We start from the raw sequence: 57,031 nt of genomic DNA, 5'->3' as shown, positions 1-57,031 counted from the left end.
AAGATCATGCAGAGCGGCATCGAAAGGGAGCTTACGGGCGACCTCCCATTTCCTGGAACTTTGATCGGAGCAAACGACATGGCGGTGTCCAGCGACGCGGAACAGAAATTCGACCGGGTCAAAGCCCAGTTGAAGGCGCGCCTGGGAACCGAAGTCTATTCGAGCTGGTTTGGCCGCATGAAGGTCGCCGAGGCTTCCAAGGGCATCGTCCGCATCTCGGTGCCTACTGCCTTCCTGCGCTCATGGATCAACGGCCACTATCTCGACCTCATCTCCGAGTTGTGGAAGCAGGAGGATCCCGATCTCCTCAAAATCGACATCGTCGTGCGCACGGCAACCCGTCAGGGACGCAGCCAGGCCGAGCCAGAGGTAACGCCAGCACGCAGCAAGGTGACACGGCAGACGCAGACGGCGCTTGCCGCCGGCACAGTCAGCCCCAGCCGGGTGGAGCGCGCACCGGCTCCGCGTCCGGGCACACCGATCGAGAGCGAATTCCGCCACAACGTTTTGGGATCACCGCTCGATCCGCGCTACACGTTCGGCTCCTTCATCGAGGGACCGTCGAACCGGGTGGCCTTCGCCGCCGCCAAGGCAGTGGCGGAATCGCAATCGAGCGCGGTGCGCTTCAATCCGCTTTTCCTTCACGCAACCGTCGGGCTCGGCAAGACACATTTGCTGCAGGCCATCGCCGCGGAATCGCTGAAGCAGAACCCCAAGTCGCGCGTCGTCTATCTCACGGCCGAGTATTTCATGTGGCGCTTTGCCACCGCGATCCGCGACAACAACGCGCTGACGCTCAAGGAACAGCTGCGCGACATCGACCTGCTCATCATCGACGACATGCAGTTTCTGCAGGGCAAGTCGATCCAGCACGAATTCTGCCACCTCATCAACATGCTGCTCGACAGCGCCAAGCAGGTCGTCGTCGCCGCCGACCGGCCGCCATCGGAACTGGAATCGCTCGAACCGCGGGTCCGTTCGCGCCTCAATGGCGGTGTCGCGCTTGAAATGTCGGCGCCCGATTTCGCCATGCGCCTCGGCATGCTCAAATTGCGCCTTGCCACGGCCAGGAGCGACGACGCGTCGCTCGACATTTCGGAGGAGATCCTCAATCACGTCGCCCGCACCGTGACCGGCAGCGGACGCGAGCTGGAAGGCGCCTTCAATCAGCTTTTGTTCCGTCAATCCTTCGAGCCGCAGATCACCATCGACCGGATCGACGAAATCCTCGGCCACATCTATCGCACCGGCGAGCCGAAACGTGTCCGTATCGAGGACATCCAGCGCATCGTGGCGCGTCACTACAATGTGTCGAAGACCGAATTGCTGTCCAACCGACGCACGCGCACCATCGTCAAGCCGCGGCAGGTCGCCATGTACCTGTCGAAGGTGATGACGCCGCGCTCGCTGCCTGAGATCGGACGGCGTTTCGGCGGCCGCGATCACACCACGGTGCTGCATGCCGTGCGCAAGATCGAGGACCTTTCCGGCAACGACAACACGCTGGCGCAGGAACTTGAGCTTCTGAGGCGGTTGATCAACGACCAGGCCTGATCCTCCGGGGATGGCCGAGCCGGAACAATACCGGATTCAATGGCTTGCCAGTGCGGCGCTGGGCCTGGATCGGGCTCGTGGCGCCGCCTGGAAGCGATCTGGATTTCGGTTTTACGACACTGGCTCGCGGACTTCGGGCGCGTTATCCCCAGAAAGCCCGCCTAGCCGGCCTGAACCGGTGGCGCGGGCTTGCGTTTGCTGGTTTTTTCCTGTCAGTTTACGCAGATTCTGAGCCTGTTCAGACCTTTCGCGGGACGCCGCTCACTGGTGACCCGTCATTCATTCAAGCGAGCCTGTTTCGTCATGCGTGTTATCCTGGAACGGTCAAATCTCCTGAAGTCGCTCAACCACGTCCATCGTGTGGTCGAGCGGCGAAACACCATACCGATCCTGTCCAACGTGCTGCTCAGCGCCGAAGGCGCCAGCCTTGAAATGAAGGCGACCGATCTCGACCTCGAGGTGACCGAAGCGACGCCCGCCAAGGTGGAGCGCGGCGGGGCGACGACAGTCCCGGCACATCTGCTCTACGACATCGTGCGCAAGCTTGCCGATGGCGCCGAGGTGATGCTGAAGACGGACGAGGACGGCAACGCCATGACGGTGACGTCTGGCCGCTCGAGCTTCCGCCTTCAGTGCCTGCCGCAATCCGACTTCCCGGAACTCTCGGCCGGATCATTCTCGCATATCTTCCGTCTCGATTCGGTTGCCCTGAAAGGCCTGATCGAGAAGACCCAATTCGCCATCTCCACCGAGGAGACGCGTTATTACCTGAACGGCATCTATCTGCACACGCATGAGGTCGGCGGCAAGCTGAAGCTGCGCTCGGTGGCGACCGACGGCCACCGCCTGGCGCGCGCCGAGATCGATGCGCCAGCGGGTTCCGAAGGCATGCCGGGCATCATCATTCCGCGCAAGACGGTGAGCGAGCTGCAGAAGCTCGTCGACGATCCGGATGTCGCGGTCACCACCGAACTGTCGGACACCAAAATCCGCTTCACCATCGGCAGCGTGGTTTTGACCTCGAAGCTGATCGACGGCACCTTCCCCGACTATCAGCGGGTCATTCCGACCGGCAACGACAAGAAGCTGATCATCGACCGCCAGAGCTTTGCCGCCGCCGTCGATCGTGTCTCGACCATCTCTTCCGAACGCGGCCGCGCGGTGAAGCTGTCGATCAGCGAGGGTCAGGTGACGCTTGCGGTCAACAATCCGGATTCAGGCAGCGCCACCGAAGAACTGTCCGCCGACTATTCATCCGATCCGATCGAGATCGGCTTCAACGCCAAGTACCTGCTCGACGTTGCCGCGCAGCTGACCGGCACGGAGGCCAAGTTCATGCTGGCGGATGCCGGTTCGCCGACACTGATCCACGACATGGCCGACGAGACCGCGCTTTATGTGTTGATGCCGATGCGGGTGTAGCGGCGCGGTGTCAGCACTTCGGTCCTGTTGTGAACGGCGGCAAGCGCGATATTTACGGCAACTCCTAGAGCAATTCCAGGAAAAGTGTGAAGCGGTTTTCCGTCCGGAATTGCGTCAAAACAAAGAGATAGAGCGGTTCTGCGTTTCTGTGAAACGATGGAGCGCTCTATAGGCGGATAGCGGTTGCCGGGACAGAACCATATAAGTAAGCTAACACTTACTAATTTCCGCAACTATGCGGCGCTGACGATCGATCTGGCGCCAGGTGCCGTGGTTTTTTCCGGCGACAACGGCGCCGGCAAGACCAATCTCCTCGAAGCGATCTCCTTTTTGACACCAGGGCGTGGCTTGCGCCGCGCCCCTTACGCGGATGTCGCACGCGAGGGCGGCGACGGCGGCTTTGCATTGCATGCCCGGCTCGACGGACCTGACGGCCAAGTCGAGATCGGAACAGGCATTTCCGGCGGCGACACCGCCGGCGAAGGCGGCAGGCGGGTGCGCATCAATGGAGCTCCGGCGCGTTCGGCCGAGGACATGCTGGAATGGCTGCGCGTGGTGTGGCTGACGCCGGCCATGGACGCGTTGTTCACCGGGCCGGCCGCGGATCGCCGGCGCTTTCTCGACCGGCTGGTGCTGGCGATCGATCCCGGCCACGGGCAACGTGCGATCGACTACGAGAAGGCGATGCGTGGCCGTAACCGCTTGCTTACTGAAGGCTCTCGAGACGACCGCTGGTTCGACGCTATCGAGACGCAGATGGCCGAAACCGGTGTGGCGATCGCCGCCGCGCGGGCCGAGATGGTGCGTCTTCTCGCCGCCATGATCGACAGGCTGCCCGACACAGGACCGTTTCCGCAGGCCGACATCGGCCTTTCGGGCGATCTGGAAGCCGAGATTGCCGTCGCGCCGGCAGTCGATGTCGAGGAACGCTTCCGCCGGACGCTTGCCGACGGCCGTGAGCGCGACCGCGCCGCCGGGCGCACGCTCGATGGCCCGCATCGTTCGGACCTGATGGTTCGGCACCGCCCCAAGGCGATGCCGGCCGAGCTTTGCTCGACAGGCGAGCAAAAGGCGCTGCTGGTCGGCATCGTGCTGTCGCATGCAAGGCTGACCGGCGAAATGTCGGGCATGACACCGATCCTGCTGCTCGACGAGATCGCCGCGCATCTCGACAGCCGACGCCGCACGGCGCTGTTTTCCATCCTGGAGGAACTGAACTGCCAGGCGTTCATGACAGGAACCGATGCTGCGCTGTTTTCCAGTCTCCAGGGACGCGCGCAATTCCTGACTGTCGACCATGGGACGGTTGGGCCAACCGAAGACCCCTGACAAGGTTTTTCAGTCCCTGTATGATCAGGCAATGACCACTGCCGCCCTGACCGCAGACGAGATCGAACGTTATGCCCGCCACATCGTGCTGCCGGAGATCGGCGGAGCCGGCCAGCAAAGGCTGAAACAGGCCCGGGTGCTGGTTATCGGCGCTGGCGGGCTGGGCGCGCCGGTGCTTGAATATCTCGCCGCCGCCGGCGTCGGCACACTAGGCGTGGTCGATGACGACACCGTTTCGCTGTCCAATCTGCAGCGCCAGGTCATTCACGGTACCGACACTGTCGGCCTGCTGAAAACCGATAGCGCCAAGGCGGCAATCGTTCGCATCAATCCCAACACAATTGTTGAAGCGCACGCAATCCGGCTGACCACGGACAATGCGCCCGCCCTCGTCGCCCGCTATGACATCGTCGTCGACGGTTCCGACAATTTCGAAACGCGCTATGCCGTGGCCGATGCCTGCGCGAGCGAAGGCAAGCCGCTGGTGCATGCCGCCGTCGGACGCTTCGATGGTTCGGTAACGGTGCTGAAGCCATTCGAAGACGGCAAGGACGGCAAACCCAATCCAGGCTATCGCGATCTGTTTCCCGAGGCGCCGCCGCTGGGCCTGGTGCCGTCCTGCGCCGAAGCCGGCGTGCTTGGCGCGCTGACCGGCGTCGTCGGCACGCTGCAGGCCATGGAGGCGATCAAGCTGATCACCGGCGTCGGCGAACCGCTGGTCGGCCGGCTGCTGCTCTATGACGGGCTGGCGGCGCGCTTCGACACCATCCGCTACAAGAGAAGCTGAATTCTTGGACCGGATCGAAGCTGCCTCCATCACGCGGATCCCGACCGATTTCGACCGCTGGGACGATGTGCTCGCATTGATCATGCGCGCTTTCGCCTCGATGGACGGCGTCATCGACCCGCCCTCCTCGGCCCACCTTTTGACCACCGACACTCTGCGGGACAAGGCGCGGTGGGAGACCGGCTTCGTGGCGCTCAAGGGCGATCGGATCGTCGGCTGCGTCTTTGCCCTTGAAAAGGTGACAGAGTTCTATGTCGGCAAGCTCGCGGTCGCGCCGGACTGCCAGGGACAAGGCATTGGCCGGCGGCTGATGCAGGCGGTCGAAGACCTTGCCCGCAGCCGCGGCAAGGCGGCAATCGAGCTTCAGACGCGGATCGAGCTGACCGGGAATCATGCGGCCTTTGCCCGCCTCGGCTTTCGCGAAACTGAACGGACGGCGCACGAGGGCTATGCCAGGCCGACCTCGATCACCATGCGCAAAGCTATCCCGTAAGGTTTATCTTACGGTTTGTGGGCCGCGACAGCGTCAGGTCCTGAGCGGCAGCACGCGGTCTGGTGGGCGGTGGCCGTCAACGAAGGCGCGGATATTGATGATGACCTTTTCACCCATGTCGATGCGGCCCTCGAGCGTCGCCGAGCCCATATGCGGCAAAAGCACGACCTTGTTCTTGGCGGCGAGCTTCAGCAGCTTGCTGTTCAAGGCCGGCTCATGCTCGTAGACATCGAGCCCGGCGCCGGCGATCTTGCCGTCCTGGATCAGCTTGACCAGCGCTTCCTCGTCGATGATGTCGCCACGTGCGGTGTTGACGACATAGGCAGTCGGCTGCAGCAGCGCCAGCCGCCGCGCCGAAAGCAGATGGAAGGTTGCCGGCGTCGAGGGACAGTTGACCGAGATGATATCCATGCGGGCCAGCATCTGGTCGAGGCTTTCCCAATAGGTCGCCTCCAACCCGTCTTCCACGGCCGGCAGCACGCGGTGGCGATTGTGATAATGGATCGACAGTCCGAAGGCCTTGGCCCGCCTGGCGACGGCGGTGCCGATGCGGCCCATGCCGACAATGCCGAGCCGCTTGCCCCAGATGCGCCGGCCCAGCATCCAGGTCGGCGACCAGCCGGCCCATTTCTTGTCACCGGTGAGCACATTGGCGCCTTCCGCCAGCCGCCGCGGCACCGCCAGCATCAGCGCCATGGTCATGTCGGCGGTGTCCTCGGTCAGGACATTCGGCGTGTTGGTGACGGTGATGCCCCTCTTGGCCGCGGCCGCGACATCGATCTTGTCGACGCCATTGCCAAAATTCGCGATCAGTTTGAGGTTGTCGCCGGCCTGGGCGATCAGTGCGGCGTCGATCTGGTCGGTTACCGTCGGCACCAGCACGTCGGCCTCCTTGACCGCCGCGACCAGTTCCGGCTGCGTCATCGGCCGGTCCTCGACATTCAGCCTTGCGTCGAACAACTCGCGCATGCGGGTCTCGACGGGGTCGGGCAGCTTTCGCGTGATGACGACGAGAGGCTTCTTTTTGCCTGCCATTGTTTCCCTCTCGAGTACTTGCCGCAATTCCGAACGCAAAACCGCTTCACACTTTTGCTGGAATTGCTTCTAACCCGATCTCGTTGAGACCTCTTTAACCAAGACCGGCGAAACTGAAAGCCGGTCGCGGTGCCGATTACTCCCTGTAACAAGCGGTGCCGCCGAAGACAAAGAAAAAGGGGCGCCGAGGCCGATGGGCAAGCGCCGAAAGGAATGAAAGTGTCTGGTTTCGCGTCGCTTCGCCTGACCCTCAGCGCAGCATTTCTCGGCGCTCTGCTTTATTCTCCGCTTGCGGGCGCGCAGAGTGCCGCAGCACCTGCCCAGGGCGTCGTCACGCTTGGTCCGAGCGGCCTGCCGCTGCCGCGCTTCGTCAGCCTGAAATCCGGCCGCGTCAACTCGCGCGTCGGTCCCGGGGCCAACTACTCGGTCGACTGGATGTATATGAAGGCCGGCCTGCCGATGGAGATCATCCAGGAATTCGACACATGGCGCCGCGTGCGCGATGCCGATGGTTCGGAAGGCTGGATCAACCAGTCGCTGCTTTCCGGCCGACGCACGGCAATCGTCGCACCATGGCAGCGCGGCAAGGGCGCCCAGATCGACCTTCTCAACAGTTCCGACAAGGACGCAAGAGTGGTCGCGATGATTGAACCTGGCGTCATGGGTACGATCAAATCCTGCGACGGCCAGTGGTGCGAAATGACGTTCGACGGCCACACCGGCTGGCTTGCCCAGTCGGTTGTCTGGGGCGCCTATCCCGGCGAACGGGTCAAGGACTGACAACTTCATCGCGAGGCTCGGAAGAACTCGGGATCAGAAATAGGCCGGCAATCACGGATACGGCAACAAGGTGCTTGCGCCTCCGCTTCATCAAACTCAATTGCAGCATTGTCATTCACGCCGCCGATCGCTCGCGTCCGCTGCGAAAGCGGCAGCGATTGCGCCTCTCAGCGGGTTGCTCAACCGTGTCAGGAGCGTAATCCGGCTGGCTGGCAAATCCGGCAATCCATGCGACCGGTTCAGTATCACGCAATCGGCCGGTACCTGGCTCTGCCCGATCGCCGCCACTCCCAGGCCCGCGCTGGCGGCCGATTGCAACGCGGTCACCGAACCGCCGGTGAAGGCGAGGCGCCAGGCGGTATTGCTGCCATCGAGCGCGCGTTCCGCTGCCAGTCGGACGGTGCAGGATCCGGGCAATGCCAACAGCGGCAACGCGGCAGACGACCGCCAGACGTCAGGCGACCTTGCACACCAGACAAGCTGGTCTCGGTAGAGCGGGATGCCCTGGCGCCGGCTGATATCCATGCGCACGACGGCAAAATCGGCCTTGCCTGCGTCGTAGCGGGCCTGCATCTCGGCTGAGAGACCCACCGACACTTCCAGCAGCAATTCCGGAAAGACTTGGCTCAGACGCCCAAACGCCGACTCCAGAAGCGCACCGGCGGCGTGATCGCCGATGGCCGCCCGGAGCGTGGTGGTTTGCGTGCCAGCATCGAATGTAGCCACGGCCCGGTCATGAGCTTCGAGGACCTGCCGCGCCGAAGCAAGGAACCGCGCGCCTTCGGGCGTCAGCGAAACCGCGCGCGGCGTCCGCGCCAGGAGACGCCGCTCCATCGCTTGCTCGAGCTTGCGGACCCGCAGGCTGATCGCCGACTGGGTGGTCCCGAGAAGATCGGCCGCGGTGGTGAAGCTCTCGCAGTCGGCAACAAGCACGAAGCTGCGAAGCTGTTCGATGGCAAGATGCTTCATTTCGTACTCATATCATAGAGACAGCTACTATGACATTTCCAAATGCTCCTCGTCGAGTCATATGGATTCCGACGAAGCACGGCGGTTGCCGGCTGACCCGGAAGGAGAATGATTAGATGTCTCGCCTATCGCCAATAAACGAAGGTTCCGACACGGAAGCCGGCAAGCTTCTGGCGGAAACGCGACGCCAGCTCGGACGCGTCCCGAACCTCTATCGCGTCCTGGCCAACTCTCCGGTCGCTCTCAAAGGTTATCTGCAATTTCGCGAGTCGCTGCAGAGCGGCCGTCTCAGTTCGAAATTGCGCGAGCAGATCGCCCTGATAACTGCTGAGGTGAACCGCTGCGAATACTGCGTTTCGGCCCACGCATTTCGCGGATCCAAGATCGGCATCTCCGATACGGAATTGGAGCTAAATCGCAGGGGCGATTCAAGCGATGCCAGAGTGGCGGCCACGCTGGCGTTGGCTGCGGATGTGGCGCGTAGCCGCGGAGCCGTCACCGACCAGGCATTCGGCGCCGCCAGGGCCGCGGGGCTCGACGACGAGGAACTGGCAGAGGTGATCGCGCATGTCGCACTCAACTTCTATTCCAACATCCTCAATCACTTCGCCCAGCCAGAACTCGACTTTCCACGGACAGTGCTTCTCAATGACTGACCTCGTGACCCTCGATCCGAGTTCGATGGCGACCATTCCGCGTCACCAGATCGTCGTTTCCTCCAGCTATGGTTTCGATGAGACACTGCAACGGCTTCGCGACGCCATCGCTGCTGCCGAGCTATGGATCATCCATGAGATCGATCCGCAGGCCCTGCTCTGGAAAGGCGGGATCTCCACCATTCGGCTCCGTCAACTGCTTTGGTTCCACCCGCGATACATGGCGCGCCTGTTGCTGACCGATCCTGGCGCCGTGCCCGAAGCGCCGTTCAAGTTCGTGGTCAGCGAACAATCAGCCGGCGTGACGGTCTGCGCCTTGAACCCGGTTTTGGTGTTCTCGCCATATCCCCGGCTTTTTGGTCTCGCCCAAGAACTGTTCGACGCGACGGAGCGAATGCTCGAGACGGTTTCCACGATGCCGGTGTCGGGAGGCGATATCTAGTGGAGCAATGAGCGGTCCGGCCGCCTGCATCAAGCGGTGGTCATCTAGTCCCGATGCGGCCGAGATGGGTGTCCGGAAAGCCGGTCGACAGCTTCAGGCCATAGCCCAGCGCACGGTCGATGGCGATGTGGGCGATCCAGATCAGCGCAACCGCCATCGCATTGCCCCACATGTGCCCGGCGAGCAGCAACAGCACGGGCACGGTCAGGGGGCCTCGCCGGTCATTCGCGGCGTTTGGGGCGCAGCCTCACCACGATGTCGACATTGGCGATCTCCATCCCTTCCGGAGGCTCCGGCAGGTTGGCAACCGTCACCGGACCACTGTCGATGTCGAATATGCGGTTTTCGCCTTCGATGTAGAAATGGTGGTGGTCGGAGGTGTTGGTGTCGAAATAGGTCTTCGCGCCCTCGACGGCGAGGATGCGCAACAGTCCCGCCTGGGTGAACTGGTGAAGGGCATTGTAGACGGTGGCCAGTGATACCGGCACGCCGGCGGCAACCGCCTCCTCGTGCAGTTCCTCGGCCGACAAATGCCGGTCGCCCTTGGCAAAAAGCAGGTCGGCCAGCGCAATGCGCTGACGCGTCGGCCTCAGGCCGGCTTCACGGACCCGCTTGTCCACAGCGACATTTTCCTTCCGGCCGTCCAGGTCCATCTTCTTGTCGAACCCCACAGTTCCGCCCCAAGACACGCCCAGAATGGCAAAAAAATGAACGTCTGCCGAAACCGGACCTCTCAGGACATATATTCTGTCGTCCGAATGCGATCAATAGCGCGCATTGACCCAGGCAGACGAGCAGGCTAAGCGCAAACGCCGGTTTCCGGCCTGAAACAGATTGTGTTAGGAAACCACCGACAAGGGCACCCGATAGCCCGGAACGATATGGGGATGAGATTGATGGCGGGTAAATCCAGCTACGAGTACGACGAATTGCTGGCCTGCGCCCGCGGCGAACTGTTCGGACCGGGCAATGCCCAGCTTCCCTATCCGCCCATGCTGATGTTCGACCGCATCACCGAGATCAGCGAGACGGGCGGCGCCTTCGAGAAGGGTTTCATCCGCGCGGAGTTCGACATCAAGCCGGACCTGTGGTTCTTTGCCTGCCATTTCATCGGCAATCCGATCATGCCGGGGTGCCTCGGCCTCGACGCCATGTGGCAATTGACGGGCTTCTATCTTGGCTGGCTGGGCGAACCCGGCAAGGGGATGGCGCTGTCGACCGGTGAAGTGAAATTCAAGGGCATGGTCACGCCCTCGGTGAAGAAGGTCGAATATGGCATCGACTTCAAGCGCGTGATGCGGGGCCGGCTGGTGCTCGGCATCGCCGATGGCTGGCTGAAGGCGGATGACGAACCCATATACGCGGCAACGGATTTGAAAGTCGGTCTGTCCAAGCAGTCGGCGGTTGGCTGACCGGCATCCCTGGCCAGCTCTCTGGCCAGCACCCCTGGAAGGAGTTGCGAATGAGACGTGTCGTAGTCACAGGCATCGGCATTGTGTCGTCGATCGGCAACAATGCCAACGAGGTGCAGACCTCTCTGCATGACGCCAGATCCGGCATCAGCTTCTCGGATTCCTTCGCCGAACACGGCTTCCGTTGCCAGGTCTGGGGAGCGCCGACGCTCGATCCATCGGCCATGATCGACCGCCGTGCGATGCGCTTCCTGAGCCAGGGGGCTGCCTGGAACCATGTCGCCATGGATCAGGCCATCGCGGATGCGGGCCTCGGCGAGAGCGACATCACCAATGAACGCACCGGCATCGTCATGGGATCGGGCGGACCATCCACCCGCACCATCGTCGAAGCTGCCGAAACGACGCTGAAGAATGGCAGTCCCAAGCGCATCGGTCCGTTCGCGGTGCCGAAGGCAATGTCATCAACCGCATCGGCGACGCTTGCCACCTGGTTCAAGATCCACGGCGTCAACTACTCGATCTCGTCGGCCTGTTCGACCTCAGCGCACTGCATCGGCAATGGCTATGAATTGATCCAGTGGGGCAAGCAGGACATCATCTTTGCCGGCGGCCACGAGGATCTCGACTGGACGATGTCGGACCTGTTCGACGCCATGGGCGCGATGTCGTCGAAATTCAACGACAAGGCATCGACAGCTTCCCGCGCCTATGACGCCAATCGCGACGGCTTCGTCATCGCCGGCGGCGCCGGGGTGCTGGTGCTGGAAGAGCTTGAGCATGCCAAGGCGCGCGGCGCCAAGATCTATGCCGAGATCGTCGGCTATGGCGCGACGTCGGATGGCTACGACATGGTTGCTCCTTCAGGCGAGGGCGCGGTCCGCTGCATGCGCCAGGCGCTGGCCACGGTTTCCACACCGGTCGACTACATCAACACCCATGGCACCTCGACGCCGGTGGGAGATTCCAAGGAAATGGGAGCGATCCGCGAGGTGTTCGGCCCAGAGATGCCGTATATCACCTCGACGAAGTCGCTGACCGGCCATTCGCTGGGCGCGGCCGGCGTGCAGGAATCCATCTATTCGATCCTGATGATGCAGGGCGGCTTCATCGGCGAAAGCGCCCATATCGAGACCCTCGACCCCGAATTCGAGGGCATGCCGATCGTGCGAAAGCGCATCGACGACGCCAGGATCGATACTGTCTTGTCCAATTCGTTCGGCTTCGGCGGCACCAACGCCACGCTCGTTTTCCAGCGCTATTCCGCATAAGGATTTGCCGGCCATGGACGGATTGATGAAGGGCAAGCGCGGGCTTGTCATGGGTGTCGCCAACGATCATTCGATCGCTTGGGGAATTGCCCGGAAATTGTCCGAACATGGGGCGGAACTCGCCTTCACCTATCAGGGCGATGCCTTCGGACGCCGGGTCAAGCCGCTGGCCGACAAGCTCGGCGCCTCACTGGTGGTGCCGTGCGACGTCGAGGACAGCGCTTCGGTCGCCGCCACATTCGAGACCCTGGGCAAGGAATGGGGCGGGCTGGATTTCATCGTCCACGCCATCGGCTTTTCCGACAAGAACGAGTTGAAAGGCCTCTACGCCGACACCAGCCGGGACAATTTCGTCCGTACCATGGTGATCTCTTGCTACTCCTTCACGGAGGTCGCCCGCCATGCAGCCACCTTGATGCAGGACGGCGGATCGATGATCACGCTGACCTATGCGGGCTCCGTCCGCGTCATGCCGAACTACAATGTCATGGGCGTCGCCAAGGCAGGGCTGGAGGCGAGTGTCCGCTACCTCGCCAACGATTACGGTCCGCGCGGCATCAGGGTGAACGGCATATCGGCTGGACCGGTGCGCACGCTCGCCGGCGCCGGTATTTCCGATGCGCGCCATATGTTCTCCTACCAGCAGCGAAACTCGCCGCTGCGCCGCACGGTGACCATCGACGAGGTCGGCGGCTCGGCACTTTATCTGTTGTCGGATCTGTCTTCCGGGGTTACCGGCGAGATCCACTATGTCGATTCCGGCTATCACATCGTTTCCATGCCGACACTCGACGAATTGAAGCAGACCGACGGCGGACGAGACTAACGCCTGTCGCCCAAAGGTGCGCGGCGGTTTTGGAATGGCGACATTGAAGACACGAAGCTTAAAGCGCGCCAACTGAATCCGTTTCAGCGCTAGGCGTATTGATCCGCTCAAGAAATACTTTCGGTCCAGTAAAATTGGATTCATTCGCGGAAACTCATTTTAAGGAGATATCCGCTAGAAAGCCCCGTACTCAGGGGAACTTTCAATGCTCGCCGTCAGCAACCCGAAGCGAACACCGGTGTTCCGACTGCTCACCATAGCGAGTTCGGGTCTCGGCAGTTTCGTCCTCGGGCTCTGGGGCTTGAAGCTCGGCCTCGGCGATGGTTTTGTCGGCATCTCCGCGGACATGATGGTCTCGGTGATGGCCGCTCTTTGCGCACTGGCGGCATCGGTCGCCGCGATGTCCTTCTTCGCCGGCGTCGATGAATCGGCGGATTTCGTCTTCACGGAAACCCATTTCGACAAGCTGACCGGCCTGGTGGCACGCCCGGCGATGGTCGGCAAGATTGCCGAGGCGGCATGCGCGACCAGCCGGACCGGCGAGCCGATGTTCCTCATCGATATCGACATCGACCGCTTCAAGCAGATCAATGACGCCATCGGCTACAGCCAGGGCGACGAGTTGATCCGCGCCTTCACCAAGCGCTTGAAGACGTGCGTGCCGCCGCGCGCGCTGATCGGACGCATCGGCGCCGGTGAATTCGCGATCCTGCTGCCCGACAATCAGGTGTCCGGATCGCTGGAAAGCACCGTCGAGAGGCTCATCGACGAGATGATGGAGCCCTATGATCTCGGTACGCACCTGCAATCGGTCAGCCTGTCGGTCGGCATCGTGGCGATGCCAAAGGACGGCGTCGATCCGGTCCTCATCCTGCGCCGCTCCAATCTGGCGCTGCAGAACGCGCGCGCCAGCGGCGTCGGCAACTGGTCGGTCTTCCATGCCGAAATGGGCAGGGTCGCCGACCATCGCCAATGGATCGAATCCGAACTGCATATAGCCTTCGAGCGTGGTGACTTCGACCTTCATTACCAGCCGCAGCTCGATCTCCCGACCGGCCGCATCGTCGGGTATGAAGCGCTTATCCGCTGGCGGCATCCGGAACGCGGCATGATCCCGCCGATGGAGTTCATTCCGATCGCGGAGGAAACCGGCATGATCGGCCCGATCGGCGAATGGGTGCTGCGCAAAGCCTGCAGCGACGCACAGCATCTGCCCGATGATTGCTTCGTCGCCGTCAACATCTCGCCCGTCCAATTCATGACCAAGGACTTCGTCGGCATCGTGCGCGACACTATGACGAGCACCGGCATCAAGCCGTCGCGGCTGGAGCTGGAAGTGACCGAGACGGCGATGATGCAGGACCGCGACCGCGCCGCCGCCATCCTGAAGGAGCTTGCGGATATGGGCATCTCGGTCGCCGTCGACGATTTCGGTACCGGCTATTCCAATTTGAGCTACTTGATCGATTTCTCATTCGGCAAGCTGAAGATCGACCGGTCCTTCGTCAGCCGCCTCGACACCGACTCCAGCTCCGGCGCGGTCGTCTCGACGATCGTCGGGCTTTCGCGCGCGCTCGGGGTCAGCATCATTGCCGAAGGCGTCGAGACCGAAAGCCAGGCGACGCTGCTCAGGGCAGCCGGCTGCGAGGTGGTGCAAGGCTACCTTTACGGCAGGCCCGCCCCCCTCAAGATCAGGATCGGCGACGCGCATGTCACCGATGACGTCCGGCGCGTCGCCAATCTGCATTGAGTGCGACGCGATGTCTGTTTTCGTCTGAGCATGACCTTTTCCGAAAACCGGTATCCACTTTTCGGGATCATGCTTCAACGACGAGCGACAAGCACCTTGAACATGCCGTCGCGAGCGAGTTCGGCATGGCTCGAAAAAGCGGCCGCCAGGATCGGCTCATAGGGAAGCTGGCGGTTGGCGACCATGAACAGCCGCCCACCTGGTTTCAAGGCCTTGGCCGCCGCGCGGATCATGCCGGCGCCGATCTCCGGCTCGGCCGCCCGGCTGCGGTGAAAGGGCGGGTTCATGGCGATCGCGTCGTAACGCTTCTCGACCGGTTCCTTCAGCAGATCGATCCAGAAGAAATTCCTGGCGATCGACTGGCCGACTCCTGCCAGATTGAGCTTTGCGGCTTCGAGCGAGGCGAAATCGGCCTCATAGAGGTCGAGCGCCTGAACGCCGGGGGAGCAGGCGGCGATCTCGGCAGCCAGATACCCCCAGCCGGCGCAGAAATCGGCAACGCTGCCCCGCAGATCATTGGGCAGGTTCTCGACCAGCAATTTGGAGCCGGTATCGATCCGGTCGAAGGAAAACATGCCGGGCGCGGTGCGGAACCGGTTTTCAACCAGCAGAGCGGGATTGGCGGCGCGCAGTTCTTCCGCGACGGCGAGATCCGCGGGACGGCGTAACCAGAAGGCGATGCCGTGATATTTCGGCAGATGGCCCTCAAGGGGGACAAGTTCGTCAACGCGCTTGCGCAGGCTGGCAATGCCGTCATCCTTGCCGCCGGCAATGACGACCAAGGCGCCAGGCGCCACGCGCTCAAGCGCATCGGCGATGCGCACCTCGTTCAGGCCGCGATGCCGGCCGGCCAGCACAAGTGCCATATCGAAGCCATCGCCTTCCACTTGCGCGGTGACGACGAAGCCCGACGCCTGCAGCGCGCTAAAATGCGGCCGGAAGCCCTGTACGAGGTGAAGCGTCGCCTCAAAGCCTTCAGGCAGGCGAAAACCCGGCTCAGCGCCGAGAAACAGTGCGCGCGTGCCCTTTCCCGGCAGAGGAACAGCCTCCGCCTCGAAGGGATGGAAAAGCGTCTTCAACGGCTCGGCGGACATTGTTCGATCTCGACTTGTCTAAGCGCTTTGAAACCCAGGCTGAACATGAAAACGGGCGCGACATAAGCCGCGCCCGTTTCGATTCATGGCCTCAGACCAATCAGGCGGCGTTTTCTTCGCCTTCGGTCTTCTTGTCGCGGGCGAGTTCCTTGCCGGTGGCCTGATCGACGACTTTCATCGACAGGCGGACCTTGCCGCGCTCGTCGAAGCCCATCAGCTTGACCCAGACCTTGTCGCCTTCCTTGACCACGTCCGAGGTCTTGGCGACCCGGTCGTTGGCAAGCTGCGAGATGTGGACGAGGCCGTCACGCGGACCGAAGAAGTTGACGAAAGCGCCGAAGTCCGCGGTCTTGACGACCGTACCTTCGTAGATCTCGCCGACTTCCGGCTCGGCGACAATGGTGTGGATCCACTTCTTCGCCGCCTCGATCTCCTTGGCGTTGGACGAAGCGATCTTGACCGTGCCATCGTCCTCGATGTTGATCTTGGCGCCGGTCTTTTCGACGATCTCGCGGATGACCTTGCCGCCCGAGCCGATCACGTCACGGATCTTGTCGGTCGGGATGTGCATCACTTCGATGCGCGGTGCGAACTCACCCAGTTCCGAACGCGCGCCGGTCAGAGCATGCGCCATCTCGCCGAGGATGTGCTGGCGGCCATCCTTGGCCTGGTCCAGCGCGATCTTCATGATCTCCTCGGTGATGCCTTCGATCTTGATATCCATCTGCAGCGAGGTGATGCCGCTGGCGGTGCCGGCGACCTTGAAGTCCATGTCGCCGAGGTGATCTTCGTCACCCAGGATGTCGGAGAGAACGGCGAAACGCTCGCCTTCCTTGATCAGGCCCATGGCGATACCGGCGACGGGCTTGGCCAGCGGCACGCCGGCATCCATCAGCGCCAGCGAGGTGCCGCAGACAGTGGCCATCGATGACGAACCGTTGGACTCGGTGATCTCCGAGACGACGCGCAGCGTGTAGGGGAACTGGTCAGCGCTCGGCAGCATCGGGCGAATGGCGCGCCAGGCGAGCTTGCCATGGCCGATTTCGCGACGACCCGGCGAACCCATGCGGCCGGTCTCACCGACGGAATAGGGAGGGAAGTTGTAGTGAAGGAGGAACTTCTCCTTGTACATGCCGGTCAGCGAATCGACATACTGCTCGTCCTCGCCGGTGCCGAGCGTGGCAACGACCAGCGCCTGGGTCTCGCCGCGGGTGAACAGCGCCGAACCATGGGTGCGCGGCAGAACGCCGACTTCGGAGACGATCTTGCGAACCGTGCTCAGGTCACGACCGTCGATGCGCGAACCGGTGTCCAGGATGTTCCAGCGCACGACCTTGGCCTGGAGTTCCTTGAACACGCTGCCGATCTGCTCGGAAGTGTATTTGGCGTCTTCACCTTCGGCGGGGGCAAACGCTGCCTTGACCTTCGCCTTGACGGCGTCGACGGCGGCGTAACGCTTCTGCTTGTCGACGTTCTTGTAGGCATTGCTGAGTTCGTCGCCGACGATCTTCAGCATCTCGGCTTCAAGCGCGGAATAGTCCGGCGCGGTGAAGTCGCGCGGCTCCTTGGCGGCAACTTCGGCCAGCTTGATGATGGCGTCGATAACCGGCTGGAAGCCCTTGTGGCCGAACATGACCGCGCCGAGCATCAGCTCTTCGCCGAGTTCCTTGGCTTCGGACTCGACCATCAGCACGGCATCTGTGGTGCCGGCGACGATCAGATCGAGCTTCGATTCCTGCATCTCGTCGACATGCGGGTTGAGCACATATTCGCCGTTGATATAGCCGACGCGAGCGCCGCCGATCGGGCCCATGAAGGGAACGCCGGAGAGCGTCAGGGCGGCCGAAGTGGCAACGATCGACAGGATGTCCGGATCGTTCTCGAGATCGTGCTGGACGACGGTGACGACGATCTGGGTGTCGTTCTTGTAGCCGGAGGCGAAGAGCGGGCGGATCGGGCGGTCGATGAGGCGGGAAACCAGCGTTTCCTTCTCGCTCGGACGGCCTTCACGCTTGAAATAGCCACCCGGGATCTTGCCGGCGGCGTAGGTCTTTTCCTGGTAGTTGACGGTCAGCGGGAAGAAATCGAGGCCGGGCTTCGGCTCCTTCATCGAAACGACGGTGGCGAGAACCTTGGTCTCGCCGTAGGTGGCGAGCACCGCGCCGTCAGCCTGGCGTGCGATCTTGCCGGTTTCGAGGATGAGCGGACGGCCGCCCCATTCGATTTCCACTTTGTGGTGATTGAACATGTCTTGTCCTTAATATGAGGAAAGGGCCGCGCCGTTTCACGGTGCGCGGATGCCCTTTCCCTGGCTTCCTTTCTCGGGCAGCCACGGGCAAGACAACGGGAAGCTCGGGTGATTTCGGCGCGGTGCGCGCGCGAGCGTCCTGCAATCCTGCCCCATGACCGTCCATGGGCGGTTTCGAGTGCCCTCTGCACGATCGAAACCGGGTCTGGCCAGTCGATGCGACTGGCAGAATGCGCGACCGGCGGGCTCTCCTTCGAAAGCCCGCCGGTCAATTCGTCAACGGCGCAGACCGAGCTTCTCGATCAGCGTCTGGTAGCGCGCGTCGTCCTTGCGCTTGAGATAATCAAGCAGGCTGCGGCGCTGGGAGACGAGAGCAAGCAGACCACGGCGGGAATGGTTATCCTTCTTGTGGTCCTTGAAATGGTCGGTCAGGTTCTTGATGCGCTCGGAAAGGATGGCCACCTGGACTTCCGGAGACCCGGTATCGCCCTTGGCGGTTGCGAATTCACCCATCAATTCCTGTTTGCGCTCGGCAGTAATCGACATCGTGTTTTTCCTTATCTGTTTGAGGAAACGGGTCGCCCTCAGCCGGGATGTCGTCCAGCAGGGGCCGGTGCAAGCAAAACGTCATAGCGCTATGCTGCGGCGCATATAGTGCAATTCCCCGGAAAACACCAGCCCAATTCACAAGCCGGCTTTTCAGGCTAAAATGGCAGGTTTTAGCCTTGTCAAAGCCATTTCTTCCATTTGAAGAAGGCGATCAGCCCGAACGCGACAAGCGCCATGAACAGCAGCGACAAGGGATAGCCATAATAGGCCTTCAGTTCCGGCATGTTCCAGGGCGAAGACTCCGGATCGAAATTCATGCCCCAGATGCCGACCAGGAAGGTGAGCGGCATGAAGATGACCGAGACGATGGTGAGATAGCTGATGACGTCGTTGGTGCGCGCCTGGCTCAGCGACAGGTGCATCTCGATCAGGCCGGTCAGCATGTCGCGCTGGGTTTCGACCAGTTCGATCAGCCGTAGCGCATGGTCGAGCGTGTCGTTGAGGAAGATCTTGGTCTCGGCCTTCACATAGGGCACATCGTTGCGGATCAGCGTCGCCAGCGCATCGCGCATCGGCCACAGCACGCCTTTCAGCACGTTGGCGTCGCGCCGCAATTCATGCAGCTGCCGCATCTGATGCTTGTGCGGCGAATGCAGCATCTGGTCCTCGATGCTGTCGACCGTATCGCCGGCGGCCTCGATCGGCGGAAAGTAGCTGTCGACGATGGCGTCGATCAGCGCATAGGCGAGGTAATCGGCACCGCGGGCGCGCAACCGGTTGGGCGCTGAGCTTTCGATGCGCTTGCGCACGGGATCGAACGGATCGCCTTCACGCTCCTGGAAGGTGACGACGAAATTATTGCCGAAGAAGACGGCGATCTGCTCATAGCGGTGCGAGGCGACGTCGTCGATCATCCTGACGACGACGAAGGCATGATCCTCGAAAAAGTCGACCTTCGGCCGCTGGCCGGTGTTGACGACGTCCTCCAGCGCCAGCGGATGCAGGCTGAAAATGCGGCCGATCTCCTCGATCAGCGGGATGTTGGCGAGGCCGGTACAATCGAGCCAGATAACCGGCCACTTGTCGCAATGGGTGTTGAGGTCGTCGATGCTGGCATTTTCGATAGTCTTGAATTTTTCGGGCGAGATCAGCGTCAGCCTGAGTTCGCTGCGCCGCGCCGAGGGATCGGCGATCAACGTGCCGGGCGACGCACCGACCGGCGGCCGCCGCGTTTTCACTGGTGCCCGCGTCTTCACGGTCTCAGCCTTTGCCATATGCCCCTCGTGCGAGTCCTCGCCTCGACATTAGACGACAGGAGTCACCCGGCAAAGACCCGCTTGGGCTTGAACATGCCTTGCTCGATGGCACCGATGGCGACCAGCTTGCCGCGCGCCGTGGCGCAGGCTTCCTCGGCTACCACCGGTGCATCACGGCCGCGGATGATGACTGGATTGCCGAGGCGGACCTTGGTCGCCGCATCGTCGCTGATGGCGATCTGCGGCAGGCAGTCAAGGGCGGCCGATGTATCGACCAGAAGCGCATCGATGGCGTCGAAGTCGATTGGTACTTCCACCTTGTCGACAGCCTCTGTCGTGTCAGCGGCTTCCGTTGCGTCCGTGACGTCCGTCGTGCTGTCTTCGTCCTGGACACCGAAACGGGCGGCTTCCAGTTCGGCAATGGTGACGAAATCCTCCGCCGTGAACGGCTCGACCTCGACCCGGCGCAATTCGGAAATGTGGCCGAAACAGCCCATGTCGCGGCCCATGTCGCGGGCCAGCGCGCGCACATAGGTGCCCTTGCCGCATTCGACCTCGAAAACAGTATGGTCGGCGCCATGCTCGACAACGTCCAGACGGCCGATCTCGATCTCGCGCGCGGGTATGTCGACTGTCGCGCCGTCGCGGGCCAGATCATAGGCACGCTCGCCCGCGATCTTGATGGCCGAGAATTGCGGCGGCGTCTGCATGATGACGCCAGTGTATTTCGGCAGCAGGGCGAGCACTTGGGCTTGCGACGGGCGCAGGTCGGACTCTTTCGTCACCGGACCTTCGAGGTCATCGGTGGAGCGCTCCTGCCCCCAGGCAACGGTGAAGCGATAGATCTTTGCGCCGTCCTGCACGTAAGGCACCGTCTTGGTGGCCTCGCCAAGCGCGATCGGCAGCATACCGGACGCCAGCGGGTCGAGCGTGCCGGCATGGCCGGCCTTTTCGGCCTGGAACAGCCATTTGATCTTGGAGACGGCTTCGGTCGAGCCCATGCCGACCGGCTTGTCCAGGATCAGCCAGCCCGAGATCGGCCGGCCCTTCTTCTTGCCGCGGCGCGCCACTATTCGGTGTCCTTGTTGTCGTCTTTGCCCTGATCCGCGTTTTCCTGGTCCTCAGGACCCAGATCGCGCGCCACTTCAGGTGACTTCAACAGGTCATTGATCCTGGCAAAATTGTCGAAGGAGGTGTCGAGCTTGAAGCGGAACTCCGGCATGAACTTCATCTGCCGCAGCGCGCCGGAGACACGGCCACGGACGAATTTCGCATGCTTGTTCAGCGCCTCGACCACCGCATCGGTATCCTTGGCGCCGAGCGGCGAGACGAAAGCGGTAGCGACCTTCAAATCGGGCGACATGCGCACTTCCGAAACCGACACCACGGTGCTCTCGATCAGCGGATCGATGATCTCGCCGCGCTGCAGGGTTTCGGATAGCGCATGGCGCACCTGTTCGGCGACGCGCAGCATGCGCTGGGATGGGCTGGATGTGGTTGGACGGGGCATTTTTCTCTATCCTGAAGCGTGAGGCGCGGGATGGGACCGTGCCGCATGTCTCATATGGGTCGTTCTCAATAGACCTCGGGCGGCGGCCTCTCGGCCACCGCCCGGTATGGACAAGTCACTCGAACTCAGAGTGTCCGGGTCACCATCTCGACGCGGAAGCACTCGATGACGTCGCCGACGCGCATGTCCTCGTAGTTCTGGAAGGCCATGCCGCACTCCTGGCCGCCGGGGACTTCCGAAACTTCGTCCTTGAAGCGCTTCAGCGTCTTCAGCGTCCCTTCGTGGATGACGACGTTGTCGCGGATCAGGCGCACCCCCGCACCGCGTTCGACCTTGCCTTCGGTGACACGGCAGCCGGCGATCTTGCCGACCTTGGTGATGTCGAAGATCTCGAGGATCTGCGCGTTGCCAATGAAGGTCTCGCGACGCTCCGGCGACAGCAGGCCCGACAGAGCCGCCTTCACGTCATCCACGAGGTTGTAGATGATCGAGTAGTAGCGGATCTCGATGCCAGCCGCCGCTGCGGCGGCACGTGCCTGGACGTTGGCGCGGACGTTGAAGCCGATGATCGCGGCACCCGAAGTCTCCGCCAGCGACACGTCGCTTTCGGTGATGGCGCCGGCACCGGCATGGACGATGCGCGCACGCACCTCGTCGGTGCCGAGCTTGTCGAGCGCGGCGTTGATCGCCTCGATCGAGCCCTGCACGTCGCCCTTGATGACCAGCGGGAATTCCTTCAGCCCGCTTGTCTGCAATTGCGACATCATCTGCTCGAGCGACCCGCGCTGGCCGGCATGCTTGGCAACCGCCTTCTCGCGCGCCAGACGCTGGCGGTATTCGGTGATCTCGCGGGCACGGGCCTCGTTGTTGACCACGGCGAAGCGGTCGCCGGCCTGCGGTGTGCCCTGCAAGCCAAGCACTTCCACCGGCATCGCCGGCGGCGCTTCCTTGATCTGCGTGCCACGATCGTTGACCAGCGCACGGACCCGGCCCCATTCGTTGCCGGCAACCAGGATGTCGCCCGGCATCAGCGTGCCGGTCTGCACCAGCACGGTGGCGACGGGGCCACGGCCCTTGTCGAGCTGGGCTTCGATGACGACGCCTTCGGCGGTACGATCCGGATTGGCCTTCAGGTCGAGAATTTCGGCCTGCAGCAGGATCGCCTCGAGCAGTTTGTCGAGATTGGTGCCCTTGGTCGCCGACACTTCGACGTCCAGAACTTCACCCCCCATGGATTCGACGAAAACCTCGTGGCGCAGCAGCTCGGAGCGCACTTTCTGCGGATCGGCATCATGCTTGTCGATCTTGTTGATCGCCACGATGATCGGAACGCCGGCCGCCTTGGCATGGCTGATCGATTCGATCGTCTGCGGCATGACGCTGTCGTCGGCCGCAACCACCAGGATGGCAATGTCGGTCGCCTGGGCGCCACGAGCACGCATCGCTGTGAAGGCGGCGTGGCCGGGCGTGTCGATGAAGGTGATCTTGTGACCGTTCTTCTCGACCTGGTAGGCGCCGATGTGCTGGGTGATGCCGCCGGCTTCGCCGGAGACGACATTGGCGTTGCGGATCGCGTCGAGCAGCGAGGTCTTGCCGTGATCGACGTGACCCATGATCGTCACGACCGGCGGACGCGAAACCAGGTCCTCGGCACTGTCGGCGATGTTGAACAGGCCTTCCTCGATGTCGGACTCGGCGACGCGGCGGACCGTGTGGCCGAATTCGGTGGCAACCAGCTCGGCCGTGTCGGCGTCGATGACGTCGCCCGGCTTCAGGATCTGGCCCTGCTTCATGAAGAACTTGACCAGGTCGACCGCGCGCTCGGACATGCGTTGCGCCAGTTCCTGGATGGTGATGGTCTCTGGCAGGATCACTTCGCGCATGACTTTCTCGCGCGGCTCATTGTGCATCGCGCGCTTGAATTTTTCCTGGCGGCGACGCATCGACGACAGGGACCGGGCTCGCGCGTCTTCGTCGGACAATGCTGAATTCAGCGTCAGCTTGCCGCGGCGGCGGTCTTCCTCGGCCTTGGTCGGCTTGGCCGGACGCGCCACTTCGGGCGTGACCGGACGGCGCACCGGTGCGCCGGCACCAACACGTTTCGGCTTGGCCACTTCCTCGTCATCGACTGTTGCCAGTTCGGCGGCCAATGGCGCGCGTCGACGGGCCTCTTCCTCAGCCCGACGGCGGGATTCGGCCTCGGTCTGCAACCGCGCCTCTTCCTCGGCCTGGCGGCGTGCGGATTCATCGCGTTCGCGCTTGCGGCGCTCTTCGTCCTCGGCGCGACGCTTGGCATCCTCGGCGGCGCGCTGGCGGTCCTCGACCTCGCGAACCTTCGAGCCCTCCAGCGCCCTGCGGCGTGCTTCCATTTCACTGCGCGACAGTTCGTTCAGCACCATACCGCTGCGTTCGACCGGGGCCGGCGGCGGTGGTGGCGCCTTCGGTGCTTCCGGCACGACGACGGGTGCGGCCACGACCGCCGGCTTCGGTGTGAAGACGGGGGCGGCAGCAGGCTCCGGCTTGTCGCCGGGCATCGAGAATTTGCGCTTCTTGGTTTCGACGACGACCTGCTTGGTGCGGCCGTGCGAGAAGTTCTGGCGCACAGTGCCCTGTTCCATACCGGGGCGCTTCAGCGTCAAGGTCTTCTTCGGCGTCACACTCAGCGTATTGTCGTCACCCGATTTCGTATCGCTCATTCCATATCCTCTGCGGCATCATCTTCGTCAGCAACAGCCGCAAGCATTGCCAGATCGTCCGGGGAACCGCCCCGATACCGGTCGAGCGCAACCATGCGCTTCTGGACCGCCCTGCCCGCGTCTCCCGCGAGAACGGCAGCATGTATCACATTTGTACCCCCCAATGCCAAGCTCAACTCGGCCTCGGAGAAAAGTTTGTAGGCAAGGATGGCGGGCCCGCCGAGATGGACTGTCGCCCGTCGCGCCTGGCTGATCTTGCGCACGCCGTCGTCGGACGCCTCGGTCGCGTGGAGCACGAAAAGCGCCAATCCACTGCGGACAGCACTTTCTACCTTGGTAGCACCAAGCGAAATTGCGCCTGCCTTGCGGGCAAGACCAAGCATGCCCAGAGCGTGCCTGGAAAGTAGCCCGTCGATCATGCCGCCAAGATCGGGCGGCACGACCACCTGTGCCTTGAAGGCGCGGGCAAAGAGGTTCTTCGCCGCAGCCTTGTCGATATGTAGGCGGTCGGCGCTCACCCAGCAACCGCGGCCGGGCAGATTTCTCTTGATGTCGGGAACGACGGCCGAATCCGGGCCGACGACAAACCGGATCAGATCATCCGGTTCGGCTTGTTTGCGCGTAACGATGCAGGTGCGATCGTTCATCTCGTCCAAGGGCGGGTTCGGTGCGATGCGGTTTCACCTCACGCACCAACGGCTTCGTCAGCCGAGACTTCTTCGGCTGCAAGCTCGTCTTCGGTGATCCAGCCGGCCTTGAGGCGGGCGGCCAGAACCATTTGTTCGGCGTCTGCGCGGGTCACGCCATGATTGGCGAGCACGCCCGGATAGACTTTTGTCTCGCCGTCCTTGCGTTCCTTCCAGCCGGTCAGGTCGTCGGCGGCATAGCCGGCGAAATCCTCGATCGTCTTCACGCCGTCCTCGCCAAGCGTCACCATCATGGCGGTGGTGACGCCGGGGATTTCGCGCAATTCGTCCGAAACGCCGAGCGCCTTGCGCTTGTCGTCGTGCTCGGCCTCGATCTTCTCCAGATATTCGCGGGCGCGGGTCTGGATTTCCGAAGCGGTGTCCTCGTCGAAACCGTCGATAGAGGCGATCTCGCCGGAATCGACATAAGCGACTTCCTCGACGCTGGTGAAGCCTTCGGAGGCCAGCACCTGGCCGACCATCTCGTCGACGTCGAGGGCTTCCATGAACAGCGACGAACGCTCGACGAATTCCTTCTGGCGGCGCTCGGATTCTTCGGCCTCGGTCAGGATGTCGATATCCCAACCGGTCAGCTGCGAAGCCAGGCGCACGTTCTGGCCGCGGCGGCCGATGGCCAGCGACAGCTGGTCGTCGGGAACCACGACTTCGATGCGTTCGGCATCCTCGTCGAGCACGACCTTGGCGACTTCCGCCGGCTGCAGCGCGTTGACGATGAAGGACGCCGCCGAAGGCGACCACGGAATGATGTCGATCTTCTCGCCCTGCAATTCGCCGACGACGGCCTGGACGCGGCTGCCGCGCATGCCGACGCAGGCGCCGACCGGATCGATCGAGCTGTCGCGCGAGATGACGGCGATCTTGGCGCGCGAACCCGGGTCGCGGGCGACCGACTTGATCTCGATGATGCCGTCATAGATTTCCGGCACTTCCATGGTGAACAGCTTGGCCATGAACTGCGGATGAGTACGCGACAGGAAGATCTGCGGGCCGCGCTGCTCGCGGCGCACATCGTAGACATAGGCGCGGACGCGGTCGCCATATTTGTAGTTCTCGCGCGGGATCAGCTCATCGCGGCGGATGATCGCTTCGCCGCGGCCGAGATCGACGATGACGTTGCCGTATTCGACGCGCTTGACGGTACCGTTGACGATCTCGCCGATGCGGTCCTTGTACTCGTCATACTGGCGGTCGCGTTCGGCCTCGCGGACCTTCTGCACGATGACCTGCTTGGCCGACTGGGCGGCGATGCGGCCGAAATCCATGGGCGGCAGCTGTTCAGCGATGAAGTCGCCGAGCTGAGCGTCGGGATTGCGCTCGCGCGCCGAGGAAATGGCGATCTGCGTGGCGTAGTCATCGACCTTCTCGACGACTTCCATCAGCCGCTGCAGCTTCATCTCACCGGTGTTCGGGTTGATGTCGGCGCGGATGTTGGTCTCCTGACCGTAACGCGAGCGCGCCGCCTTCTGGATCGCATCGGCCATGGCGGCGATGACGATCGACTTGTCGATCGACTTTTCACGCGCGACCGCGTCGGCGATCTGCAGCAATTCAAGTCTGTTGGCGCTTACAACCATCGTTTTTCTCCCGAGCCTGTTTGCCGGACCTTTGCGCCCGGCAGCTCAATCATAGTTCCTGTTCGTGTTCTTCCGTGGCGTCCGCTTCCGCACCCGACTCGTCGTCGTCCGGTTCGCCGCGGCGTTTCTTGGCTTCCTTGCGCGCCCTGTTGTCCTTCGACAGGGCATCGCGGATAAGATCGTCTGTCAGGATCAAGCGCACATCGGCAATCGCATCATAGGGGACGCGCACCGTCGGCTCCTCGCCATAGGCGGCCTTGTCGCGCTCGATCAGCACATCGTCTTCGCCGGCTTCGGCGATCTTGCCCTTGAAGCGCTTGCGGTCGGCAACGACGATCGATGTTTCCATCTTCACCAGATGACCCGTCCAGGTCGTGAAATCCGATTTGCGGACCAGCGGCCGGTCGATGCCGGGCGACGAGACTTCAAGATGATAGGCCTTTTCGATCGGATCGTCGACGTCGAGCGCCGGCGACACCGCGCGGCTGACCTCTTCGCAATCCTCGACGGTCATGGTGCCGTCCTCGCGTTCGGCCATGATCTGCAGCGTCAGCCCGTTCTGGCCCGACAGATGCACCCGCACGAGGCGGAAGCCGATGCCACGCAGGACCGGCTGGACAATCAGCGCGATGCGCGCATCGATGCCGCTTTCGCGGATGATGCGATCGTCGCCCTCGCTTGCCGTTGCAGTCATTGAAGCCCTGTCGTTCTACTAGGTTATCGGCAGGTAATAAAAAAGAGCGGGACCGGGTGGACCCACTCTTCGTCATACCGACCAAGAATTTGAGGCTGATATAAACGATCATGGCCTGTGTTTCAAGCCCGCTATGCTGGTCGGGCAACGCCGCCATCGAGGCGGCCCGCGCCAGCGTTGCATGGGGTGCATGGCGCCTATGCGGCCACCCCCATGGGATTGGCGCCGAAACGCACCTACCTATGTTGCGCGGCACAAATGTGGCCGTGCGTCAGGCGTGCGCGAAAGGACATGATCATGAGCAATCGCAAGATATTTTCTGCAATAGGCGACTTCTTCACCGTATTCGGCAGCGCCGTGGCCGCTTCACGGGCCGTGGAAGCCGGTCGCAGGCCGCGCGCCGACGACCTGCGCAACCTCGGCGTCGAGCCTGCCGCCTTCGATCGCATCGGCCGCCGCTTCTAGCTTTGACGCAATTCCGGACGGAAAACCGTTTCACACTTTTCCTGGAATTGCTCTAAGACTGCAAGCTTATTTCCGAATGAAGGTAAGATAGGCCGGCCGCCGGCCCTCACGAATGGCCTTGGCCTCGTAACGGGTGCCCGGCCAGCCTTCATAGGGCCGGTGCCAGTCCGCCGCCTCGCAAGCCTGCCATGCGAACGCGCCATGCGCGCGGCAATGCAGCAGGGTCCAGTTGACATAGGTGTCGATGTCGGACGCAAAGCGGAATTTTGAACCAGGCTTCAGCACACGCGCGAACCGCTCGAGATTGACCGGGCTGACGAAGCGCCGCTTCCAGTGTTTCTTCTTCGGCCAGGGATCGGGATAGAGCAGATCGATGCCGTCGAGCGAGGCTTGCGGCAGCCAGTCGAGCAGCCTTGTGGCGTCGTCGTCATAAACCCGCAAATTGGCGAGCGGTTTCTCGCGCACCGCCATCATCATCTTGGCCATGCCGTTGACGAAGGGCTCGACGCCGATAAAGCCGATCGCTGGGGCCTCGGTCGCACGATGCAGGAGATGCTCGCCGCCGCCGAAGCCAATCTCGAGGCGAACCGCGCGGACATCCGTCTCAAACAAAGCGCTGAGATCAGCCGGCGGCTCGGCCGCCAGATCGAGCCGATATGTACCGAAGCCGCTCTCCAGCGCGGCCGCCTGCTGCGGACGCATGGCCTTGCCGCGCCGGCGACCGAAAAAGGCTTCGGTCGCGCGGCTTGGTCTGTCCTTCGGATCCATGGCGGGACTTTGCGGCGCCGCTGTCAGGCGGCGACCGCGTCCTTGAGCGCCTTGGCGAGATCGGTCTTTTCCCAGGAGAAAGACCCATCACGGCCGGCCTTGCGGCCGAAATGGCCGTAGGACGACGTCTTGGCGTAGATCGGTTTGTTGAGATCGAGGTGACGGCGGATGCCCGACGGCGACAGATCCATTACCGTGCGCAACGCGTCCTCGAGCTTTGCCTCGTCGACCTTGCCGGTACCGTGCAAGTCAACATAGACCGACAGCGGCTGAGCAACGCCGATGGCGTAGGAAAGCTGGATGGTGCAGCGGTCGGCGAGTTTCGCCGCCACGACGTTCTTGGCCAGGTAGCGCGCCGCATAGGCCGCCGAACGATCCACCTTGGTGGTGTCCTTGCCGGAGAAGGCGCCGCCGCCATGGGGTGCGGCACCACCATAGGTGTCGACGATGATCTTGCGGCCGGTCAGTCCGGCATCGCCGTCCGGCCCGCCAATGACGAACTTGCCGGTCGGATTGATGTACCACATGCAATCGTCGGCGATCTTGAGGTCGCCCAGCGCCTCCCGGATATAGGGTTCGACGACCTTGCGGACCTTCTTCGAATCCCAGCTCGCATCGAGATGCTGCGTGGACAGCACGATCTGCGTCGCCTCGGCGGCCTTGCCGTCGACATAGCGAACGGTGACCTGGCTCTTGGCATCCGGCCCGAGCTTGCCGGCTTCACCGCTGCCTTCGTGACGAGCGGCAGCCAGCAGTTCGAGGATCTTGTGGCTGTAGTAGATCGGCGCCGGCATCAAATCCGGCGTCTCGCGGCAGGCGTAACCGAACATGATGCCCTGGTCGCCGGCACCCTCTTCGCCCTGACGGTCGGAGGCATTGTCGACGCCCTGGCCGATGTCAGGCGACTGGCCGTGCAGCAGAACCTCGATCTTCGCCGTTTTCCAATGAAAGCCGGCCTGCTCGTAGCCGATTTCGCGGATCGCCTTGCGGGCGACCGATTTGAACTTGGCCGGATTGACGACCGAATGCCCGGCGGCATCCTTGAGAATATTGCCGGCCTTGTCCCGCTTGAGCAACGTGTCGGGAACACGCACTTCGCCGGCGATCACGACACGGTTGGTGGTGGCCAGCGTCTCGCAGGCGACACGGACTTTCCACGGGTCCATGCCGGTCTTCTTGGCTTCGCGATACACCAGATCGACGATCTCGTCGGAAATCCGGTCACAGACTTTGTCAGGATGGCCCTCGGCAACGGATTCCGAGGTAAAGAAGTAGTTCTGCCGCGTCACGGGTGTCCCCTCTTGAAAAACGATCGGCAGGCTGCCGATTTTGGCGCGCCACGTGTTAGCGGGGCGAAGCGCCGCTCGTCAAGCGGTGCTTCGGTTCTGGCATGATGTCGATGCAGTTATCTTGTGCCACCGGCGGCAAGACGCCGCCAGTCCTGGCGTGATTGCCGATCAGTCGGGATCGTCGGTGGAGAGGGACTTGACCAGGTCTATGATCCTGCGGCGCACCTTGGCGTCCGCGATCTTGACAAAGGCCCGGTTGAGCTGGAGTCCTTCGGGACTGCCGCAGAATTCGACGGCGAAAGCCATCGACGCGTCCTCGGCAAATCCGCGGCCCGCCACGGGCTCCTGGCCGGGCGCATCCTCGAAAAAGAAGGCGACAGGCACGCCGAGTATGGACGCTATCGCCTGCAATCGGCTGGCGCCGACGCGGTTGGTGCCTTTTTCATATTTCTGAATCTGTTGAAATGTGATGCCGAGGTTTTCTCCCAGCTTTTCCTGGCTCATTCCCAGCATGTTGCGGCGAAGCCGGATGCGACTGCCAACATGGATGTCGATCGGATTCGGTTTCTTCTTGTTGTCTTCTGTCATTTTTTCCTCGCCGAATTTTTTCGGCTTTCTCTATTTTTTTCCTGCCCAAACAAAGCCGGAGGCAACTGCCCCAACAGAACGATCCACCGGCTTCGAGAAATTTTCAGGCACTTACAGTATGAGTTTCTAATGTGTGGGCTGTCAATTCACCCGTAGCCTTTGCCTTACGTTCAACAGCGCTGCCCCAACGGCAAACAGCAACATGATCAGCATTCCGTTAATGCACCGTTGGCCGGGAGATATGAGCGCCTGTCCGGAAATCGGTATGTGGGCGTCGATGGCGCCGCGTGCGTCGATCGCAAGCGCATCGACGATGCGCCCACGCGGATCGACGACGGCCGAGATGCCGTTGTTGGCAGCACGCACCAATGGCAATCCATTTTCCACCGCACGGATCTGGGCCTGCCTGAAATGCTGATACGGACCCGGCGTGTCGCCGAACCACGCATCGTTGGTAACGTTCACAATAAGCTGCGCTGACGCAGCGTCAACTGCCACAAGATCGGGAAAGATCACCTCATAACAGATAAATGGCAGCGCACGGATGCCATCGGGCAGCGTGATGGCGTGGCGCTCATTGCCGGCCGCGAAACTCATCGGCCCGGCAACCAGTTGCTCGATGCCGAAACGCTGGAGCAGATCGGCGAAAGGCAGGTATTCGCCGAACGGCACCAGGTGAACCTTGTCGACGGCGTCAGCGATTTCACCCTTGTCGTCGATCGCCACCACGGAGTTGTAGTAACGGCTGTCGGCATTCGCGGCCGAACCGCCTTCCTCGCGAACGACGCCGGCAATCAGCATCTGGCCGGGTCCGAGCATGTCCCCCAGCGCCGTCAATGCGTCCGGACGCTCGGTGAAGAGGAACGGCACCGAGGTTTCGGGCCACAAGATCAGTTGCGGCTTTTGATGGCCTGGGTCCGGCGCCTTGGCCGAGAGCCCCATCAGGACCGCGAAGATGCGGTCGCGCACCGAGGCATCCCATTTTTCCGACAGGTCAACGGCCGGCTGGACGATGCGGACATCCAGGCTGCGTGAAGCTGGCGGTTCGGGAGCGGCAAGCCTGACATAGCCGAAGCCGACATGGGCGGCGGCGAGCACGACAAACAGTGCCGCGCCGAGGCGCAGATGCCGACGTGCCGCCAGCAGTGCCGGCAATGCGAAGACGAACACCGCGAGCGCGTTCATGCCGATCATGCCCGTCACCGAGACGCTCTGCATCAGCAGCGGCACGGGCATGGCCGCGTAGCCGACGGCATTCCAGGGAAAACCGGTGAACAGGAAATCGCGCAGCCATTCCGCCAGGCCGAAGCCGAAGGCAAGGGCGGCGATGCGGCCAATGTCGTTGCTCCACAGCAGCCGGGCAACGATTGCCGCAAAGCCGTAGAAAAAGGCGAGCATGAAAGGAATGCCGACCACCGCGAAGGGAAGCGCCCAGGCAAAACTGTCGGCCTCGACCAGCAGCGCCGAGCCGATCCACCAGAGGCCGGCGAGGAAATAGCCGAAACCGAACCACCAACCGACGGCGAAAGCCGGCCGCAGGCGCTGGAACAGGCTGCCGGAAGCTTCGCCGGTGGCGCCGTCGAGCAGCCAGACCAGCAGCGGAAACGAGACGAAACAGGCGGCGAAGAAATCGTAAGGCGCCTGCCCAAGCACGGCAAAAGCGCCTGCGAGAAACGCCACGAGCGCACGCCGCCAACCCCAAAGCAGAATTATCCGGCCGGTGAGGCGCTCCATGCATACTTCCGAGTCGCGAATCAGGACACAAGATTTAACAGGCTGCGCTCCGCGCTCCAAACGGCGGATGGGCTGGCTGAGATGCACAGCTTCGGCCCTGCCCTACCGGTGCCAACCCTCGATTTGAACGCCGCCCAGCCGCTCGGCCTCCTCGCGCGGAACTGAACGGATGGTCTGCGTGAAGGTCCAGACATGGCCCTCGGGGTCGCGTGCACGATACTGGCGCTCACCGTAGAACTGATCCGCCGGCTCCTGGATTATATCAGCCTCGGCAGCCCGCGCCTTCTCGCAATGCGCATCCAGGCCGCGCTTCAGCCTGACATAGATCGACTGCGTGTTCTTGCCCAAGACCGAAGCCGGGCTGGCAACATAATCGCTCCATTCGGAATCGACGATGATGTAGCTGTCGCCGAATCGCATCTCTGCATGGACGAGTTTTCCCTCGGCATCGCTGACCACCATGCTGCGCGCGAAGCCGAAGGCTGCTTCCAGCCAGTCCAGCGCGGCACGAGGGTCCTTGTAGAAGACACCGGACCCCAGACTTGGATGCTTGAAGGGGTCCTCGACCGCCATCCCTAAGCGCCTGGATTCTGGTTTTGCCGCATGATGTTCATTCGAAAAGTCTGCAACTTTTCGGCATCATGCTTAAGCCCTGGTTTTGCCGCATGATGTTCATCCAAAAAGTCTGCAACTTTTCGGCATCATGCTTACGCCTGTTCGGTGCGCGCGGTGGCGCGCCGGCGGCGCTCACCCTTCTGGCTCTGCACGATGCGCACGCGCTTGACGCGGCGCGGATCGGCGTCGAGGACGTGGAACTCGAAGCCGGGTATGGCCTGCACCACCTCGCCGCGGGCCGGAACACGGCCAAGCGTGTTGAAAATCATGCCGCCGATCGTGTCGACATATTCGCCATGTTCACCGGCGGCGAAATCCCCGCCGATCATCTTGGCGACGTCGTCGATCTCGGCCTTGCCGTCGACGATGAACACGCCGTCGCCGCTCTGGGTGATCATCGGCTCGTCGTCGTCATGCTCGTCCTCGATGTCGCCGACCACCATCTCGACGATGTCTTCCAGCGAGGCGAGGCCGTCGGTGCCGCCATATTCGTCGATGACCAGCGCCATCTGGGTGCGCGTCGTCTGCATGCGGCCCATCAGGTCGGAGGCAAGCATCGACGGCGGCACGAACAGCACCGGGCGGATCAGATTGAGGTCGCCAATGGTGCGTGCGAGGTCGACCTGGGCAAGATCGAGAACCGTGGCAGCGGGGGTTTTCCTGGTCGTGCGGCCCTTCTTGACGCGCGCGATCTTGGTGATGTGGGCCAGCACGTCACGGATATGGACCATGCCGCGCGGATCATCGAGCGTCTCGGAATAGACCGGCATGCGGGAATGGCCGGATTGTTCGAAAGTGCCCAGGAGATCGCCGAGCGTCGTCGTGATTTCGACCCCCTGAATGTCGGCGCGCGGCACCATGACGTCCTCGACGCGCACTTCGCGCAGCCGCAGGATGTTGTTGAGCATGGCGCGTTCGCCGGGCGAGAAGGCGCCGGCATCGCTCGTCGTCTCGGCTAGCGCGCCGGCAATTTCCTCACGCAGGCTGGTTCCGTTGCGTTGCCGAAACAGGCCCAGAACGCGGTCGAACAGTGAGGGACCGGCAGGCAACGTCTCGCTGGCAGCGCTGCCAGCACCGGCAGCAGCAGAGGTACTGCTAGCGCCAGACGTAACGGTACTCGGACTTGATCCCTCTTCCGACGTGTCGGAAGCCTTGTTCGCACTGCCGGCGTCGGGGCGGGCGGCAGTCTCTGGTTTGTCGTTCATCGTCGTCCGGTCAATTGATCAGATGTAGTTACGCGTAGGGGTCGGGAATGGCAAGCCTTGCAAGCGCCGCGCGTTCGACGGCTTCCATCGCCTCGGCCTCGGCCTCGGTCTCGTGATCGTAGCCCAGCAGATGCAGCAGGCCGTGGATGACGAGATGGGTGATATGGTTCTCGACAGGCTTGTCTTCCAGTGCCGCTTCATGGGCGACCGTTTCGGCGGCCAGCACGATGTCGCCCAGCATCGGCGGCAACGGACCGCCTTGCGCAAACGGAAAAGCCGGAAAAGACAAGACGTTGGTCGGCTTGTCCTTGCCGCGCCAGCCGGCATTGAGGAGTTGGACATGGGCGTCGTCGGTAAAAACGAGGCTGAGTTCGGAACGGCCAGCCACGCCGGTTTCGGCAAAAGCCGCCTTAACGGCGCCATCGACCAGCCGCGTCAGGCTCACCTCGTCGGGCCAGTTGCCCGCCTCAACCGATATGTCGATGTCGACGGGAACATTCCCGTCGCCGGATATTATGTCCTCAGGCATGAAGCCGCATCGTCAACATCAATTCTCGGCGCCGAGGCCGCGCGCCAGCTTGGCGTCCCGGTCGTAGGCCCTGACGATTTCCGCCACCAGCGGATGGCGGACCACATCGCCGTCGTTGAAGCGCACGGTGACCGCGCCCGCCACGCCGTCCAGCACCCGCAAGGCTTCGACCAGGCCCGATTTGGTGTTCGAGGGAAGGTCGATCTGGGTCGGGTCGCCGGTGACGATCATGCGCGAGTTTTCGCCCAGGCGCGTCAGGAACATCTTCATCTGCATCGGCGTGGTGTTCTGCGCCTCGTCGAGGATGACGGCGGCATGCGCCAGCGTGCGGCCGCGCATGAAGGCGAGCGGCGCGATCTCGATCACTTCGGCGGCAATGGCGCGCTCGACCTTGTCGGCGGGCATCATGTCGTAGAGCGCGTCATAGAGCGGCCGCAGATAGGGATCGACCTTCTCCTTCATGTCGCCGGGCAGGAAGCCCAGCCGTTCGCCGGCCTCGACCGCAGGCCGCGAGAGAATGATGCGCTCGACCATGCCGCGCTCGAGCAGCATCGCCGCATGCGCCACCGCCAGATAGGTCTTGCCGGTGCCGGCCGGGCCGATGCCGAACACCAGTTCCGACCGTTCCAGCGCCCGCATATAGGCGTCCTGGTTAAGTGAACGGGCATAGATCGTCTTCTTGCGGGTGGCGATCTGGGCGGCGGAAACCTTGCCCTTGCGCTCCAGCGTCGGCAGCGTCAGCTGATCATCGGCGGCAATGGCCATGCGCACGGCGCCGTCGACGTCGGACTGGCCGATATCGACGCCCTTCTGGAGAATGCCGTAGAGGTTGTCCAGGGCGCGGCGCGCCTGCTCGGCGGCCGATGCCGAGCCCTTGATGGTCAGCTGGTTGCCGCGTGAACGGATGTCGACGCCAAGCTTCTGCTCCAGCCTGGCGAGGTTTTCGTCGAACTGACCATAAAGGGCGCTGGCAAGCTTGTTGTTGTCGAAAGTCAGAACGATGTGCGCCATGTCAGAAGCCCCAGATGCCGGTACCGGGGGCAGGTTCTTCAGCTCTGCTGCGCTCAACCGTCTCTCCTCATCTGCCGAGACCCTCAGGCCAATTCGGCGAACAGGCTATTGTAGCCCGTCTTCGTGATTCGCACCTGGATAATGTCACCGATTTCGCCGGCCTTTTCATCAACAATAACCGGCTGCAGCCAAGGTGAGCGGCCAACCTTCTGGCCGGCCTGACGGCCGGGCTTCTCGATCAGCGTGTCGATGGTGCTGCCGATGAGGCTCGCGCCGAAATCCTGCTGCTGTTTCACAAGCAGAGCCTGCAGCCGCTGCAGGCGCTCGTCCTTGACCGTTTCGGGCACGTGATCGGACATTTCGGCGCCCGGCGTGCCGGGGCGCGGCGAATATTTGAACGAGAAGGCCGAGGCGTAATTCACCTGACGCACCAACTCCATGGTCGCCTCGAAATCCGCCTCGGTCTCGCCGGGGAAGCCGACGATGAAGTCGCCGGAGAGCGCGATGTCAGGCCGCGCGGTACGAATACGGTCGAGCAGCGCCAGATAATCCCTTGCCGTGTGCCGGCGATTCATCGCCTTGAGGATGCGGTCGGAGCCGGATTGCACCGGCAGATGCAGATAGGGCATCAACGCCGGCAGATCGCGATGGGCCGCTATCAGTTCGTCATCCATGTCGCGCGGATGGCTGGTGGTGTAGCGCAGACGCGCCAGCCCGGGGATTTCGGCCAGCCTGAACAGCAGGCGGCCAAGGCCCCACTCCTCGGTCTTGCCCCCTTTGGCTTCGCCCCGGCCATGCCAGGCATTGACGTTCTGGCCAAGCAGCGTCACTTCGCGCACGCCGGCTTCGGCCAGGCGCTCAGCCTCCGCGACAATCTGCGCCACCGGCCGGGAGACTTCGGAGCCCCTTGTGTAGGGCACAACGCAGAAGGTGCAGAACTTGTCGCAGCCTTCCTGCACGGTGAGGAAGGCGGTGACGCCGCGCTTGATGACCTCGGCGCGCCTGGGCTGCGGCAGATGCTCGAACTTGTCCTCGATGGCGTAGTCGGTCTCGACGATCTTTTCGCCGCCGCGCACCCGCGCCAGCATGTCCGGGAGCCGGTGATAGGTCTGCGGACCGATGACCAGGTCGACGGCCGGCGAACGGCGGATGATCTCGGCGCCTTCAGCCTGCGCCACGCAGCCGGCGACGCCGACCAGCATCTCACGGCCGGCCAGGGCACGCTCGGCTTTCATGTCGCGGATACGGCCGAGCTCGGAATAGACCTTTTCGGCAGCCTTCTCCCTGATATGACAGGTGTTCAGCAGCACCAGGTCCGCCTCGCCAATGGCATCGGTCGCGGAATAGCCGTCGGCAGCCAGCGCATCGGCCATACGCTGTGAATCATAGACGTTCATCTGGCAGCCATAGGTCTTGATGAAGACTTTTCTCGCTGCCGCGGGAAGCACCGCCGGCTGTCCAGCCGTAGTGCCGATGTCGTCGCTTTCTATCGTGTTCAAGTCCATAAGGCGGCTTCTAACGCCTTTCCGTGACAAAAAACAGACGATTCTCGGCCCGCGCCAGCAAGGGCGTGCCGGAGCTACCGGCTCGGCCGCGGGTCGGCAAGCGCCGCCTGCATCATCTCACGCACCTGGCTTTCCATCAGTTTCGACGTCTCCTTGCGGTTCGAACCCTTGGAAAAGGCGATTGCCTCGCCGAAATGCACCTCGACGTCGAGCGCGCCCTCAGCGAGCAATACCTTGAGATGCGGCATCAAATCCTCATCGCCGATCCAGGCGGCAAGCGGGCGATGCCGGCGGCCGAGCGGCACGCCGTGCAGACGCGTATAGGCGATCGCCACCGGCTGGATGAACACCTGTTCCGCCGCGCCTTCGGAAATCGCCATCGAGGCGGCGCCGAACAGCGTGCTCTTGAACGGCAGGACCATATTGCCGTCGCCGGTCGAGCCCTCGGCAAACAGCACCATCGCATCCCCCTTGGCCATGCGGCTGGCAATCTCGCTTGCCTGGTCGCCCGACGATCGCTTGCGCTCGCGCTCGATGAACACGGTGCGCTGCAGCTTCGACAGCATGCCGATCAGCGGCCAGCCCTCCATATCCGCCCTAGCGATGAACTTTACGTCGGCAAAAGAGCCGAGCACCATGATGTCGGTCCAGGAGATGTGATTGGACGCAACCAGCAGCGGGCGCTTGTCGGACAGCGCTCCCTTGACATGGATGCGCATGCCGAGCGCCCTGACGATCAGCCTGTGCCAGACCTTGAGGATGAAGGTTTCCGGCCACCAGCCAGTCTTCATCGACAGTATCTGTAACGGCACGAGGACCAGCGAACCGGCGACAACGAGGCCCAGCGCCAGGAGAATCCTGATTTTCTTGATCATCGCCCCATCCCGGCCGTCTCGCTAGCGAAGATCGCGGCGCATGACAAGCGCGCCGGTCGGTCCGTGTTCGGCCGATCTGTAGTAATTCGGCCGCTTGCCGACCTCGCGGAAGCCCAGCCGACGATAAAGCGCGATCGCCGCGACATTGGTCTCGTCGACCTCGAGGAACAGCGCTTCGGCGCGCTGCGCGTGCAGTTCGCGCAACACCGCGTCCATCAATTGCCAGCCCAACCCCTGGCGACGATGCGATCGCGCCACCGCGACGGTCAGGATCTCGCCCTCGCCTGCCGCAAGCCTCGCCAGCACGAAGCCGACGGGCGGCTTGGAGCCCTGTCCGGTTTCGCGCGCGGCATAGCCGAACACGGTGTCCTGTTCGAGCAGGGCGGCGAATTCGCCATCGGTCCAAGGGCGGACAAAGTCCTCGCGATGCAGCAGCGAGACCGCCGGACTGTCGGCGATCCTCAGCGGCTCGAGCGCGTAGTCCCGGCGGCGTGGTTGGAGAAAAGGTATGCGCATTTATCTTTCTTGCCTTGATAGAATAAAGCCAGCCTGCGGCTTGGCGTCGGCGCCGCGCATATAGAGTGGTTTCGGCCGTTCGCCTGCGCCCTTGGCGGCAGCCAGGCGGGCGTAGGTGACAATGTCGGCGGTGGCTGTCCGAGGGCCGACATCAAATTCGCGCCCGGCCGATGCGCTGATGAGCGCTGCCGCGGTGCCGGCAAGCACCGGAGACGTTTCCATCGCCATGGCCACCACGTCAGCCAGCGTGGCCACGGCCGGACCGTAAGCCAAGGCTGACGTTTCGTCGTAAAAGGCCGCGTGGATCTCCTCACGGCCGGCATCGAGCGCCGCCAGCACGGCGCGACCGGGAAATGCGGCTGCTGCTTCGGCGGCCAGCGCCTCCAGGGTCGTCACCCCGATTGCCGGAATCTTCAGCGCCAGCGCCAGGCCGCGCGCGGTCGAGACACCAACGCGCAGACCGGTGAAGGAGCCGGGGCCGACGGAGACGGCGATGACGCCAAGACCGGCATAGTCGGTTGCGGCCGCCTTGAGCGCTTCGGCGATGACCGCCATCAGCTGCTCGGCATGGCCCTTGCCGAGATCGAGCACCGAACGGCCAAGCTCCCGCTTCGCCACCACGTCATAGACGCAAGCGGCGCAGAGGTTGGCGGCACAGTCGATGGCAAGCAGTTTCATGGAGCGACCGGTTCGAAAAACAATTCCCTGTGCCCGCCACGGCCCGCCACCGCAAGGGGATAGTGCATAATTCGTTAAGCGGCTTCGCTTCGGCTCGACAGGAAAAGCACCTATGCGGCCGGATCGATGCGCAGCATGTGGTTGTCCCAGACATAGTCCGGTTCGGAGCGTGTCGCGCCGCTGCCCTCGATGATCTCGCCGGCGCCCGTGGTGGCCATGAAGCCGGTTCCGTCTGGCGCCACGCCGCAGACCTCGACCAGCGCGCTGTTCGAAACGATCCGGCCGCTGGCCGAATCGATCACGACAAGCGAATTGCCTTCCGGCGAGGAGACGGCGACGGTGCCGGCAGCCGGATTGGCGGCGACCGAGCCGATGTAGTTGCGGAAGCCGGACAAAACGTCCTGCGGCATGTCAAGCAACTGCAATTCCTTGCCGCGCTCGGCGCGGCCGACCAGCAGCGGACGATCGGTGCCCGGCCCCCTGTACTGGCAGCCGAACCAGACTGTGTCGGACGGGTCGGCGTCCATGTGGCGGATCGACAGCTGGTGCAGTGCGGCGGGCAATTCGTGCTTCTCGATGAAGTCGCCGGTGACGCGGTCGATCAGCACGTAGCACGGCTTCATGGTGGCGATGTTGAGTTCGGCGCGGCCATAGTCCGGGTGGGTCTCGATGCCGCCATTGGCAACAGCGATCGTCCTGCCGTCGCCCAGCAGCAGAAGCTCGTGCGGACCCATGCCGTAGGTCGGGAACTCGCCGATGCGGTTGAACTTCGCCCGCGCATCGTAGACGCCGACGACGCCGGCAGCATTGTCGAAGTCGTTTTCGGTGGCATAGAGCAGCGCACCGTCGGCGGAGAACACGCCATGGCCGAAGAAATGCCGACCGGCGATGCTGGCGATCGTCAGCGGCGCGTCACGGCCCGAGTGATCGAAAACCACGGCGAAGGTGCCGGGCTGACGCGCGAAGACCACCGAGCGTTTCGATATGGGATCGAAGGTGACATCGTGGCCGCGATCGGGCAGGTCGATCGCATGCAGGACCTTGCCGGCCTCGGACAGGACGGCAGCGCCAAAGCTGCCGTCGCGTTTGACGAAAGCCGTGGCGAAGACGGCGTCGGCCGCAAGCGTCTTTGCCCAGGCCGACGGCGCCATCGCCGCGGCAAAGCCGATACCCGCAGCCCTCAGGAAATCGCGGCGATCGATGAGGGAGGTTTTCAAGAGACTATCCTCCCCTGCACTGGCTCGCTCCAGGACACGGTGATTATTACGGATCGGAGCTGACGCTTGGCACCTACCGATTCTTGGAATGATCCATCGCAGACATTGGAAGTTAGCCGAAGCCTCCGGAACTTCGTCATCCACGGGCGGAGCAGGAGCGAAGCTCCGTCGCGGAGACCCGAGGATCCATGCCGTGACCTTGACCGTCGGGTGCAACGGAGCAAAATTCTGGACCGCGGCAGCGCTTTGAAGTCGCGGCATGGATCCCGGGGTCTGCGCTGCGTCGCTTCGCTCCTTGCTTCGCCCCAGGATGACGAAGCTATGGGCGTTTCGGCCAATCTCAAGGTCATGCTCAGTCCCCATCCAGCGAGGAGAAGCCTGCGGTCAGGCCGAATTCGGCGGTCAACCTGGTGCCGATCAAGGTCGACAGGCTGGAGGTGATCAGCGCGAAATGATCGAGCTTGTCGCGCAGCGCCGGATCGGCAAGCGTCTTGTCGATTGGACCACTGACCGCCTTGGCGGTGGCGACACCGTTGACCAGCTGGATATGGATCGATTCGGCCATCCAGCGCGCATCGGCCGGCAGAGCGTCACCAAGTTTCGAGGCCTGGAACAGCGTATCGATGCCGGAGAGATTGCCGGCCAGTGACGCGGTGGTGTTTTGCGAGCGCCAGTAGATTGCCTGTTTCGGCTTGTCCGCATCCGGCTTGCCACCGAAAAACCCTTTCAGGCGCACGTCGCGGACCATTTCCAGCTCATTGATGAAGACGCCGACCAGTTCGGTCACCGCTTCATTGCCGTTGCGGTAGAGCGGGTTCTGCGGCCCCGGATTGGCCCAAAGGGCGGCAAAGCCGCCCGGCTTGTTCCAGGCGGCGCTGACCTCGCCGGCCATGGTTTCGATGTTGCCGGCAACAGCAGTGCCATAAGCGCAGCGGTAGGGATCATCCTTGCCGGCAAGTGCATCGGCGCCGTCGCCGTAAAGAACGAATTCGAGCGCGCCCAGCCCCTGCATGGCAACGCTCTTGCCGGCCAGTTGTGCCGGATCGGTCGCGGTCGGATCCTTGGCGGACAGCGCCGCCTGTACCTGTTTCAGGCCGATGCTCTTGCGATCCGGCCAGAACAGCATGCGTTCCAGCCGGTTGTTCTCCTTGATCGGTCCGAAGCCGATGATTTCGGCTGACGACCAGGCATAGACGGTGGCGGAGAATTCGGCGCGTGCGGCATCGAGTTCTCCTTGCGAGGGCGTGACGCACAGCTCGCGCATGGATCCGGTCAAGGCTTCCGCATGCTCGTGCAGGCCGGCATAGGCCGGGCGGACGAAGCCATCGATCGCGCGCTGGATGATATCGGAGGCTTTGACCGCCGCCGACGCAGGGACAACGCCCAGCAGAGCCAGCGGAAGAACGAGAAACAATGCAGAACGCTTGAACATCACAGTGACTCCAGGAATTTGAGCAGCGCATTGCGGTCGGCCGCATTGGCTGCGGCAAAGCGGTCGCGCGCTTTCTGTGCCTCGCCGCCATGCCACAGGATCGCCTCGGTCAGGCTGCGCGCACGCCCGTCATGCAGGAAGAAGGAATTGCCGTTGACCGTCTCGGTCAGGCCGATGCCCCACAGTGGCGGCGTGCGCCATTCATTGCCCGTCGCATCTCCCACGGCCTGGCCATCGGCCAGATCTGGCCCCATGTCGTGCAGCAGGAAGTCGGAATAAGGCCAGATCAGCTGGAAGGCCTGCGCTTTGTTGGGCGTGTCGCGGCGCGTGACAAATTTCGATGTGTGGCAGGCAATGCAGCCCATCTCATAGAAGACCTTCTTGCCTTTGAGAACTTGTGGGGCGTCGAGATCCCGGCGCGCCGGCACGGCCAGGTTCTGCGAATAGAAGGTGACGAGATCCATCACCGGCGGCGGCGCCTCGACCGGGCCAAGACGCTGCTGCACGCCGTTCGGCATGGCGAGGCATTTTGCCTCCGCAGCAGTGCAATCGCCCCAATGCTTCGGCTCTTCGGGCGTCGAGATGCCGATGTCGCCGGCAAAGGCATCCGCTGCCTGCTGGCGGATCGACGCGGTCTGCGCCTTCCAGCCGAAGCGGCCGAGCGTCAGTTCCCCGCTCAAGCCATCGCGCACGATGTTCGGCCTGCCGGAAATGCCGTCGCCGTCCCTGTCGTCCGGATCGGCGTGGGCGAGAATATCAGCCGGCGCGATCTGTTCGATCAGGCCCAGGCCGATCATCGGCGGCGTCAGGCGCGGCGACAGCGTGGTGCGTGGGTCAAGCGGCCCGTAGCCAAGGCCGTCAACCGAATAGCTCGGTTTGCGCAAGGAGATCACTGTGCCGTCCGTCAGCTCCACCTTACGTTCCTGATAGTCGATGTGCATCCTGCCTTCACCGGGCAGGCCGGGCACGGCGAGCTCCTGCAATTGCCTGCCATAGACCGGGTCGGGGAAGTTAGGCACCTCGTGGTCGGCAAGCGCCTCCCTCTCTTGCGCGCTGCTGGCGTCGCGGGCCAGCCGAAGGAACATCGACGTGGTGCCGGCGTCGCCTTGCGGCGGGCGGCCGCGGCCATCCTTCAGATGGCAGTTCTGGCAGGCGCGTTCGTTGAACAGCGGGCCGAGCCCGTCCGAAGCCTGCGTCGAGGATGGCGACGACACCCAATTCTTGCGGAAAAGGGCATTGCCGAGCTTGAAGTCGCCCTCTTCCTCGAAGGTGATGTTGGCCGAGGATTGCGAGAAGGAATCGCGGCTGACGTCCTTTCGGGACGTGCCGGCGCCACCTTGCATCAGTTCGAACTGCTCTGGCCTGGAAAAATCCGTGGTCGGCCTGGTGACGGCGATGACGCGCGCCTGATCCTTCGCATTGAGGTCGGTGCGCGTGACGGCGAGGCCGGCTGGCTGAATATCACCCGCCATCGCCGAAGAGGTGAGTGCCAACACGAGCATGACATAGTGCCGACGCGCCAATCCGGCTGACGTCTTTGGAAGGGACGGCGAGCCATCGGCCCGCCGCGAGCGGCGCACGAATTCTAGCAGGCGCCGCATTCCCGCATGCCCTTACTCCGCCTCGTCCGCCGATGCGGCGTTGAGCTGGCCGTATTTCTCCTCGCCGATCGAGGCAAGCAGGTCGAGTTGCGTCTCGAGAAAGTCGATGTGGCCCTCCTCGTCGGCGAGCAATTCCTCGAACAGCTTCATCGTCACGTAGTCGCCGGCGTCGTTGCAGATTTCGCGCGAACGCTTGTAAGCGGTACGTGCGTCATATTCGCCGGCAAGGTCGGATTCGAGCACTTCCTTGACGTTCTGCCCGATGCGCAGCGGCGCCACGGACTGCAGGTTCGGATGGCCTTCGAGGAAGATGATGCGGGCGACGAGCTTGTCGGCATGGTGCATCTCCTCGATCGATTCCGCCCGCTCCTTCTTTGCCAGCTTGGCGTATCCCCAGTCCTCAAGCAGACGGAAATGCACCCAGTACTGATTGACGGCCCCGAGTTCCAGAAAAAGGGCCTCGTTAAGCCGCTCGATGATCTGCGGATCGCCTTTCATGAATTCTGCTCCCGTATTGGACGCGCAGGCCTCTGACGCGATCCAGGTGTGAAACGACATCCACGCCGCTCGCCTCCGAGCGGGCGTGGTAATTTTCGGTGACCCGAATGATCGTTTCCACCACATTTGGGAAGCAGCCGCAACAGCGACCGCGCTTTTGCATGGCATGATAGATCTTCGCCGGCACGATCAGCTGCCAGGGATCCTGGTCCAGCAGCCCGACGATCGTCTGCTCGATCTCCTTCTCGGTGATGATATTGCAATGACAAATCAGCATTGGCTTGCTCGGCTGGCTGACGGCGTCTCCCGCGCCGTGTGGCTTGATTTTCTAGCGGAGGCCGTTCCAGAGCCGGTTTGCCGGCTCCCGGATCAGTCACCTGTCTTTCGACCCTTACTTGAACACCTTGTCCGGCGCGTCGAGGCTATCGGACCCTTCGAAGGCGATGGTGCTGAGCTTCAAGGAGCCGACGGCGCGCTCAATCGACTTGGTCTGATCGATCAGCGCATCGATCGCCGCCTGCACGGTGGCGTTGCCCTCAATGTTGCCCTCGGCGATCTGCTGGTCATAGGCCTCGCCGGCCAGTGCACGCGCCTTGATCGCCTCCATCTTGGCGACCGAAACATCGAGCTTGTCAGACAGTTCCTTGTCGATCGCCGGATCGGCCGCCTTCACCATATCGGCCACCGAGGGACCCGAAACGACGGTGCCGTCGAGACGCGTGTAGCTCGCATGATAGGCCGCGCGAATGCCGATGGCGTCGTAGAGATGCGAATTGTACGTGTTGTCGGAGAAGCAATCGTGCTCCTCTTCCGGATCATGCAGCAGCAGGCCGAGCTTCATGCGCTCGCCGGCCAGTTCGCCGTAGGACAGCGAGCCCATGCCGGTGAAGATGGTCGAGATCGCCGTGTTCGGCTCGCCATCGACGAGAGCCTTGCGGGCGGCGCCGTCTTCCTTCCAGTTGCCGACCATCTCCTGAAGATCCGAAACCAGAAGGTCGCTGGCCGATTTCAGATACTCGGCGCGGCGATCGCAATTGCCGCCGGTGCAGTTCTGGAGGTCGTAGTCGGTATAGGGGCGCTCGCCGGCACCCGGCCCGGTGCCATGCAGGTCCTGGCCCCAGAGCAGGAATTCGATGGCGTGGTAGCCGGTGGCGACATTGGCCTCGATGCCGCCGGCTCCCTGCAGCGTGCCGGAGAGGAATTCCGGCGAAAGCTTCGATGCATCGACCTTCTTGCCGTTGATCTCGATCTCCTTGTTGGCGATCACATTGGCCGTGTAGAGCGCATTCGCGTCCGATTCGGTGCCGTAGCTCTTGGCGACGTAGTCGATCAAACCTTCATCCAGCGGCCAGGAATTCACCTTGCCTTCCCAGTCGTCGACGATCTTGTTGCCGAAGCGGTAGACCTCGGTCTGCTGGTAGGGAACGCGCGATGCCTTCCAGGCGTCACGGGCAGCGTTGAGGGTTTCCGCCGATGGCGTGGCGAGCAGCGCGTCGACCGCCTTGTCGAGCGCCTGCGCGGTGGTCAGCGAATCCTCATATTTGGCGAGCGCGATGTCGGAATAGGTCTTGATGACGGCCTTTGCATCGGTTTCCGCCTTTGCCGGCAACACGAATACCGCCGCCGTCAGCAGGGCAGTGGCGCCGATCGCCGCAAGCCTGCTGCCATATCGTGCTGTCATAATCACTCTCCAGTTTCTCGGAAATTCTGTAAACGGCGCGCACAGCAACCGGCGCCAGGCCATCTGCGGGCCATTGGGCGCAAGAGATGCCGCGCTAGCGCGCGGTTCGCGGAAGAAAGACACCAAAATGCCTCCAATCGAAAGGGTTCAAGGCCCAGACATTAAAGGGATGCGCTGACGCGCGAGCTTCCATAAAGCTGCGACATCGTCGGATGTCAATGACAATCCGTAGGAAAAGTCAATTGAAACAATAGTTTAGAATTATTCTAAACTACGACTGTCAACTTATGCGTCTTTCTGCACCGGTCTTGCCGTTGAACTGTACGATTGACAGCTGCCATTCCGGGTGCGACCCGCAAAAGCTCTCTTGCGGCGGCACCAGACAATTGCCACTTGGCGAGACATCCTAGGATAGAAGCGGGATTGGAATGCGATGAAGAACGGTGTGGTCATTGTCGGCGCGGGTCATGCGGGCGTGCAAGCGGCCGCCAGTCTGCGCGAAGACGGCTATGACGGGCCGGTGATCCTCGTCGGGGATGAGGACGAACTTCCCTATCACAAGCCGCCGCTGTCGAAGACTTTCATCAAGGATGCCGAGGCCAAGCCGCAACCCTTGCGCGGCGAGGCCTTTTACACCGGCAGCGCCATCGATTACCGGCCTGGCGTCAGGATCGATCGGATCGATACCCGACGCCGCAGTTTGGATATTGCCGGCGGTGGTGCGCTGGCCTTTGACCATCTGATCCTGGCGACAGGCTCGCGCCCGCGCACGCTGCCGCTGCCCGGTGCCGACCTGTCCGGTGTGCTGTCGCTGCGCTCGCTGGCCGATGCGCGGCTGATCCGCGACCTCAGCGCGCAAAGCGACGAAATCGTCATCCTCGGCGGCGGTTTCATCGGGCTGGAGATAGCAGCCACACTGCGGGCCACCGGCCGCACGGTGACAGTGGTGGAGGCCGTGGACCGGCTACTCGGCCGCGCCGTGGCGCCGGTGGTGGCGAGCCACGTCCGGCAACGGCTGGAAGCGACAGGCGTGCGCATTCTCACCGGCACCTCGATCGCCAGGCTCGATGGCGAAAACGGTCATGTCACGGCCGCCATCACCTCGTCAGGCGAAAGGCTGCCGGCGCGCATGGTCATCGTCGGCATTGGTGCCATGCCGAATGTCGAACTGGCGCAGTCTGCAGGCCTCGGCATCGCCAACGGCATCCGCGTCGATCATCAGATGCGCACGTCGATGCCGGAGATTCTCGCCATTGGCGATGCTGCCTCCTACCGTCACTGGTTCACCGGCGGCGACGTGCGGCTGGAATCGGTGCAGAACGCCACCGATCAGGCGCGGCTTGCCGCGCGCACGATATCAGGCCACACCGACGCCTATTCGGCGGTGCCATGGTTCTGGTCGGACATCGGCGACATGAAATTGCAGATGGTCGGCCTGACCGCCGGCGGCGACAGCCATGTCGTGCTGGGCGACCTGCCCGAAAACAAATTCTCGATCTACCACTATGCCGGCGACCGGCTGCTCGGCATCGAATCGGTCAACCGCCCCGGCGACCACATGCTTGGCCGCAAGATGCTCGGCGCCGGCTTTTCGCCGACGCCGGAAACGGTTGCTGAGGGACCTGACGGTTTGAAGGCGGCGCTGGCCGCGTTTCAGCAGGATGAGCCTGCCAGGGCTGCGGGCTAGCCCCCGCTTACCCTCCCTTGTGGGGAGGGTCGCTGTGAAGCAGCGGGGTGGGGTCTGCGCGAGGCGCCCCACCCGGACCTTCGGTCCGACCTCCCCACAAGGGGGAGGTAGAAGTTCAGGCGGCGCAGACTTCGCGGATCGAGCTTTCCAGGATGTCGAGTGCTTCGTTCATGACTTCGTCCTGGATGGTGATCGGCGCCAGGAAGCGGATGACGTTGCCGTAGACACCGCAGGTCAGCAGGATCAGGCCCTTGTCGAGCGCCTTCAACCGGATCGCATTGGCGATCTCGGCCGACGGCAGGCCCTTCTTGACGTCGTTGAACTCGACCGCGTTCATGAAGCCGAGGCCTCTGATGTCGACGATCTCGGGCACGTCGTCGCGGATCGACTGCAGCCGCTGCTTCAGCCTTGCGCCCAGCGTGTTGGCGCGGTCGCACAGGTTTTCGTCATCGATCACGTCGAGCACGGCGTGCGCGGCGGCAACGCCGATCGGGCTGCCGCCATAGGTGCCGCCGAGCCCGCCGGGCCCGGGCGCATCCATGATTTCGGCGCGGCCGGTGACCGCCGCCAGCGGGAAACCGCCGGCAAGGCTCTTGGCCATGGTGGTGATATCGGCGGCCACCTCATGGTGATCCATCGCAAACATCTTGCCGGTGCGGGCAAAGCCGGTCTGCACTTCGTCGGCGATCAGCAGCATGCCGTGCTGGTCGCAAAGCTTGCGCAGCGCAACCAGGAAGTCACGCGGCGCGTCGTAGAAGCCGCCCTCGCCCTGAACCGGCTCGATGATGATGGCGGCGACGCGGGCCGGATCGACATCGGCCTTGAACAGCCGGTCGAGCGCCGCCAGCGAGTCGGCGACCGAGACACCGTGCAGCGGCACCGGGAACGGCGCATGATAGACATCGCCCGGCATGGCGCCGAAGCCGACCTTGTAGGGCACGACCTTGCCGGTCAGTGCCATGCCCATGAAGGTGCGGCCATGGAAACCGCCGGCGAAGGCGATGACCGCCTGACGGCCGGTGGCATTGCGGGCGATCTTGATGGCGTTCTCTACCGCCTCCGCCCCGGTGGTGACGAAGATCGTCTTCTTCTCGAACTTGCCGGGCAGCATGCCGTTCAGCCGTTCGGCCAGGCGCACATAGCTCTCATAGGGCACCACCTGGTGGCAGGTGTGGGTGAAGCGGTCGAGTTGTGCCTTGACCGCTTCGATCACCCTGGGATGGCGATGCCCGGTGTTGACGACGGCGATGCCCGACGAGAAATCGATATAGCGACGCCCCTCGACATCCCAGATTTCCGAATTTTCAGCCCGGTCGGCATAGATCTGCGTGGTCATGCCGACACCGCGGGAAATCGATTGGTTCTTGCGTTCGGAAATGGCTGAATTCTTCATCGTATCCCTCACCGGGCCGGCGCCCGTCCTGTTTGATGCCGTTGAGACGTCTTCTGACCTTATTTCACGTTTTCCTCAAGTCGGCACCACCGGCAGGCGATTGGGCCTGCGGTGGGCAGATCCCGGCGCTTAACCAGTCAGGCGATACACGTACGAGACCGGTTTCCTTTTCCCGGGGATCGACTATCCTCTGGATCTCCACGAGGCATCGCGACCAGCGAGCCGCCGCGGCCGGGGGAGCCCATGAGCAGGAACGTGACTTCGCCCGTCTCGCAGCCGTCGGTCCAAGCTCCCGGTCTTTTGTCTTTTCCAGCCGCCCCGGCGCTTTTCGCCTGCACGGCTGCGCTGCTTTTGGTCGGCTGCCAGAAGCAGGAAGCGGTGGACAAGAAACTGCAGATCATGGTGCGCACCGAAACGGTGGCGATGGCCGACTATGCGCCAAGGACCTCGCTGACCGGGGTGATCACGGCGCGTACGCTGAACAATCTGTCGTTCCGGGTCGGCGGTCGCGTCGCCGAACGGTTTGTCGATGTCGGCCAGCATGTCGATCAAGGCACGGTGCTTGCCCGGATCGATCCGCAGGAGCAGGAATCCGATTTGCGCTCGGCGCAGGCCGATCTCGACGCGGCACAGGCGCAATTGACCCAGTCCGCCGCCGCCTTCGAACGGCAGAAGACGCTGCTCGCCCAGGGTTTCACCACCAGGCGCGATTATGACGCCGCGGACCAGGCCCTGAAGGTGGCACAAGGCAGCGTCGATGCCGCGCAGAGCGCTTTCTCCAACGCCCAGCAAAACCTGTCCTTCACCGAACTCAAGGCCGGTGCCGCCGGCGTGATTACCGCCCGCCAAGTCGAAACCGGCCAAGTGGTGCAAGCCGCGCAAACCGTCTTCACCGTCGCCGAGGACGGGGACCGCGACGCGGTATTCAACGTGCAGGAGACGCTGATCGCCAAGACACCGGCATCGCCTGCGGTGACGATCACGCTGTTGTCCGATCCGCAGGTCAGGGCGACGGGCAAGGTCCGCGAAATCTCGCCTGCGGTCGACCCGGCTTCGGGCTCGATCCGGGTCAAAGTCGCCATTCCCGACACGCCCGCCGGCATGCCGCTGGGGGCAGCCGTCATCGGCTCGGTAAGCGCCAAGCCGGCGAAGGCGATCCTGCTGCCTTGGCAGGCGCTGACGTCCAGCGGCGGCAAGCCGGCGGTCTGGATCGTCGATCCCTCGACCAAGGCGGTGACGATGGCGCCGGTCGAAGTGCTGGCGTTCAATTCGGGCACGGTCGTGATCGCCAAGGGGCTGGACGCGGGCCAGAGCGTCGTCACCGCTGGAGGACAGCTGCTCAGCCCTGGACAGACGATCGAGATATCGGGAGCGGGCCAATGAGCCGAACGCCACGCATCCTGCTCGGCGTGCTCATGCTCGGCGCGCTGGCATCCTGCTCCAAGTCGGAGGAAAAGCCGCCCGAGATCATCCGACCGGTGCTGTCGATGGTGATCGAGCCGCGCACCACGCAAATCTTCGGTTTTGCCGGATCCGTCGAACCGCAGGTCAGCGCCGACCTGGCCTTCCGCCTGCTTGGCCGGGTCGTCTCGCGCGACGTCCAGGTCGGCGACATCGTCAGCAAGGGCACGACGATAGCGGCACTCGATCCGACCGCGCTGGAGTTGGGCCTCCAGGCGGCCAAGGCGGAACTGTCCAATGCCGAGGCGCAGCTCGCCAACGCCGCCGCCAGCGAGGAACGGCAGCGCCAGTTGCTCGCCTCGGCCAACGCCACGCAAGCTGTCTTCGATGCCGCGCAGCAGGCGCGCAAAGCTGCGGAGGCAGGTGTCGAGCGGGCCAAGGCTTCGCTTGCCAAATCGCAGGAGCAGCTCGGCTATGCCAGGCTGTTCTCTGATTTCGACGGTGTCGTCACCGCGGTCGGCGCCGAAGTTGGCCAGACGGTCTCGCCCGGCCAGACCGTCGTCACCGTGGCGCGTTCGGACCTGCGCGAGGCGGTGGTCGACATTCCCGATCAATTGACCGGTGATCTTGAGGCCGGCACGCCCTTCCAGGTGATCCTGCAGTCGCTGCCGACGATCCAGACCGGGGCCAAGCTGCGCGAGATCGCACCGCAATCCGAGGGCTCGACCCGCACGCGGCGCGTCAAGCTGACGCTCACGGATCCGCCACAGGCCTTCCGGCTCGGCTCGACGGTAACGGCGACCCGCGTGACCAAGGTGGCACCGACGATCGAACTGCCGATGTCGGCGCTGCTCGAAAAGAACGGTTCCGCGAAAGTGTGGATCGTCGACCCGCAGACATCCAGCGTGAACGCACGCGACATCAAGATCGCGTCGAAGAATGGCGTTATCTTCACCGTGGCCGAAGGGCTTGACGCGGGCATGCGTGTCGTCACGGCGGGCGTCCACAGCCTGAGCGAAGGCCAGAAGGTGAAAGTGCTCGAGGGAGGCGCCTCATGAAAGGCTTCAATCTCTCCGACTGGGCGCTCAACCACCGCTCCATGGTCTGGTATTTCATGCTGGTCTTCGTCGTGGCTGGCGTGTTCTCCTACCTCAATCTCGGCCGTGAAGAAGACCCCAACTTCACCATCAAGACGATGATCATCCAGGCCAACTGGCCGGGCGCCTCGGTCAAGGAAACCGTGCAGCAGGTGACCGACCGTATCGAGAAGAAACTCGAGGAACTCGACAGCCTCGACTACACCAAGTCCGTCACCACGGCCGGCCAGACCGTCATCTTCGTCAACCTGAAGGACACCACCAAGGCACGCGATGTCGTGCCGAACTGGATTCAGGTGCGCAACATGGTCAACGACATCGGGGCGCAGTTTCCGCAGGGGGTGCAGGGACCGTTCTTCAACGACCGCTTCGGCGACGTCTATGGCAACATCTACGCCTTCACATCGGACGGGCTGACGCCGCGCCAGTTGCGCGACTATGTCGAGGACGCCAGAACAAAAATCCTGACCGTGCCCAACGCCGGCAAGGTCGACCTGGTCGGCGCCCAGGACGAGGCGATCTATCTCGAATTCTCGACCCGCCAGATCGCCGCCCTCGGCCTCAACCAGCAAGCGATCGTGGCGAGCCTGCAGGCGCAGAACGCGATTACGCCGTCCGGCGTCATTCAGTCCGGGCCGGAGCGCATCAGCGTGCGTGTCGGCGGGCAGTTCACCTCCGAGGACAGCCTGCGCGCCATCAATCTGCGCGTCAATGACCGCTTCTTCCGCCTCAGCGACGTGGCGACGATCACGCGCGGCTATGTCGATCCGCCTACGGCGCTATTCCGCTTCAACGGCCAGGACGCGATCGGGCTCGCCATCGGCATGAAACCCAACGCCAACCTGCTCGAATTCGGCGAGGCGCTGCACAAGGAGATGGACAAGGTGCTGGCCGACCTGCCGGTCGGTGTCGGCGTGCATCTGGTGGCCGACCAGCCGGTCATTGTCGAGGAGGCCGTCTCGGGCTTTACGCGCGCGCTGTTCGAGGCGGTCGCCATCGTGCTCGCGGTGTCGTTCATCAGCCTCGGCATGCGCGCCGGCTTCGTCGTGGCGCTGTCGATCCCGCTGGTGCTGGCCATCACCTTCACGGTCATGGCCTATCTCGGCATTTCGCTGCAGCGTATTTCCCTGGGTGCGCTGATCATCGCGCTCGGGCTTCTGGTCGACGACGCGATGATCGCGGTCGAGATGATGGTGGCGCGGCTGGAGGTCGGCGACAATCTGCGCAAGGCGGCGACTTATGTCTACACATCGACCGCCTTTCCGATGCTGACCGGTACGCTGGTGACGGTCGCCGGCTTCATCCCGATCGGCCTCAACAACAGCGCCGCCGGCGAATATACCTTCACCCTGTTCGTGGTCATCGCCGTTTCGCTGCTGGTGTCATGGGTCGTGGCGGTGCTGTTTGCGCCACTGCTCGGCGTCACCATCCTGCCGGCGACGATGAAAACCAAGCATCACGACCAGCCCGGCCGCTTCACCTCGCTTTTCCGGCGCGTGCTTGTCGGCTCGGTGCGCCATCACTGGCTGACCATCATCGTCACCGTGCTTTTGTTTGCCGGCTCGATCGCCGGCTTCGGGCTGGTGCAGCAGCAGTTCTTTCCGCCATCGGACCGGCCGGAGCTGATCGTCGACTGGAACCTGCCGCAGAATGCCTCGATCGCCGATACGCGCGACCAGATGGAGCGGTTCGAGCAGCGGGCGCTGGTCGGCAATCCCGACATCGACCATTTTTCGTCCTATATCGGCCAGGGCGCGGTGCGTTTCGTGCTCGCCTATGACGTGCAGCCGGCCAACCCCTATTTCGGCCAGACCGTCATCGTCACCAAGAGCATCGCGGCCCGCAACCGGGTCAAGCCGGCGCTTGAAAAACTGCTGCGCGAGGAGTTCGTCGGCACCGACGCCTTCGTCAAGCCGCTCGAACTCGGGCCCCCGGTCGGCCGCCCGGTGCAGTATCGCATCGGCGGTCCCGACATCCAGACGGTGCGCGAACTGGCGCAGCAATTCGCCGGTGTCATCTCCGCCGATCCAAAGCTTGCCGCGCCTACCTTCGACTGGAACGAGCCGCAACGCGTGCTGAGGGTCGACGTGCTGCAGGACAAGGCACGCCAGCTTGGCATCACCTCTTCCGACATCGCCAGCGCGCTCAACAGCACCGTCGGCGGCGCTACCATCACGCAGGTGCGTGACGCCACCTACCTGATCAATGTCGTGGCGCGCTCGCGTGGGTCCGAACGCGGCTCGATCGAAACGTTGCAGAACATGCAGCTGCCGACCAGTACCGGCGAGGCGATCCCGCTCGCGGCCGTCGCCAACTTCCGCTACGATCTGGAGCAGCCAACGGTGTGGCGACGCGACCGCATCCCGACCATCACCGTGCGCGCCGGACTGGTCGGCGACGTGCTGCCGGCCACCGTCGTCAACGAATTGAAGCCGTCGGTCGATGCCTTCACCGCCAAGCTACCGCCGGGCTATTCGATCGCCACCGCCGGCTCGGTCGAGGAGAGTGCCAAAAGCCAAGGACCGATCGCCGCCGTCGTGCCGTTGATGCTGTTCGTCATGGCGACGATCCTGATGGTGCAATTGCAGAGTTTCCAGCGCCTGTTCCTGGTGGTGGCGGTGGCGCCGCTCGGCCTGATCGGCGTTGTGGCGGCCCTTGTGCCGAGCGGCGCGCCGCTCGGCTTCGTCGCCATCCTCGGCGTGCTGGCGCTGATCGGCATCCTGATCCGCAACTCGGTCATCCTGATCGTGCAGATCGAGGATCTCGTCCGGGAAGGCAAGGACCGCTGGGCGGCCGTCATCGAGGCGACGGAACACCGCATGCGGCCAATCGCGCTGACGGCGGCGGCCGCAAGTCTCGCCCTGATCCCGATCGCGCGCGAAGTGTTCTGGGGCCCGATGGCCTATGCCATGATGGGCGGCATCATCGCCGGCACGGCGATCACGCTGCTGTTCCTGCCAGCGCTTTATGTGACGTGGTTCAGGATCAAGGAGCCGAAAGCCCAGGAAGAGCTACCCGTGGAGAGCGGCGAACCGGTGCAAGCTCAGACTTAAGGCTTTGCCGGGTCATTCGTTGTCGTTGGAGGGTACGGGGCGTGACTTGGCGCGTTGCCACGGCGACGATTTTGAGGTGCGCCAGGCATGCCAACCTTTCGGCAAATCGGCCAACTCCACGATGGTTTCATCCAGTTGAACCACCTCTTGCAGGCCTACGGGCATTACCTCGCGTTCATCCCAATCTCGAGTGTCGCTGCTGTAGAATTGCCAACTGCCACCTTCGTCGTTGTAGCTGTCGTCGTCGTCATCTTCATGCACAACGTATGCGATCCAGTCGCCACGTTTAAATAGGCTCTTGTCCGACAACACCGCGAGGTTGGGCGGATCCGCAAACTTCCATTCCTCCATCGGAATCCCTGAAGACGGTTGGTTCTGCACACAGGAAGACGAATTCAGGCGGTTCTCACAAACCCGTCGCTCGCTCTCAGCAGGTTGCGAGTATAGTCCTTCGTCACGCGACGTTCGACGAGATCCGCCGCCGCCAGGTTCTCAACCGCCTCGCCGCTTTGCATCACCATCAGCCGCTCGCACATATGGGTGATGATGGCGAGGTCGTGGCTGACCATCAGGAAGGTCAGCTTGCGCCGCTTGCGTACCTCTTCCAACAGGTTGAGCACTTCCGCCTGCACCGAGGCATCGAGCGCCGAGGTCGGCTCGTCGAGCAGCAGGATCGAAGGTTCGAGGATCAGGGCACGGGCAATCGCCACGCGCTGGCGCTGGCCGCCCGATAGTTGGTGCGAATAGCGGAAGCGAAAGCCGTTTCCCAGCCCGACCTCGTCGAGCGCCCGCTGGATGCGCTTTTCGCCATCGGCGAAGCCGTGGATGGCAAGCGGCTCCTGCAGCAGGCGGTCGACGGTCTGGCGCGGGTGCAGCGAGCCGTACGGATCCTGGAAGACCATCTGCACTTCGCGGTAGAAGGCCTTGTCGCGGCGTGGCCCGAGCGTCTTGCCGTTGACGGCGATGCTGCCCGATGCGACCGGCGCAAGGCCGGCGATGGCCCGAAGCAGCGTCGATTTGCCGGAGCCGGATTCACCGACCAGGCCAAAGGATTCACCCGGCTGCACGTCGAGGCTGACGCCCTTCAGTGCGCGAAAACGGTCGAAGATCACTTCCAGCCTGTCGACGGCAATCGCAGAAGTCATGCCGCCCACTCCGGCTTGCGGTCGAGCACCGGCAGCGGGTGGCGGTCGGCACCGATCTTGGGCATGCAATTGAGCAAGCCGCGCGTGTAGGGATGCTGGGCATGGCCGAGTTCGGACGCCTTGAGCTGCTCGACCACCTTGCCGGCATACATGACGATGACGCGGTCGCAGAAGGATGAGACCAGGCGCAGATCGTGCGAGATGAAGATCAGCCCCATGCCGCGCTCACTGACCAGCCGGTCGAGAATGCCGAGCACATCAAGCTGCACGGTGACGTCGAGCGCCGAGGTCGGCTCGTCGGCGATCATCATTTCCGGACCGGCGATCAGCATCATGGCGATCATGGCGCGCTGGCCCATGCCGCCGGACACTTCATGCGGATGCAGGTTGAAGACGCGAGAGGGATCACGGATCTGCACCGCCTCCAGCATGGCCAATGCGCGGTCGCGCGCCTCGGCCTTGCCGACCTTTTCATGCGTGCGCAGCGTTTCGACGATCTGGCGGCCGATGCTCATCACCGGGTCGAGCGAGTATTTCGGATCCTGCAGGATCATGGCGATGCGCTTGCCGCGCAGCGCCCGGCGTTCGCGCGGCGAGACGCTGAGCAGGTCGATGCCGTCGAAGGCGAGCTTGTTGGCCGATATCCGCGCCTGCGGCGGCGTCAGGCCCATGATGGCGCGGCCGGTCTGCGATTTGCCGGAGCCGGATTCTCCGACGATGCCGAGCCGTTCGCGGCCGAGCGAGAAGGAGACGCCGCGAACCGCCTCGATCAGCCCGGTGCGGGTCGGGAAGGTGACGCGCAGGTCGTCGACCTCGAGCAGCGTCTTCGTTTCCCTGCTCATTGGTCACCACTGCGGGGATCGAGCGCGTCGCGCAGGCCGTCGCCGAGCAGGTTGAAGCCGAGGCTGACGATGAGGATGGCGAAGCCCGGCGCACCGGCCACCCACCACTGGTCGAGCACGAAGCGGCGCCCCGACGCGATCATCGTGCCCCATTCCGGCAGCGGCGGTTGCGCGCCGAGGCCGAGGAAACCGAGCCCGGCGGCGGTCAGGATGATGCCGGCCATGTCGAGCGTCACCCTGACGATCAGGGACGAAATGCAAAGCGGCATGATATGGCGCAGCACCATGCGGAAGGGCGAGGCGCCCATCAGCTGCACCGCCTTGATGTAATCGGAATTGCGCACCGTCAGCGTCTCTGCCCGCGCGATGCGGGCGTAGGGCGGCCATGAGGTGATGGCGATGGCCAGCACCGCATTCTCGATGCCGGGGCCAAGTGCTGCAACAAACGCCAGCGCCAGGATCAGCTTGGGAAAGGCGAGAAAGATGTCGGTGATGCGCATCAGGATGGCATCGGTCCAGCCGCCGGCATAGCCGGCCACCGTGCCGACCAGAAGGCCGATCGGTGCCGCGATGATGGCGACCAGGATGACCACATAAAGGGTCCAGCGCGAGCCGTAGAGGATGCGCGACAGGATATCGCGGCCGAGATCGTCGGTGCCGAACCAGTGCTCGGCGCTCGGCGCCAGCAGGCGCGCGTTCTTCAGGTCGCCGAACGTCGGAGAATAAGGTGCCAGCACGCCGGCAAGGGCGGCAACGACCAGCAAGGCAACGATGATGAGCAGGCCGAGAAAGGCCAGACGGTTGGCGGAAAAGCGCCGCCACGCCACATAGGCACGGCCGAGCCTTGCCTGCATGCGCGAGGCCGGCCGCTCGCTGAGCAGCCAGTCGCGACGAGAGAGAGGACGGGCGTCGGAGGCGGTCATGATGATGCCTCTTGGAGCTGTCGACCCCCACTCCGGCCTGCTTCGCAGACCACCTCTCCCCCGCTCGACGGGGGAGAGGAAAGGCGCCAAGCGTGCGACCGGCTTTTCCTCTCCCCCGGGCAGGGGTGTTTGGACCGGAGACATCGCGAACAGGTGTGCGAGGACATCGCGAACAGTTTGGCGTGCTTTGCGCCGGGAGGTTCGCGATGCCATTTGGGAACACCAGCGT

General features: G+C 63.1%; 53 protein-coding genes and 1 pseudogene. 17 read left to right on the top strand and 37 right to left on the bottom strand.

Going from position 1 to position 57,031, the window contains the following annotated elements; all coding sequences use genetic code 11:
• Positions 1–78 precede the first annotated feature (78 nt).
• The 5 genes from dnaA (at position 79) to NKK51_RS23050 (ending at position 5,585) form a co-directional block, all read left to right on the top strand.
• Positions 79–1,554 carry a chromosomal replication initiator protein DnaA gene (gene dnaA / locus NKK51_RS23070; RefSeq protein WP_023811386.1) on the top strand — a complete coding sequence of 492 codons (1,476 nt, stop codon included), beginning with the start codon at positions 79–81 and terminating at the stop codon, positions 1,552–1,554.
• Positions 1,555–1,857: 303 nt separating this feature from the next.
• Entirely contained in the window at positions 1,858–2,976 is a 1,119-nt protein-coding gene (dnaN, locus tag NKK51_RS23065) for a DNA polymerase III subunit beta (RefSeq protein ID WP_023811387.1), read from the top strand.
• 183 nt (positions 2,977–3,159) lie between these two features.
• Positions 3,160–4,305 (top strand): DNA replication/repair protein RecF, encoded by a 1,146-nt coding sequence (gene recF, locus NKK51_RS23060; RefSeq protein ID WP_352554691.1) that lies wholly within the window; start codon positions 3,160–3,162, stop codon positions 4,303–4,305.
• Positions 4,306–4,336: 31 nt separating this feature from the next.
• A complete protein-coding gene (locus tag NKK51_RS23055; RefSeq protein WP_352554690.1) occupies positions 4,337–5,092 on the top strand; it encodes a molybdopterin-synthase adenylyltransferase MoeB in 756 nt (251 codons plus the stop codon).
• A 4-nt stretch (positions 5,093–5,096) separates the two neighbouring features.
• Positions 5,097–5,585: a GNAT family N-acetyltransferase gene (locus NKK51_RS23050; RefSeq protein ID WP_023811390.1), complete on the top strand. Its 489-nt coding sequence runs from the start codon at positions 5,097–5,099 to the stop codon at positions 5,583–5,585.
• A gap of 33 nt (positions 5,586–5,618) precedes the next feature.
• Here NKK51_RS23050 and NKK51_RS23045 read toward each other — a convergent pair whose 3' ends face one another.
• A complete protein-coding gene (locus tag NKK51_RS23045; protein WP_023811391.1) occupies positions 5,619–6,620 on the bottom strand; it encodes a 2-hydroxyacid dehydrogenase in 1,002 nt (333 codons plus the stop codon).
• A gap of 219 nt (positions 6,621–6,839) precedes the next feature.
• Here NKK51_RS23045 and NKK51_RS23040 point away from each other — a divergent pair, with 219 nt between their 5' ends.
• Positions 6,840–7,400 (top strand): SH3 domain-containing protein, encoded by a 561-nt coding sequence (locus tag NKK51_RS23040; RefSeq protein WP_352554689.1) that lies wholly within the window; start codon positions 6,840–6,842, stop codon positions 7,398–7,400.
• A 111-nt stretch (positions 7,401–7,511) separates the two neighbouring features.
• On the opposite strand, the gene NKK51_RS23035 is transcribed toward NKK51_RS23040, so the two are convergent.
• Positions 7,512–8,369, bottom strand: a complete 858-nt coding sequence (locus NKK51_RS23035) for a LysR family transcriptional regulator (protein WP_352554688.1) — start codon at positions 8,367–8,369, stop codon at positions 7,512–7,514.
• A 116-nt stretch (positions 8,370–8,485) separates the two neighbouring features.
• Between NKK51_RS23035 and NKK51_RS23030 the strand changes: the two genes are divergently transcribed.
• Together NKK51_RS23030 and NKK51_RS23025 are read left to right on the top strand one after the other, a co-directional pair.
• Positions 8,486–9,025, top strand: a complete 540-nt coding sequence (locus tag NKK51_RS23030; protein WP_352554687.1) for a carboxymuconolactone decarboxylase family protein — start codon at positions 8,486–8,488, stop codon at positions 9,023–9,025.
• Positions 9,026–9,029: 4 nt separating this feature from the next.
• Positions 9,030–9,467: a DUF302 domain-containing protein gene (locus NKK51_RS23025; RefSeq protein WP_352554686.1), complete on the top strand. Its 438-nt coding sequence runs from the start codon at positions 9,030–9,032 to the stop codon at positions 9,465–9,467.
• 40 nt (positions 9,468–9,507) lie between these two features.
• Here NKK51_RS23025 and NKK51_RS23020 read toward each other — a convergent pair.
• Together NKK51_RS23020 and irrA are read right to left on the bottom strand one after the other, a co-directional pair.
• A pseudogene (locus NKK51_RS23020) lies at positions 9,508–9,675 on the bottom strand (DUF4260 family protein); the annotation flags it as partial.
• 13 nt (positions 9,676–9,688) lie between these two features.
• Positions 9,689–10,120, bottom strand: coding sequence for an iron response transcriptional regulator IrrA (gene irrA / locus NKK51_RS23015; RefSeq protein WP_024503471.1), 432 nt, complete (start codon positions 10,118–10,120; stop codon positions 9,689–9,691).
• 243 nt (positions 10,121–10,363) lie between these two features.
• On the opposite strand from irrA, the gene fabA reads away from it, so the two are divergent.
• The 4 genes from fabA (at position 10,364) to NKK51_RS22995 (ending at position 14,726) form a co-directional block, all read left to right on the top strand.
• Positions 10,364–10,879: a 3-hydroxyacyl-[acyl-carrier-protein] dehydratase FabA gene (gene fabA, locus NKK51_RS23010; RefSeq protein ID WP_352554685.1), complete on the top strand. Its 516-nt coding sequence runs from the start codon at positions 10,364–10,366 to the stop codon at positions 10,877–10,879.
• A 50-nt stretch (positions 10,880–10,929) separates the two neighbouring features.
• Positions 10,930–12,150 carry a beta-ketoacyl-ACP synthase I gene (gene fabB / locus NKK51_RS23005; protein ID WP_352554684.1) on the top strand — a complete coding sequence of 407 codons (1,221 nt, stop codon included), beginning with the start codon at positions 10,930–10,932 and terminating at the stop codon, positions 12,148–12,150.
• 13 nt (positions 12,151–12,163) lie between these two features.
• A complete protein-coding gene (gene fabI / locus NKK51_RS23000; protein WP_023811399.1) occupies positions 12,164–12,976 on the top strand; it encodes an enoyl-ACP reductase FabI in 813 nt (270 codons plus the stop codon).
• A gap of 205 nt (positions 12,977–13,181) precedes the next feature.
• Positions 13,182–14,726 carry a putative bifunctional diguanylate cyclase/phosphodiesterase gene (locus NKK51_RS22995; protein ID WP_352554683.1) on the top strand — a complete coding sequence of 515 codons (1,545 nt, stop codon included), beginning with the start codon at positions 13,182–13,184 and terminating at the stop codon, positions 14,724–14,726.
• A gap of 74 nt (positions 14,727–14,800) precedes the next feature.
• Here NKK51_RS22995 and NKK51_RS22990 read toward each other — a convergent pair whose 3' ends face one another.
• The 10 genes from NKK51_RS22990 to rimP all read right to left on the bottom strand — a co-directional run bounded on the left by NKK51_RS22990 (position 14,801) and on the right by rimP (position 27,054).
• Positions 14,801–15,820 carry a class I SAM-dependent methyltransferase gene (locus NKK51_RS22990; RefSeq protein WP_352554682.1) on the bottom strand — a complete coding sequence of 340 codons (1,020 nt, stop codon included), beginning with the start codon at positions 15,818–15,820 and terminating at the stop codon, positions 14,801–14,803.
• A 100-nt stretch (positions 15,821–15,920) separates the two neighbouring features.
• Positions 15,921–18,068 carry a polyribonucleotide nucleotidyltransferase gene (pnp, locus tag NKK51_RS22985; protein WP_023811402.1) on the bottom strand — a complete coding sequence of 716 codons (2,148 nt, stop codon included), beginning with the start codon at positions 18,066–18,068 and terminating at the stop codon, positions 15,921–15,923.
• Between the two features lie 276 nt (positions 18,069–18,344).
• Positions 18,345–18,656 carry a 30S ribosomal protein S15 gene (gene rpsO, locus NKK51_RS22980; RefSeq protein WP_269470859.1) on the bottom strand — a complete coding sequence of 104 codons (312 nt, stop codon included), beginning with the start codon at positions 18,654–18,656 and terminating at the stop codon, positions 18,345–18,347.
• A 140-nt stretch (positions 18,657–18,796) separates the two neighbouring features.
• Entirely contained in the window at positions 18,797–19,891 is a 1,095-nt protein-coding gene (gene corA / locus NKK51_RS22975; protein WP_023811403.1) for a magnesium/cobalt transporter CorA, read from the bottom strand.
• Positions 19,892–19,935: 44 nt separating this feature from the next.
• A complete protein-coding gene (truB, locus tag NKK51_RS22970; protein WP_023811404.1) occupies positions 19,936–20,943 on the bottom strand; it encodes a tRNA pseudouridine(55) synthase TruB in 1,008 nt (335 codons plus the stop codon).
• Positions 20,943–21,383: a 30S ribosome-binding factor RbfA gene (gene rbfA, locus NKK51_RS22965; RefSeq protein WP_023811405.1), complete on the bottom strand. Its 441-nt coding sequence runs from the start codon at positions 21,381–21,383 to the stop codon at positions 20,943–20,945. Before rbfA ends, truB begins: the two co-directional genes overlap by 1 nt.
• A gap of 125 nt (positions 21,384–21,508) precedes the next feature.
• A complete protein-coding gene (gene infB, locus NKK51_RS22960; protein ID WP_352554681.1) occupies positions 21,509–24,079 on the bottom strand; it encodes a translation initiation factor IF-2 in 2,571 nt (856 codons plus the stop codon).
• Positions 24,076–24,726 carry an RNA-binding protein gene (locus tag NKK51_RS22955; RefSeq protein WP_352554717.1) on the bottom strand — a complete coding sequence of 217 codons (651 nt, stop codon included), beginning with the start codon at positions 24,724–24,726 and terminating at the stop codon, positions 24,076–24,078. Before NKK51_RS22955 ends, infB begins: the two co-directional genes overlap by 4 nt.
• A gap of 38 nt (positions 24,727–24,764) precedes the next feature.
• Positions 24,765–26,360, bottom strand: a complete 1,596-nt coding sequence (nusA, locus tag NKK51_RS22950) for a transcription termination factor NusA (protein ID WP_013527896.1) — start codon at positions 26,358–26,360, stop codon at positions 24,765–24,767.
• A 49-nt stretch (positions 26,361–26,409) separates the two neighbouring features.
• Positions 26,410–27,054 carry a ribosome maturation factor RimP gene (gene rimP, locus NKK51_RS22945; RefSeq protein WP_013527897.1) on the bottom strand — a complete coding sequence of 215 codons (645 nt, stop codon included), beginning with the start codon at positions 27,052–27,054 and terminating at the stop codon, positions 26,410–26,412.
• 297 nt (positions 27,055–27,351) lie between these two features.
• On the opposite strand from rimP, the gene NKK51_RS22940 reads away from it, so the two are divergent.
• Positions 27,352–27,519 carry a hypothetical protein gene (locus NKK51_RS22940; protein WP_013527898.1) on the top strand — a complete coding sequence of 56 codons (168 nt, stop codon included), beginning with the start codon at positions 27,352–27,354 and terminating at the stop codon, positions 27,517–27,519.
• Positions 27,520–27,585: 66 nt separating this feature from the next.
• Here the strand turns inward: NKK51_RS22940 and trmB are convergent, their stop codons facing one another.
• The 18 genes from trmB to NKK51_RS22850 all read right to left on the bottom strand — a co-directional run bounded on the left by trmB (position 27,586) and on the right by NKK51_RS22850 (position 45,261).
• Positions 27,586–28,287, bottom strand: a complete 702-nt coding sequence (gene trmB / locus NKK51_RS22935) for a tRNA (guanine(46)-N(7))-methyltransferase TrmB (RefSeq protein ID WP_352554680.1) — start codon at positions 28,285–28,287, stop codon at positions 27,586–27,588.
• A gap of 23 nt (positions 28,288–28,310) precedes the next feature.
• Positions 28,311–29,576, bottom strand: coding sequence for a methionine adenosyltransferase (gene metK / locus NKK51_RS22930; protein WP_023811409.1), 1,266 nt, complete (start codon positions 29,574–29,576; stop codon positions 28,311–28,313).
• Between the two features lie 168 nt (positions 29,577–29,744).
• A complete protein-coding gene (locus tag NKK51_RS22925; RefSeq protein WP_023811410.1) occupies positions 29,745–30,164 on the bottom strand; it encodes a helix-turn-helix domain-containing protein in 420 nt (139 codons plus the stop codon).
• Between the two features lie 141 nt (positions 30,165–30,305).
• Complete coding sequence (gene lnt, locus NKK51_RS22920) at positions 30,306–31,898, bottom strand: apolipoprotein N-acyltransferase (RefSeq protein WP_352554679.1); 1,593 nt, start codon at positions 31,896–31,898, stop codon at positions 30,306–30,308.
• Between the two features lie 102 nt (positions 31,899–32,000).
• Complete coding sequence (locus NKK51_RS22915) at positions 32,001–32,471, bottom strand: VOC family protein (protein WP_352554678.1); 471 nt, start codon at positions 32,469–32,471, stop codon at positions 32,001–32,003.
• Between the two features lie 134 nt (positions 32,472–32,605).
• The gene (locus NKK51_RS22910; protein ID WP_023811412.1) at positions 32,606–33,718 is read right to left on the bottom strand and encodes a hemolysin family protein; all 1,113 of its coding nucleotides are present in this window, start codon (positions 33,716–33,718) and stop codon (positions 32,606–32,608) included.
• A gap of 28 nt (positions 33,719–33,746) precedes the next feature.
• Positions 33,747–34,247, bottom strand: coding sequence for an rRNA maturation RNase YbeY (ybeY, locus tag NKK51_RS22905; RefSeq protein WP_023811413.1), 501 nt, complete (start codon positions 34,245–34,247; stop codon positions 33,747–33,749).
• 18 nt (positions 34,248–34,265) lie between these two features.
• A complete protein-coding gene (locus tag NKK51_RS22900; RefSeq protein WP_023758127.1) occupies positions 34,266–35,258 on the bottom strand; it encodes a PhoH family protein in 993 nt (330 codons plus the stop codon).
• Between the two features lie 83 nt (positions 35,259–35,341).
• On the bottom strand, positions 35,342–36,763 hold the full coding sequence (miaB, locus tag NKK51_RS22895) for a tRNA (N6-isopentenyl adenosine(37)-C2)-methylthiotransferase MiaB (RefSeq protein ID WP_352554677.1): 1,422 nt from the start codon (positions 36,761–36,763) through the stop codon (positions 35,342–35,344).
• Positions 36,764–36,837: 74 nt separating this feature from the next.
• A complete protein-coding gene (gene olsA / locus NKK51_RS22890) occupies positions 36,838–37,638 on the bottom strand; it encodes a lyso-ornithine lipid O-acyltransferase (RefSeq protein ID WP_352554676.1) in 801 nt (266 codons plus the stop codon).
• 21 nt (positions 37,639–37,659) lie between these two features.
• The gene (gene rimI, locus NKK51_RS22885) at positions 37,660–38,154 is read right to left on the bottom strand and encodes a ribosomal protein S18-alanine N-acetyltransferase (protein WP_024503455.1); all 495 of its coding nucleotides are present in this window, start codon (positions 38,152–38,154) and stop codon (positions 37,660–37,662) included.
• The gene (tsaB, locus tag NKK51_RS22880; RefSeq protein ID WP_352554675.1) at positions 38,155–38,832 is read right to left on the bottom strand and encodes a tRNA (adenosine(37)-N6)-threonylcarbamoyltransferase complex dimerization subunit type 1 TsaB; all 678 of its coding nucleotides are present in this window, start codon (positions 38,830–38,832) and stop codon (positions 38,155–38,157) included.
• A gap of 110 nt (positions 38,833–38,942) precedes the next feature.
• Entirely contained in the window at positions 38,943–40,049 is a 1,107-nt protein-coding gene (locus NKK51_RS22875) for a DUF1513 domain-containing protein (protein WP_352554674.1), read from the bottom strand.
• Between the two features lie 352 nt (positions 40,050–40,401).
• Complete coding sequence (locus tag NKK51_RS22870; protein ID WP_352554673.1) at positions 40,402–41,481, bottom strand: imelysin family protein; 1,080 nt, start codon at positions 41,479–41,481, stop codon at positions 40,402–40,404.
• Positions 41,481–43,082 carry a di-heme oxidoreductase family protein gene (locus tag NKK51_RS22865; protein WP_352554672.1) on the bottom strand — a complete coding sequence of 534 codons (1,602 nt, stop codon included), beginning with the start codon at positions 43,080–43,082 and terminating at the stop codon, positions 41,481–41,483. Before NKK51_RS22865 ends, NKK51_RS22870 begins: the two co-directional genes overlap by 1 nt.
• 12 nt (positions 43,083–43,094) lie before the next feature.
• Positions 43,095–43,580 carry a bacterioferritin gene (gene bfr, locus NKK51_RS22860; RefSeq protein ID WP_013527914.1) on the bottom strand — a complete coding sequence of 162 codons (486 nt, stop codon included), beginning with the start codon at positions 43,578–43,580 and terminating at the stop codon, positions 43,095–43,097.
• A complete protein-coding gene (locus tag NKK51_RS22855; RefSeq protein ID WP_023811421.1) occupies positions 43,546–43,857 on the bottom strand; it encodes a (2Fe-2S)-binding protein in 312 nt (103 codons plus the stop codon). Before NKK51_RS22855 ends, bfr begins: the two co-directional genes overlap by 35 nt.
• A gap of 114 nt (positions 43,858–43,971) precedes the next feature.
• Positions 43,972–45,261, bottom strand: coding sequence for an imelysin family protein (locus tag NKK51_RS22850; RefSeq protein ID WP_023811422.1), 1,290 nt, complete (start codon positions 45,259–45,261; stop codon positions 43,972–43,974).
• A 433-nt stretch (positions 45,262–45,694) separates the two neighbouring features.
• On the opposite strand from NKK51_RS22850, the gene NKK51_RS22845 reads away from it, so the two are divergent.
• On the top strand, positions 45,695–46,948 hold the full coding sequence (locus tag NKK51_RS22845; protein ID WP_352554671.1) for an NAD(P)/FAD-dependent oxidoreductase: 1,254 nt from the start codon (positions 45,695–45,697) through the stop codon (positions 46,946–46,948).
• 115 nt (positions 46,949–47,063) lie between these two features.
• Here NKK51_RS22845 and NKK51_RS22840 read toward each other — a convergent pair whose 3' ends face one another.
• Positions 47,064–48,341, bottom strand: coding sequence for a 4-aminobutyrate--2-oxoglutarate transaminase (locus tag NKK51_RS22840; RefSeq protein WP_352439662.1), 1,278 nt, complete (start codon positions 48,339–48,341; stop codon positions 47,064–47,066).
• Positions 48,342–48,584: 243 nt separating this feature from the next.
• On the opposite strand from NKK51_RS22840, the gene NKK51_RS22835 reads away from it, so the two are divergent.
• Genes NKK51_RS22835 through NKK51_RS22825 form a run of 3 tightly spaced genes read left to right on the top strand, consistent with a single transcriptional unit; the run spans position 48,585 to position 53,892 of the window.
• Positions 48,585–49,724: an efflux RND transporter periplasmic adaptor subunit gene (locus NKK51_RS22835; protein ID WP_352554670.1), complete on the top strand. Its 1,140-nt coding sequence runs from the start codon at positions 48,585–48,587 to the stop codon at positions 49,722–49,724.
• Positions 49,721–50,800 (top strand): efflux RND transporter periplasmic adaptor subunit, encoded by a 1,080-nt coding sequence (locus tag NKK51_RS22830; protein WP_352554669.1) that lies wholly within the window; start codon positions 49,721–49,723, stop codon positions 50,798–50,800. Before NKK51_RS22835 ends, NKK51_RS22830 begins: the two co-directional genes overlap by 4 nt.
• Positions 50,797–53,892 (top strand): efflux RND transporter permease subunit, encoded by a 3,096-nt coding sequence (locus NKK51_RS22825; RefSeq protein ID WP_352554668.1) that lies wholly within the window; start codon positions 50,797–50,799, stop codon positions 53,890–53,892. Before NKK51_RS22830 ends, NKK51_RS22825 begins: the two co-directional genes overlap by 4 nt.
• Positions 53,893–53,904: 12 nt before the next feature.
• On the opposite strand, the gene NKK51_RS22820 is transcribed toward NKK51_RS22825, so the two are convergent.
• From NKK51_RS22820 to nikC, 4 genes are read right to left on the bottom strand one after another with little or no spacing between them, the layout of a single operon-like run.
• Positions 53,905–54,243 (bottom strand): hypothetical protein, encoded by a 339-nt coding sequence (locus tag NKK51_RS22820; protein ID WP_352554667.1) that lies wholly within the window; start codon positions 54,241–54,243, stop codon positions 53,905–53,907.
• A gap of 44 nt (positions 54,244–54,287) precedes the next feature.
• Positions 54,288–55,037, bottom strand: coding sequence for an ABC transporter ATP-binding protein (locus NKK51_RS22815; protein WP_352554666.1), 750 nt, complete (start codon positions 55,035–55,037; stop codon positions 54,288–54,290).
• A complete protein-coding gene (locus tag NKK51_RS22810) occupies positions 55,034–55,879 on the bottom strand; it encodes an ABC transporter ATP-binding protein (RefSeq protein WP_031213315.1) in 846 nt (281 codons plus the stop codon). Before NKK51_RS22810 ends, NKK51_RS22815 begins: the two co-directional genes overlap by 4 nt.
• Positions 55,876–56,802 carry a nickel transporter permease gene (nikC, locus tag NKK51_RS22805; RefSeq protein WP_352554665.1) on the bottom strand — a complete coding sequence of 309 codons (927 nt, stop codon included), beginning with the start codon at positions 56,800–56,802 and terminating at the stop codon, positions 55,876–55,878. The genes NKK51_RS22810 and nikC overlap by 4 nt, the downstream gene beginning before the upstream one ends.
• Between the last annotated feature and the right edge of the window lie 229 nt (positions 56,803–57,031).

The organism is Mesorhizobium sp. M0011, from assembly GCF_040324155.1.
Lineage (GTDB): Bacteria > Pseudomonadota > Alphaproteobacteria > Rhizobiales > Rhizobiaceae > Mesorhizobium.
This window is presented reverse-complemented; position numbering and strand designations above follow the sequence as displayed.

Coding starts and splice junctions, on each gene's coding strand:
- dnaA (WP_023811386.1), top strand. CDS start 79: ATGGCGGTGTCCAGCGACGCGGAACAGAAATTCGACCGGGTCAAAGCC.
- dnaN (WP_023811387.1), top strand. CDS start 1,858: ATGCGTGTTATCCTGGAACGGTCAAATCTCCTGAAGTCGCTCAACCAC.
- NKK51_RS23055 (WP_352554690.1), top strand. CDS start 4,337: ATGACCACTGCCGCCCTGACCGCAGACGAGATCGAACGTTATGCCCGC.
- NKK51_RS23045 (WP_023811391.1), bottom strand. CDS start 6,620: ATGGCAGGCAAAAAGAAGCCTCTCGTCGTCATCACGCGAAAGCTGCCC.
- NKK51_RS23035 (WP_352554688.1), bottom strand. CDS start 8,369: ATGAAGCATCTTGCCATCGAACAGCTTCGCAGCTTCGTGCTTGTTGCC.
- NKK51_RS23030 (WP_352554687.1), top strand. CDS start 8,486: ATGTCTCGCCTATCGCCAATAAACGAAGGTTCCGACACGGAAGCCGGC.
- irrA (WP_024503471.1), bottom strand. CDS start 10,120: ATGGACCTGGACGGCCGGAAGGAAAATGTCGCTGTGGACAAGCGGGTC.
- fabA (WP_352554685.1), top strand. CDS start 10,364: ATGGCGGGTAAATCCAGCTACGAGTACGACGAATTGCTGGCCTGCGCC.
- fabB (WP_352554684.1), top strand. CDS start 10,930: ATGAGACGTGTCGTAGTCACAGGCATCGGCATTGTGTCGTCGATCGGC.
- fabI (WP_023811399.1), top strand. CDS start 12,164: ATGGACGGATTGATGAAGGGCAAGCGCGGGCTTGTCATGGGTGTCGCC.
- NKK51_RS22995 (WP_352554683.1), top strand. CDS start 13,182: ATGCTCGCCGTCAGCAACCCGAAGCGAACACCGGTGTTCCGACTGCTC.
- NKK51_RS22990 (WP_352554682.1), bottom strand. CDS start 15,820: ATGTCCGCCGAGCCGTTGAAGACGCTTTTCCATCCCTTCGAGGCGGAG.
- pnp (WP_023811402.1), bottom strand. CDS start 18,068: ATGTTCAATCACCACAAAGTGGAAATCGAATGGGGCGGCCGTCCGCTC.
- corA (WP_023811403.1), bottom strand. CDS start 19,891: ATGGCAAAGGCTGAGACCGTGAAGACGCGGGCACCAGTGAAAACGCGG.
- rbfA (WP_023811405.1), bottom strand. CDS start 21,383: ATGCCCCGTCCAACCACATCCAGCCCATCCCAGCGCATGCTGCGCGTC.
- infB (WP_352554681.1), bottom strand. CDS start 24,079: ATGAGCGATACGAAATCGGGTGACGACAATACGCTGAGTGTGACGCCG.
- NKK51_RS22955 (WP_352554717.1), bottom strand. CDS start 24,726: ATGAACGATCGCACCTGCATCGTTACGCGCAAACAAGCCGAACCGGAT.
- nusA (WP_013527896.1), bottom strand. CDS start 26,360: ATGGTTGTAAGCGCCAACAGACTTGAATTGCTGCAGATCGCCGACGCG.
- rimP (WP_013527897.1), bottom strand. CDS start 27,054: ATGACTGCAACGGCAAGCGAGGGCGACGATCGCATCATCCGCGAAAGC.
- NKK51_RS22940 (WP_013527898.1), top strand. CDS start 27,352: ATGAGCAATCGCAAGATATTTTCTGCAATAGGCGACTTCTTCACCGTA.
- trmB (WP_352554680.1), bottom strand. CDS start 28,287: ATGGATCCGAAGGACAGACCAAGCCGCGCGACCGAAGCCTTTTTCGGT.
- NKK51_RS22925 (WP_023811410.1), bottom strand. CDS start 30,164: ATGACAGAAGACAACAAGAAGAAACCGAATCCGATCGACATCCATGTT.
- lnt (WP_352554679.1), bottom strand. CDS start 31,898: ATGGAGCGCCTCACCGGCCGGATAATTCTGCTTTGGGGTTGGCGGCGT.
- NKK51_RS22915 (WP_352554678.1), bottom strand. CDS start 32,471: ATGGCGGTCGAGGACCCCTTCAAGCATCCAAGTCTGGGGTCCGGTGTC.
- NKK51_RS22910 (WP_023811412.1), bottom strand. CDS start 33,718: ATGAACGACAAACCAGAGACTGCCGCCCGCCCCGACGCCGGCAGTGCG.
- ybeY (WP_023811413.1), bottom strand. CDS start 34,247: ATGCCTGAGGACATAATATCCGGCGACGGGAATGTTCCCGTCGACATC.
- NKK51_RS22900 (WP_023758127.1), bottom strand. CDS start 35,258: ATGGCGCACATCGTTCTGACTTTCGACAACAACAAGCTTGCCAGCGCC.
- miaB (WP_352554677.1), bottom strand. CDS start 36,763: ATGGACTTGAACACGATAGAAAGCGACGACATCGGCACTACGGCTGGA.
- olsA (WP_352554676.1), bottom strand. CDS start 37,638: ATGATCAAGAAAATCAGGATTCTCCTGGCGCTGGGCCTCGTTGTCGCC.
- rimI (WP_024503455.1), bottom strand. CDS start 38,154: ATGCGCATACCTTTTCTCCAACCACGCCGCCGGGACTACGCGCTCGAG.
- tsaB (WP_352554675.1), bottom strand. CDS start 38,832: ATGAAACTGCTTGCCATCGACTGTGCCGCCAACCTCTGCGCCGCTTGC.
- NKK51_RS22870 (WP_352554673.1), bottom strand. CDS start 41,481: ATGTTCAAGCGTTCTGCATTGTTTCTCGTTCTTCCGCTGGCTCTGCTG.
- NKK51_RS22865 (WP_352554672.1), bottom strand. CDS start 43,082: ATGCGGCGCCTGCTAGAATTCGTGCGCCGCTCGCGGCGGGCCGATGGC.
- bfr (WP_013527914.1), bottom strand. CDS start 43,580: ATGAAAGGCGATCCGCAGATCATCGAGCGGCTTAACGAGGCCCTTTTT.
- NKK51_RS22855 (WP_023811421.1), bottom strand. CDS start 43,857: ATGCTGATTTGTCATTGCAATATCATCACCGAGAAGGAGATCGAGCAG.
- NKK51_RS22850 (WP_023811422.1), bottom strand. CDS start 45,261: ATGACAGCACGATATGGCAGCAGGCTTGCGGCGATCGGCGCCACTGCC.
- NKK51_RS22845 (WP_352554671.1), top strand. CDS start 45,695: ATGAAGAACGGTGTGGTCATTGTCGGCGCGGGTCATGCGGGCGTGCAA.
- NKK51_RS22840 (WP_352439662.1), bottom strand. CDS start 48,341: ATGAAGAATTCAGCCATTTCCGAACGCAAGAACCAATCGATTTCCCGC.
- NKK51_RS22835 (WP_352554670.1), top strand. CDS start 48,585: ATGAGCAGGAACGTGACTTCGCCCGTCTCGCAGCCGTCGGTCCAAGCT.
- NKK51_RS22830 (WP_352554669.1), top strand. CDS start 49,721: ATGAGCCGAACGCCACGCATCCTGCTCGGCGTGCTCATGCTCGGCGCG.
- NKK51_RS22825 (WP_352554668.1), top strand. CDS start 50,797: ATGAAAGGCTTCAATCTCTCCGACTGGGCGCTCAACCACCGCTCCATG.
- NKK51_RS22820 (WP_352554667.1), bottom strand. CDS start 54,243: ATGGAGGAATGGAAGTTTGCGGATCCGCCCAACCTCGCGGTGTTGTCG.
- NKK51_RS22815 (WP_352554666.1), bottom strand. CDS start 55,037: ATGACTTCTGCGATTGCCGTCGACAGGCTGGAAGTGATCTTCGACCGT.
- NKK51_RS22810 (WP_031213315.1), bottom strand. CDS start 55,879: ATGAGCAGGGAAACGAAGACGCTGCTCGAGGTCGACGACCTGCGCGTC.
- nikC (WP_352554665.1), bottom strand. CDS start 56,802: ATGACCGCCTCCGACGCCCGTCCTCTCTCTCGTCGCGACTGGCTGCTC.